Origin of the sequence: Pseudomonas sp. ok272 (assembly GCF_900109995.1) — a bacterium.
Classification (GTDB): Bacteria; Pseudomonadota; Gammaproteobacteria; order Pseudomonadales; family Pseudomonadaceae; genus Aquipseudomonas.
Window position 1 is genome coordinate 1 of record NZ_FOCB01000005.1, and the last position, 57671, is coordinate 57671.

The 57671-nt window shown below is 60.9% G+C and carries 52 protein-coding genes (1 of these 52 running past the window's edge); 27 read left to right on the forward strand and 25 right to left on the reverse strand.

The genetic code is table 11. The annotated features are described in order from the left end of the window. Positions 1-373 precede the first annotated feature (373 nt). The gene (tyrS, locus tag BMW74_RS09490; protein ID WP_093417449.1) at positions 374-1573 is read right to left on the reverse strand and encodes a tyrosine--tRNA ligase; all 1200 of its coding nucleotides are present in this window, start codon (positions 1571-1573) and stop codon (positions 374-376) included. Between the two features lie 210 nt (positions 1574-1783). On the opposite strand from tyrS, the gene BMW74_RS09495 reads away from it, so the two are divergent. Further along, positions 1784-3202: a peptidoglycan DD-metalloendopeptidase family protein gene (locus BMW74_RS09495; RefSeq protein WP_093417454.1), complete on the forward strand. Its 1419-nt coding sequence runs from the start codon at positions 1784-1786 to the stop codon at positions 3200-3202. Between the two features lie 3 nt (positions 3203-3205). Then, positions 3206-4297, forward strand: a complete 1092-nt coding sequence (locus tag BMW74_RS09500) for an anhydro-N-acetylmuramic acid kinase (RefSeq protein ID WP_093417458.1) — start codon at positions 3206-3208, stop codon at positions 4295-4297. A 75-nt stretch (positions 4298-4372) separates the two neighbouring features. On the opposite strand, the gene erpA is transcribed toward BMW74_RS09500, so the two are convergent. Both erpA and argC read right to left on the reverse strand, forming a co-directional pair. Then, complete coding sequence (gene erpA, locus BMW74_RS09505) at positions 4373-4723, reverse strand: iron-sulfur cluster insertion protein ErpA (RefSeq protein ID WP_027617200.1); 351 nt, start codon at positions 4721-4723, stop codon at positions 4373-4375. A 166-nt stretch (positions 4724-4889) separates the two neighbouring features. Beyond that, positions 4890-5924: an N-acetyl-gamma-glutamyl-phosphate reductase gene (argC, locus tag BMW74_RS09510; RefSeq protein ID WP_093417463.1), complete on the reverse strand. Its 1035-nt coding sequence runs from the start codon at positions 5922-5924 to the stop codon at positions 4890-4892. 134 nt (positions 5925-6058) lie between these two features. On the opposite strand from argC, the gene hemJ reads away from it, so the two are divergent. The 6 genes from hemJ to coq7 all read left to right on the forward strand — a co-directional run bounded on the left by hemJ (position 6059) and on the right by coq7 (position 10592). Further along, positions 6059-6490: a protoporphyrinogen oxidase HemJ gene (gene hemJ / locus BMW74_RS09515; protein ID WP_093417468.1), complete on the forward strand. Its 432-nt coding sequence runs from the start codon at positions 6059-6061 to the stop codon at positions 6488-6490. A 33-nt stretch (positions 6491-6523) separates the two neighbouring features. Next, positions 6524-7492 carry an NAD(P)H-dependent flavin oxidoreductase gene (locus BMW74_RS09520; RefSeq protein ID WP_093417473.1) on the forward strand — a complete coding sequence of 323 codons (969 nt, stop codon included), beginning with the start codon at positions 6524-6526 and terminating at the stop codon, positions 7490-7492. 63 nt (positions 7493-7555) lie between these two features. Beyond that, positions 7556-8464: a DUF805 domain-containing protein gene (locus tag BMW74_RS09525; RefSeq protein WP_093417478.1), complete on the forward strand. Its 909-nt coding sequence runs from the start codon at positions 7556-7558 to the stop codon at positions 8462-8464. A gap of 63 nt (positions 8465-8527) precedes the next feature. After that, positions 8528-9316, forward strand: a complete 789-nt coding sequence (locus BMW74_RS09530; RefSeq protein ID WP_093417483.1) for an SDR family NAD(P)-dependent oxidoreductase — start codon at positions 8528-8530, stop codon at positions 9314-9316. 81 nt (positions 9317-9397) lie between these two features. Continuing rightward, positions 9398-9736, forward strand: a complete 339-nt coding sequence (locus BMW74_RS09535) for a histidine triad nucleotide-binding protein (protein WP_093417487.1) — start codon at positions 9398-9400, stop codon at positions 9734-9736. Between the two features lie 208 nt (positions 9737-9944). Further along, on the forward strand, positions 9945-10592 hold the full coding sequence (gene coq7, locus BMW74_RS09540; protein WP_093417492.1) for a 2-polyprenyl-3-methyl-6-methoxy-1,4-benzoquinone monooxygenase: 648 nt from the start codon (positions 9945-9947) through the stop codon (positions 10590-10592). 73 nt (positions 10593-10665) lie between these two features. Here the strand turns inward: coq7 and speD are convergent, their stop codons facing one another. Together speD and BMW74_RS09550 are read right to left on the reverse strand one after the other, a co-directional pair. Continuing rightward, positions 10666-11460: an adenosylmethionine decarboxylase gene (gene speD, locus BMW74_RS09545; protein WP_093417496.1), complete on the reverse strand. Its 795-nt coding sequence runs from the start codon at positions 11458-11460 to the stop codon at positions 10666-10668. Positions 11461-11698: 238 nt separating this feature from the next. Further along, positions 11699-12121 (reverse strand): OsmC family protein, encoded by a 423-nt coding sequence (locus BMW74_RS09550; protein ID WP_088423382.1) that lies wholly within the window; start codon positions 12119-12121, stop codon positions 11699-11701. Between the two features lie 212 nt (positions 12122-12333). On the opposite strand from BMW74_RS09550, the gene crp reads away from it, so the two are divergent. After that, on the forward strand, positions 12334-12978 hold the full coding sequence (gene crp / locus BMW74_RS09555) for a cAMP-activated global transcriptional regulator CRP (RefSeq protein WP_093417501.1): 645 nt from the start codon (positions 12334-12336) through the stop codon (positions 12976-12978). Here the strand turns inward: crp and BMW74_RS09560 are convergent. The 4 genes from BMW74_RS09560 to BMW74_RS09575 form a co-directional block, all read right to left on the reverse strand. Continuing rightward, positions 12975-13673 carry a lipoate--protein ligase family protein gene (locus BMW74_RS09560; protein ID WP_371911746.1) on the reverse strand — a complete coding sequence of 233 codons (699 nt, stop codon included), beginning with the start codon at positions 13671-13673 and terminating at the stop codon, positions 12975-12977. The genes crp and BMW74_RS09560 overlap by 4 nt on opposite strands. A 123-nt stretch (positions 13674-13796) precedes the next feature. Then, positions 13797-14633 carry an indole-3-glycerol phosphate synthase TrpC gene (trpC, locus tag BMW74_RS09565; protein ID WP_093417512.1) on the reverse strand — a complete coding sequence of 279 codons (837 nt, stop codon included), beginning with the start codon at positions 14631-14633 and terminating at the stop codon, positions 13797-13799. Continuing rightward, a complete protein-coding gene (gene trpD, locus BMW74_RS09570) occupies positions 14630-15679 on the reverse strand; it encodes an anthranilate phosphoribosyltransferase (protein WP_093417517.1) in 1050 nt (349 codons plus the stop codon). The genes trpC and trpD overlap by 4 nt, the downstream gene beginning before the upstream one ends. A 9-nt stretch (positions 15680-15688) precedes the next feature. Further along, the gene (locus BMW74_RS09575; RefSeq protein WP_093417521.1) at positions 15689-16282 is read right to left on the reverse strand and encodes an aminodeoxychorismate/anthranilate synthase component II; all 594 of its coding nucleotides are present in this window, start codon (positions 16280-16282) and stop codon (positions 15689-15691) included. Between the two features lie 387 nt (positions 16283-16669). Between BMW74_RS09575 and estP the strand changes: the two genes are divergently transcribed. Next, on the forward strand, positions 16670-18580 hold the full coding sequence (gene estP / locus BMW74_RS09580; RefSeq protein ID WP_093417525.1) for an esterase EstP: 1911 nt from the start codon (positions 16670-16672) through the stop codon (positions 18578-18580). Between the two features lie 168 nt (positions 18581-18748). On the opposite strand, the gene trpE is transcribed toward estP, so the two are convergent. From trpE to BMW74_RS09630, 10 genes are all read right to left on the reverse strand, one after another. Continuing rightward, entirely contained in the window at positions 18749-20227 is a 1479-nt protein-coding gene (gene trpE, locus BMW74_RS09585; protein WP_093417528.1) for an anthranilate synthase component I, read from the reverse strand. 70 nt (positions 20228-20297) lie between these two features. Then, positions 20298-21116 (reverse strand): phosphoglycolate phosphatase, encoded by an 819-nt coding sequence (locus BMW74_RS09590; RefSeq protein WP_093417531.1) that lies wholly within the window; start codon positions 21114-21116, stop codon positions 20298-20300. After that, positions 21113-21787, reverse strand: coding sequence for a ribulose-phosphate 3-epimerase (rpe, locus tag BMW74_RS09595; protein ID WP_093417534.1), 675 nt, complete (start codon positions 21785-21787; stop codon positions 21113-21115). The genes BMW74_RS09590 and rpe overlap by 4 nt, the downstream gene beginning before the upstream one ends. A gap of 81 nt (positions 21788-21868) precedes the next feature. Continuing rightward, positions 21869-23017: an iron-containing alcohol dehydrogenase gene (locus BMW74_RS09600; RefSeq protein WP_093417537.1), complete on the reverse strand. Its 1149-nt coding sequence runs from the start codon at positions 23015-23017 to the stop codon at positions 21869-21871. 217 nt (positions 23018-23234) lie between these two features. Beyond that, entirely contained in the window at positions 23235-24059 is an 825-nt protein-coding gene (locus tag BMW74_RS09605) for an ABC transporter permease (protein ID WP_093417540.1), read from the reverse strand. 13 nt (positions 24060-24072) lie between these two features. Beyond that, on the reverse strand, positions 24073-25320 hold the full coding sequence (locus BMW74_RS09610) for an ABC transporter permease (protein ID WP_093417545.1): 1248 nt from the start codon (positions 25318-25320) through the stop codon (positions 24073-24075). 167 nt (positions 25321-25487) lie between these two features. Next, positions 25488-26531: an ABC transporter substrate-binding protein gene (locus BMW74_RS09615; RefSeq protein ID WP_093417551.1), complete on the reverse strand. Its 1044-nt coding sequence runs from the start codon at positions 26529-26531 to the stop codon at positions 25488-25490. A gap of 45 nt (positions 26532-26576) precedes the next feature. Further along, on the reverse strand, positions 26577-27701 hold the full coding sequence (locus BMW74_RS09620) for an ABC transporter ATP-binding protein (protein WP_093417555.1): 1125 nt from the start codon (positions 27699-27701) through the stop codon (positions 26577-26579). A gap of 258 nt (positions 27702-27959) precedes the next feature. After that, positions 27960-28601 carry a response regulator gene (locus BMW74_RS09625; RefSeq protein WP_175479186.1) on the reverse strand — a complete coding sequence of 214 codons (642 nt, stop codon included), beginning with the start codon at positions 28599-28601 and terminating at the stop codon, positions 27960-27962. Positions 28602-28713: 112 nt separating this feature from the next. Continuing rightward, positions 28714-31098, reverse strand: a complete 2385-nt coding sequence (locus BMW74_RS09630) for a PAS domain-containing sensor histidine kinase (RefSeq protein WP_093417559.1) — start codon at positions 31096-31098, stop codon at positions 28714-28716. A 76-nt stretch (positions 31099-31174) separates the two neighbouring features. Between BMW74_RS09630 and BMW74_RS09635 the strand changes: the two genes are divergently transcribed. After that, a complete protein-coding gene (locus BMW74_RS09635; RefSeq protein ID WP_093417563.1) occupies positions 31175-32167 on the forward strand; it encodes an alpha/beta hydrolase family protein in 993 nt (330 codons plus the stop codon). A gap of 51 nt (positions 32168-32218) precedes the next feature. Here BMW74_RS09635 and BMW74_RS09640 read toward each other — a convergent pair whose 3' ends face one another. Genes BMW74_RS09640 through BMW74_RS09650 form a run of 3 tightly spaced genes read right to left on the reverse strand, consistent with a single transcriptional unit; the run spans position 32219 to position 34681 of the window. Next, positions 32219-32986 (reverse strand): TerB family tellurite resistance protein, encoded by a 768-nt coding sequence (locus tag BMW74_RS09640; RefSeq protein ID WP_093417568.1) that lies wholly within the window; start codon positions 32984-32986, stop codon positions 32219-32221. Position 32987: 1 nt separating this feature from the next. Beyond that, the gene (gene murU / locus BMW74_RS09645) at positions 32988-33659 is read right to left on the reverse strand and encodes an N-acetylmuramate alpha-1-phosphate uridylyltransferase MurU (RefSeq protein WP_093417572.1); all 672 of its coding nucleotides are present in this window, start codon (positions 33657-33659) and stop codon (positions 32988-32990) included. Next, positions 33656-34681 (reverse strand): aminoglycoside phosphotransferase family protein, encoded by a 1026-nt coding sequence (locus BMW74_RS09650; protein ID WP_093417576.1) that lies wholly within the window; start codon positions 34679-34681, stop codon positions 33656-33658. The genes murU and BMW74_RS09650 overlap by 4 nt, the downstream gene beginning before the upstream one ends. A gap of 130 nt (positions 34682-34811) precedes the next feature. Between BMW74_RS09650 and BMW74_RS09655 the strand changes: the two genes are divergently transcribed. The 11 genes from BMW74_RS09655 to BMW74_RS09705 all read left to right on the forward strand — a co-directional run bounded on the left by BMW74_RS09655 (position 34812) and on the right by BMW74_RS09705 (position 49037). Further along, a complete protein-coding gene (locus tag BMW74_RS09655) occupies positions 34812-37655 on the forward strand; it encodes an LPS-assembly protein LptD (protein ID WP_093417581.1) in 2844 nt (947 codons plus the stop codon). After that, positions 37630-38952 (forward strand): peptidylprolyl isomerase SurA, encoded by a 1323-nt coding sequence (gene surA / locus BMW74_RS09660; protein WP_175479187.1) that lies wholly within the window; start codon positions 37630-37632, stop codon positions 38950-38952. Before BMW74_RS09655 ends, surA begins: the two co-directional genes overlap by 26 nt. Beyond that, positions 38949-39938, forward strand: coding sequence for a 4-hydroxythreonine-4-phosphate dehydrogenase PdxA (gene pdxA / locus BMW74_RS09665; protein WP_093417590.1), 990 nt, complete (start codon positions 38949-38951; stop codon positions 39936-39938). Before surA ends, pdxA begins: the two co-directional genes overlap by 4 nt. Then, positions 39935-40747: a 16S rRNA (adenine(1518)-N(6)/adenine(1519)-N(6))-dimethyltransferase RsmA gene (rsmA, locus tag BMW74_RS09670; protein WP_093417595.1), complete on the forward strand. Its 813-nt coding sequence runs from the start codon at positions 39935-39937 to the stop codon at positions 40745-40747. Before pdxA ends, rsmA begins: the two co-directional genes overlap by 4 nt. A gap of 222 nt (positions 40748-40969) precedes the next feature. Beyond that, positions 40970-41350, forward strand: coding sequence for a Co2+/Mg2+ efflux protein ApaG (gene apaG / locus BMW74_RS09675; protein ID WP_093417598.1), 381 nt, complete (start codon positions 40970-40972; stop codon positions 41348-41350). After that, a complete protein-coding gene (locus BMW74_RS09680; RefSeq protein WP_093417602.1) occupies positions 41350-42243 on the forward strand; it encodes a symmetrical bis(5'-nucleosyl)-tetraphosphatase in 894 nt (297 codons plus the stop codon). Before apaG ends, BMW74_RS09680 begins: the two co-directional genes overlap by 1 nt. A gap of 9 nt (positions 42244-42252) precedes the next feature. Beyond that, positions 42253-42582: a thiosulfate sulfurtransferase GlpE gene (glpE, locus tag BMW74_RS09685; RefSeq protein WP_093417607.1), complete on the forward strand. Its 330-nt coding sequence runs from the start codon at positions 42253-42255 to the stop codon at positions 42580-42582. A gap of 286 nt (positions 42583-42868) precedes the next feature. Further along, positions 42869-44791 (forward strand): PrkA family serine protein kinase, encoded by a 1923-nt coding sequence (locus BMW74_RS09690; RefSeq protein WP_093417611.1) that lies wholly within the window; start codon positions 42869-42871, stop codon positions 44789-44791. Positions 44792-44913: 122 nt separating this feature from the next. Beyond that, positions 44914-46185 carry a YeaH/YhbH family protein gene (locus BMW74_RS09695; RefSeq protein ID WP_093417616.1) on the forward strand — a complete coding sequence of 424 codons (1272 nt, stop codon included), beginning with the start codon at positions 44914-44916 and terminating at the stop codon, positions 46183-46185. Then, complete coding sequence (locus BMW74_RS09700; protein ID WP_093417620.1) at positions 46182-47744, forward strand: SpoVR family protein; 1563 nt, start codon at positions 46182-46184, stop codon at positions 47742-47744. Before BMW74_RS09695 ends, BMW74_RS09700 begins: the two co-directional genes overlap by 4 nt. Positions 47745-47807: 63 nt before the next feature. Beyond that, positions 47808-49037 (forward strand): multifunctional CCA addition/repair protein, encoded by a 1230-nt coding sequence (locus BMW74_RS09705; RefSeq protein ID WP_093417624.1) that lies wholly within the window; start codon positions 47808-47810, stop codon positions 49035-49037. Positions 49038-49273: 236 nt separating this feature from the next. Here BMW74_RS09705 and folK read toward each other — a convergent pair whose 3' ends face one another. Next, positions 49274-49792, reverse strand: a complete 519-nt coding sequence (gene folK / locus BMW74_RS09710; RefSeq protein ID WP_093417629.1) for a 2-amino-4-hydroxy-6-hydroxymethyldihydropteridine diphosphokinase — start codon at positions 49790-49792, stop codon at positions 49274-49276. Next, positions 49783-50136 carry a dihydroneopterin aldolase gene (gene folB / locus BMW74_RS09715; RefSeq protein WP_093417634.1) on the reverse strand — a complete coding sequence of 118 codons (354 nt, stop codon included), beginning with the start codon at positions 50134-50136 and terminating at the stop codon, positions 49783-49785. Before folB ends, folK begins: the two co-directional genes overlap by 10 nt. Positions 50137-50210: 74 nt before the next feature. Between folB and plsY the strand changes: the two genes are divergently transcribed. After that, positions 50211-50780, forward strand: coding sequence for a glycerol-3-phosphate 1-O-acyltransferase PlsY (gene plsY, locus BMW74_RS09720; protein ID WP_093417640.1), 570 nt, complete (start codon positions 50211-50213; stop codon positions 50778-50780). Positions 50781-50816: 36 nt separating this feature from the next. Here the strand turns inward: plsY and tsaD are convergent, their stop codons facing one another. Continuing rightward, positions 50817-51842, reverse strand: coding sequence for a tRNA (adenosine(37)-N6)-threonylcarbamoyltransferase complex transferase subunit TsaD (gene tsaD, locus BMW74_RS09725; RefSeq protein WP_093417645.1), 1026 nt, complete (start codon positions 51840-51842; stop codon positions 50817-50819). 199 nt (positions 51843-52041) lie between these two features. Between tsaD and rpsU the strand changes: the two genes are divergently transcribed. From rpsU to BMW74_RS09750, 4 genes are all read left to right on the forward strand, one after another. Then, the gene (rpsU, locus tag BMW74_RS09730; RefSeq protein WP_002551877.1) at positions 52042-52257 is read left to right on the forward strand and encodes a 30S ribosomal protein S21; all 216 of its coding nucleotides are present in this window, start codon (positions 52042-52044) and stop codon (positions 52255-52257) included. 490 nt (positions 52258-52747) lie between these two features. Further along, on the forward strand, positions 52748-54709 hold the full coding sequence (gene dnaG / locus BMW74_RS09735) for a DNA primase (protein WP_093417650.1): 1962 nt from the start codon (positions 52748-52750) through the stop codon (positions 54707-54709). 67 nt (positions 54710-54776) lie between these two features. Then, entirely contained in the window at positions 54777-56624 is a 1848-nt protein-coding gene (gene rpoD / locus BMW74_RS09745; RefSeq protein WP_093417655.1) for an RNA polymerase sigma factor RpoD, read from the forward strand. Positions 56625-56746: 122 nt separating this feature from the next. Beyond that, on the forward strand, positions 56747-57671 hold the beginning of the coding sequence (locus tag BMW74_RS09750; RefSeq protein WP_093417660.1) for a bifunctional diguanylate cyclase/phosphodiesterase. 2819 nt of this gene lie beyond the right edge of the window; only the first 925 of its 3744 coding nucleotides appear in the window; it begins with the start codon at positions 56747-56749; the stop codon falls past the right edge of the window.

The following is a 57671-nucleotide window of genomic DNA, read 5'->3' on the forward strand; positions in this document are numbered from 1 at the left end:
GTCTCAACCGAGGCGCGCATTCTACAGCAGCCTCTGTTACTGTCAAGCGGTTATTTTAAGAAGCTTTCAAAGTTTCCCTTGCAACTTCAACCACTTGCGCTTCCAATCTCTCGTCAGCGGGAGGCGAATTCTACAGCGTTACACGCTGCTGTCAACACCTCTTTCTCGCCGCTTTCGACCGAGAAGATCGAACCGTTGATAGTGTCAAACCAGCCGACCCTAACAACTCCTTCCAGGCCTCGATGAACCGAAGCAACCTGCTGCCGAAAACTTCATAACTCTTTGTTTACCAAGGAGTTTTCCGTTTCGACTGCGCCGGAAGTGGGGCGAATTATAGACAGTTACAATTCGCCGTCAACACTTATTTCAAGCTCTATTCGGATTTAAGCGTAATACGTGCAAATGCCTTCTTTCCAGCCTGGCAAACGTGCGTAGCGCCCAGCTCGTATATAAAGGCGCGATCCACTACCTCACCATCTATACGCACTCCGCCAGAGCCCAGAAGATCCCGCGCCACTGCCGAGTTCTTCACCAGGCCTGCCTTATTAAGGACAGCGGCGATCGGCATTGCCTCGCCAGCACTCAACTCAATCTCCGGCAGATCATCCGGCAGTTCGCCATCCTTCATACGATTGCCCGCTGCGCGGTGCGCACTAGCAGCAGCCTCCTCGCCATGGAACCGCGCAACGATCTCTTCAGCCAGCTTGATCTTGACGTCCCGCGGATTGGCGCCCGCCTCGACATCAGCACGCAACGCATTGATCTCATCCATCGAGCGAAAGCTCAACAGTTCGAAGTAACGCCACATCAGTGCATCAGGGATGGACACCAGCTTGCCATACATCACGCCCGGAGCTTCCTGGATACCCACATAGTTACCCAGGGACTTGGACATTTTCTTCACGCCGTCCAAACCTTCCAACAACGGCATGGTCAGGATGCACTGAGCTTCTTGCCCATACGCACGCTGCAGCTCACGCCCCATCAGCAAGTTGAACTTCTGATCGGTACCACCCAGCTCGACATCGGCGCGCAAGGCGACCGAGTCATAGCCCTGAACCAATGGATAGAGGAACTCATGTATCGCGATGGGTTGGTTGGTGGAATAACGCTTATCGAAATCGTCGCGCTCAAGCATGCGAGCAACGGTGTACTGGGACGTCAGGCGAATGAAGTCCGCCGGCCCCATCTGATCCATCCAGGTGGAGTTGAACGCCACCTCGGTCTTGGCTGGATCCAGGATTTTGAACACCTGAGTCTTATAGGTCTCGGCATTCTCGAGAACCTGCTCACGGGTCAGCGGTGGGCGCGTAGCACTCTTGCCGCTCGGATCGCCGATCATCCCGGTGAAGTCACCTATAAGGAAGATCACCTGGTGACCCAACTCCTGGAACTGACGCAGCTTATTAATAAGCACCGTATGCCCCAAGTGCAGATCCGGCGCAGTAGGGTCGAAGCCAGCCTTAATACGCAGTGGCTGGCCACGCTTGAGCTTCTCGATGAGCTCGGACTCGACCAACAGTTCTTCTGCACCACGTTTGATCAGCGCTAGCTGCTCTTCAACCGACTTCATAACCAACCTGCAAGGCTCAGATTCAAAGGGAACCAACCATACAAGATCGCACACCAAATACAAGTTTTGCCCGGCGCACGGACAGCAATCCACGAACAGAGCACTCGCGGCTTGCTTAAGGGATGATTTGGTTATATTTTATACAGTTATTTCATCTTCATCATGTCATTCATCTTTTCCAATTCATCTTTATCCAAAGTCAAATTACCTATGACCACAGAACCGACTAAAGCGCCGCCGCTTTATCCGAAGACCCACCTGCTAGCCGCAAGTGGCATCGCCGCCCTACTCAGCCTGGCGCTCCTGGTGTTTCCATCCAGTGACGTTGAAGCAAAAAAGACAACCTTAAGCCTTGAACTGGAAAGCCCTGCTGAACAACTGACACAAGATCAAGACGCCGCTGACGTCGTTCAAGCCACAAATGAAGCCGTGCAATCTCCATTCGCACAGATCGAAGATGCGACTGAGACCGCTCCGCAAACCGCCGAAGCGGCCCCCGCAGCAGTTGTCGAGCAGAAGAAAGAGCCCAATCACCGAGAAGTCATCGTCTCCAAGGGCGATACCCTCTCCACACTGTTCGCCAAAGTCGGCCTACCCAGCACCGCGGTGCATGAGATGCTGGCCAGTGACAAGCAAGCCAAACAGTTCACGCAACTCAAGCACGGGCAAAAGCTCGAATTCGAGTTGAGCTCCGATGGACAGCTCTCCAGCCTGCACAGCAAAGTCAGCGACCTTGAAACCATCAGCCTGAACAAAAGCGCCAAGGGCTATGCGTTCAAGCGCACGACGACAAAACCGACCGTGCGCTCCGCGTACGTCCACGGTGTGATCAACAGTTCGCTGTCGCAGTCCGCCGCACGCGCCGGCATGTCCCACAGCCTGACTATGGACATGGCAAGCGTGTTTGGCTATGACGTCGACTTCGCCCAGGACATTCGCCAGGGCGATGAATTCGATGTGATCTACGAACAGAAAGTCGTGAATGGTAAGCCTGTCGGCAACGGCCCAATCCTGTCTGCCCGCTTTACCAACCGCGGCAAGACCTACACTGCGGTGCGCTATACCAACAAACAAGGCAACAGCAGCTACTACACAGCTGAAGGCAACAGCATGCGCAAGGCGTTCATCCGCACTCCGGTGGATTTCGCTCGCATCAGCTCGCGCTTCTCCATGGGCCGCAAACACCCGATCCTGAACAAGATCCGCGCCCACAAAGGCGTCGATTACGCAGCGCCCCGCGGCACGCCAATCAAGGCGGCCGGCGATGGCAAGGTGCTGCTGGCCGGTCGTCGTGGCGGTTATGGCAATACCGTCATCATCCAGCACGGCAACACCTACCGTACGCTGTACGGCCACATGCAGGGATTCGCCAAGGGCGTGAAGACCGGCGGCACCGTCAAGCAAGGCCAGGTGATTGGCTATATCGGCACCACCGGCCTGTCCACCGGCCCACACTTGCACTATGAGTTCCAGGTCAACGGTGTTCACGTCGATCCGCTCGGGCAGAAACTGCCTATGGCCGACCCGATTGCCAAAACCGAACGTGCGCGCTTCCAACAGCAAAGCCAACCGCTGATGGCCCGCATGGATCAAGAGAAAGCCACCCTGCTGGCTTCGAGCAAGCGCTAAGCCATGGCCCTCTATATAGGTGTGATGTCCGGGACCAGCCTTGATGGCCTGGACATTGCACTTGTGGAACAAAGCGCAACGATCAAGCTGATCGCCACCCACTACATCCCAATGCCCGCGGCCCTGCGCATCGAGCTGCTTGGCTTATGCACCAGCGGACCCGATGAGATTGCCCGAAGCGCCATTGCCCAGCAGAACTGGGTTGAACTGGCCGCCCAAGGCATCAACAACCTCCTGGCAACGCAATCACTCAAACCTGCGGATATCCGCGCGATTGGCAGCCATGGCCAGACCATTCGCCACGAACCCTCCCGCGGGTTTACCGTGCAAATTGGCAACCCGGCCCTGTTGACCGAGCTGACAGCGATCACTGTCGTCAGCGACTTCCGTAGCCGCGACGTGGCGGCTGGCGGGCAAGGCGCACCACTGGTCCCAGCCTTTCATGAAGCGTTGTTTGAACAGCGCAGTGGTAACCGCGCAGTGTTGAACGTCGGTGGGTTCAGCAACCTGAGCCTGATTGAAACCGACAAGCCCGTCTCGGGCTTTGATTGCGGTCCCGGCAACGTTCTATTGGACGCCTGGATTCACCAGCAACATGGCGAAACTTTCGACCGCGATGGGCAGTGGGCAGCCAGTGGCAAAGTAGAGCCCGCCCTGCTCAACGCCCTGCTCAGCGACCCGTTCTTCCTCACCAAAGGCCCGAAAAGTACCGGCCGCGAAGTGTTCAACCTGCAATGGCTGACCCAACACCTCGCCAACCTGCCGGGGTTCGCCGCACAAGACACACAGGCCACACTGCTGGAACTGACTGCGCTGACCATTATCGATTCGTTGCAAGCCGCCCAGGTCGATACCCAGGAGTTGCTGGTGTGTGGCGGCGGCGCGCATAACAAGACACTCATGACCCGCCTCGCCAGCCTGCTGCCAAATACCCAGGTCAGCAGCACCGCGGTTTACGGCGTAGATCCGGACTGGGTCGAGGCCATGGCGTTTGCCTGGTTGGCGCATTGCTGCCTCGAAGGCATCCCAGGCAACCGCCCAAGCGTCACGGGCGCCAGAGGACTACGCGTGCTCGGCGCTATCTACCCCGCCTGAACAACAGACAGCAAAACGCCGCAAGACTGTCAGGTCATGCGGCGTTGAGTACTGCCGATACAGCGCGATGACCGATCAGATTGAGAACGAAGAGCCGCAACCGCACGTGGTCGTGGCGTTCGGATTCTTGATCACGAAGCGCGAGCCTTCCAGCCCTTCCTGATAATCCACCTCGGCACCCGCCAGATACTGATAGCTCATCGGGTCGACGACCAAGCTGACACCCTCGCGCTCGACGATGGTGTCGTCATCGGCCACTTCTTCATCGAAGGTAAAACCATACTGAAACCCAGAACAACCGCCGCCCGTAACGAATACGCGCAGCTTCAAGCGATCATTCCCCTCTTCATCGACCAGGCTCTTCACCTTGTGCGCAGCACCGTGGGTGAATTGCAAAGCCGTGGGGGTGAAGGATTCGACGCTCATGCTGACTATCTCCCGGCGTTACGCCGCCATAATGCGTGATGACCGGCATTATCCGCTTCTCCCAGAAAATCGGTCAACTATTGTTAGGGTATTGCAGCCCGCAGAATCACACCCACAGAATGCAAAAAGGCCCGCTAAACGGGCCTTTCGCTACTCTGAGCAGGGTTTATGGCAGCATCCCGGCATGGGACAGCCCCAGGCGCTCGTCCAGGCCAAACAAGATGTTCAGGTTCTGCACGGCCTGCCCCGACGCCCCTTTGACCAGGTTGTCGATCACCGACAGCACTACCACCAGATCACCGTCTTGCGGACGATGAACCGCAATCCGACAAACATTCGCGCCTCGCACGCTACGGGTTTCCGGGTGGCTGCCAGCAGGCATGACATCGACGAACGGCTCATTGGCGTAGCGCTTTTCAAACAGTGCCTGCAAATCCACGGAGCGGTCGACGACGGTCGCGTACAGCGTCGAGTGAATGCCGCGAATCATCGGCGTCAGGTGTGGGACGAAGGTCAGGCCTACATCCTTGCCTGCGGCACGACGCAGCCCCTGGCGAATTTCCGGCAAGTGGCGATGCCCTTTGACGGCATAGGCCTTCATGCTTTCCGACGTTTCGGCGTACAACGAACCAACCGCCGCGCCGCGACCCGCACCGCTGACACCCGATTTGCAATCCGCGATCAAGCGCGTGGTGTCGGCCAGGCCAGCTTCAAGCAATGGCAAGAAGCCCAGTTGCGTCGCGGTTGGATAGCAGCCCGGCACAGCAATCAGGCGGGCCTGCTTGATCTGCTCGCGATTGACTTCTGGCAAGCCATAGACCGCCTCTTCGAGCAGGTGCGGGGCGCCATGTGGCTGGTTGTACCACTTGGCCCACTCATCGGCGTCCTGCAGGCGGAAGTCTGCCGACAGATCGATCACCTTGGTCCCCGCGGCCAACAGTTCGCCCGCCAGCGCATGGGCAACACCATGCGGCGTGGCAAAGAACACCACGTCGCAGGCGCCGAGTGCCTTGATGTCAGGAACGCTGAATGCCAGGCCATCGTAGTGACCGCGCAGGTTCGGGTACATGTCGGCAACAGCCAGGCCAGCCTCGGATCGGGAAGTAATGACCGCCACTTCTGCCTGCGGGTGCTGTGCCAACAGACGCAGCAATTCGACACCGGTGTAACCCGTGCCGCCGACGATACCGACCTTGACCATAAACCTGCCCTCAACGAACCCACTGGAAAGCCGTCGATAATAGGGTGCGCCCAGCCCTGCGACAACCGTCAAGGTGACGTGTGGCCGCTCAAGCCTCTACTATTCGGGCTACCGTGAACCTGGGAATAACTAAAATGCTCTATCTGTGGCTCAAAGCTTTTCACATCGTCAGCATCGTGTGCTGGTTTGCCGGCCTGTTTTACCTGCCGCGCCTATTCGTTTACCACGCGCAAGCCGAAGACAGCATCAGCAAGGAACGCTTCAGCATCATGGAACGCAAGCTGTATCGCGGCATCATGGGCCCGGCCATGATTGCCTCGCTGATCTTTGGCGGCTGGCTCATCAGCCTCAACCCCAGCGCCTACTTCGGCCAGGGCGGCTGGATGCATGCCAAGCTCACGCTGGTCGTGCTGCTGATCGGCTATCACCATATGTGCGGCGCCCAAGTAAAACGCTTTGCCCGCGGCGAAAACACCCGCAGCCATGTGTTCTTCCGCTGGTTCAATGAAGTACCAGTGTTGATGTTGCTGGCTATCGTAATTTTGGTTGTCGTACGGCCGTTCTAATCCTACTGACCACACTCCATCGGGGAACTTCCAATGTCGCTGCCAGCCCTGCTCGAACACCATTTGCGCCTGCCTATCGTCGTGGCGCCGATGTTTCTGATTTCCAACCCACAACTGGTACTCGCCTGCTGTCGCAATGGTGTCGTCGGCAGCTTCCCGGCGCTGAACCAGCGTGAAAGCAGCGGCTTCAAGGCCTGGCTGGAAGAGATCGAAGCGGGCCTGGCGCTCCTTGAAAACCCGGCGCCCTATGCCGTGAACCTGATCGTTCATAACAGCAACCCACGGCTGCAAGCGGACCTGGAGATCTGCATCGAGCACAAAGTGCCGATTGTGATCACCAGCCTGGGCGCAGTGAAAGAGTTGGTTGACGCGGTGCACAGCTACGGTGGCCTGGTGTTTCACGATGTCACCACACGCCGGCATGCCGAGAAAGCCGCCGAGGCCGGGGTTGATGGCTTGATTGCCGTGGCCGCCGGTGCCGGTGGTCACGCCGGCACCTGGAGTCCGTTTTCGCTGATTGCCGAGATCCGGCAGTTCTTCGACAAAACCCTGCTGTTGGCCGGCTGCCTGAACCATGGCCACCAGATTCTCGCTGCGCAACTGCTCGGTGCGGACCTGGCCTACTTCGGCACACGCTTTATCGGCACCACTGAAAGCCATGCGCCTGAAGCGTACAAAGATATGCTGTTGACGTCCCGGGCGGCGGACATTGTCCACACCCCTGCGGTTTCCGGGGTGCCGGCCAGCTTCATGCGCCAAAGCCTGCTCAATGCCGGCTTTGATATAGACGCGCTGCAAGGCAAGGGCAGTATCGACTTCGGGTCCAAGCTCAAGCCCGTCAACGATGAGGCCAAAGCCTGGAAAACCGTGTGGTCCGCGGGCCAGGGTGTCGGCGGGATCGACGACCTGCCCAGTGTCGACGATCTCATCGCGCGACTGGACGCCGAATACCGCAAAGCCCTCGAACTCGCCAGCCAACTGCCCAAGCGCTGGCCCCGCTAACACCCGCCCTGGCCAGCCGACTCGACTGGCCACACGCCACGCATTACGACAGGGACGCCTTACATGAGTGAAAAACGCTGCAGAATCGTCTTCGACGGTGCGCTACAAACGGGGGTCGATATCACCACCGCCAAGCTCAATCTCGCCCAACTGTTCAAGTGTGACGTCGCCGCCATCGAACACCTGTTCAGCGGTGAGCCTGTCGCGCTCAAGCGCGACCTGTCCGAGGCCGCCGCGCAGACCTACCTCGATGCCCTGTCGAAAACCGGCATCCAGGCTCGCATCGAAGCAGAGCCTGCAGTTGAACTCGACCTGAGCGAAGTCAGCCCTGTCTCGGCCGCCAGTGCCGTGACGCCCGAGCAATCGCCCTATGCCCCACCCCGGGCACCCGCAGATGAAACCCTGCCGGAGTTCTCCCAACTCAAATTGTTCAGCGTTCAAGGACGAATCGGTCGCCTGCGCTACATCGCCTGGACACTGGTGACCACGCTGATCATCGGCGCTGTCACCAGCCTCCTGGGATTGAGCCTGTGGTTCAACGATCAACTGATACTGGCTGGCATTGTTTTTGTCGGCGCGGTGCTGGTCTACCTCTATGTGTACGTCACCATCAGCGTGCAGCGCCTGCATGACCTGGGCTGGTCGGGCTGGTTGTGTTTCCTGCACCTGGTGCCGTTGCTGGACACCTTGCTCCTGATTGTCCAGATGGCCGTGCCCGGTAACGCAACCGCCAACCGCTACGGCGCACCACCGCCGCCCAATAGTGTGGCCGTCAAGGTACTGTGTGCCTTGTGGCTGGCCATGATCGCGGTGTTTTTTGTCAGCGCAGTGACCGGCGACCTCGGCACACTGATCGAAGAGCAGCAGAGCGCTTTCAGCCTTGACCATGAACCCGCCGACACGGTGGATACAGCCCCAGCAGATGATCCGGCGCCAGTCGCCCCGCCCCCTGTAGACTATGAGCACGAATAAACGCGCTCGGCGCCTGCTTCCTCCCATGGCAGCAGGGCGCGAGCCGTTGCAATGGAGAACTGCATGACCCGTTACGCTCTGATCACCGGCGCTTCCAGCGGCATCGGCCTGGCCTTGGCCGAAGCCCTGGCGCGTCGTGGCCGCAGCCTGATTCTGGTAGCTCGCCAACGTGATCAGCTTGAAAGCATCGCGATCGAACTGACCCAGCGCTTTGGCGTGGAGGTGCTGTTTCGCGCGTGTGACCTGGGTGAGCCGTTGCGTCTGTCGGGCTTTCTACTGGAGCTCGAAGAAGGCGAACGGCAAATCGATCTACTGGTCAATTGCGCCGGGATCGGCACCTGCGGCCCATTCCTGGCGCAAGACTGGATGACCGAGCAGGACCTGATCGAAGTCAACATCCTCGCCCTCACTCGCCTGTGCCATGCCATCGGCAACAGCATGGCGCTGCAAGGGGGTGGGCAGATTCTCAACGTCGCGTCAGTGGCAGCGTTCAATCCGGGGCCGTGGATGAGCACTTACTACGCCAGCAAAGCCTATGTGCTGCACTTCTCGGAAGGCTTGCGGGTAGAGCTGAAAAAATGCGCGATCAACGTCTCGGTCTTGTGCCCCGGGCCGACCCGCACCGCGTTCTTCCGCACGGCCAATCTGGATGACCACAAGCTGGACAGCAGCAAACTGCTGATGAGTCCCGAGGAAGTGGCGCTCTACACGGTGCGCGCCCTGGATAAGAACCGCGCCATCATCATTCCCGGGCGCCGTAATCGTTGGTTCGCGTTCCTGCCACGCCTGGGTTCACGCTGGCTGACACGCACCCTCGTCGGCATGGTCAACAAAGCCTATTGCCCACGCTGATACCGTGGCCGGGCAAAAGGCTGGGCGCGGCGATAAGCCATGGGTACACTCAGGCCAGCCCAAACAACGGAGAAAACAGCTGTGGATACTCTGTTCACCAAGATCATCAACCGGGAGATCCCGGCAGACATCATCTACGAGGACGACCAGGTACTGGCCTTCCACGACATCGCCAAAGCCGCGCCGGTGCATTTCCTGGTCATTCCGAAAAAGCCGATCCGCACCCTCAACGACCTGACCGAGGACGACAAGGCATTGGCCGGGCACATTCTGTTCACCGCCCAGCGCCTGGCGCTCGAGCAGGGTTGCGAAGAAGGCTTCCGGGTGGTGATGAACTGCAATCCAAAGGGTGGACAAACCGTCTACCACATCCATATGCACGTGCTGGGTCAGCGCCAGATGAACTGGCCACCGGGCTGATTCATAACAACCTCCCCCCTGCAGGAGTGAGGCTTGCCCGCGAAGACCTCGGCACCTTCAAGATATCAGTGCCAGACCGTCCGCTTTCGCGAGCAAGCCCTCTCCCACAAAAACGCCACCGTGCGCCCTGCACGGCAAATGACCCAGCGCAAACCTTCCCCGGCCGATTGCGGTAAACTGGCCGCCGAGATTTTTCCCGGAGGTCAGCATGACTACCCAACGTCACTACTCGCCCATTGACCGTCTGCTGTTGCAAGCCGACACCGCGATGCGCACCCTGCTGCCCTTCAGTGGCCAGCCTCATCGCCCGTCGCCCGCCATCGTGCAGCCGGACGCGAAGCTGAGCGACGAGGACACTCGCCACGTCGCCGGCCTGATGCGCATCAACCATACCGGCGAAGTCTGTGCCCAGGCGCTGTACCAGGGCCAGGCCCTGACCGCCAAGCTGCCGCACGTGCGCGCCGCCATGGAGCACGCCGCCGAAGAAGAGATCGACCACCTGGTCTGGTGTGAGCAACGCCTCCACCAGCTCGGCAGCCACACCAGTATTCTCAACCCATTGTTCTATGGCATGTCGTTCGGCATTGGCGCCGTTGCCGGGTTGATCAGCGACAAGGTCAGCCTGGGCTTCGTCGCCGCCACTGAAGATCAAGTCTGCAAGCACCTGAACGAGCACTTGGAGCAACTGCCGGCCGAGGATGAAAAGTCCCGGGCCATCCTGCAGCAGATGCGCATCGACGAAGAACAGCATGCCGACAGCGCGCTCGAGGCCGGAGGCTTTCGTTTCCCGGCGCCCGTGAAGTTCGCAATGAGCTTGATGGCCAAGGTGATGACCAAGAGCACCTATCGGATCTGATCGCTGCACTATCCGTCCGGCCATAAAAAAGGCGACTGCCGCAAGGAAGTCGCCTTTTTTGTACTCGATGCTTTTAGCTCGACATGTTGCGCGCGTAAAAGATTTCGAGCATCTCGTGCCTCACGCGTTCGGTAACGTGGGTACGCTGGTCCGCTGACAAGTTGCTGGTGGCGTCGCCGAACAGGTAGTTATCCAGTTCGAACTCCTTGAGCAGCATCTTGGTGTGGAACATGTTCTCCTGGTACACATTGACATCGGTCATCTGGTAACCGTCGCGGGTGTCTTCGGAGAGATAGTTCTGGATCGAGTTGATCTCGTGATCGATGAAGTGCTTCTTGCCTTCGACATCACGCGTAAAGCCGCGGACGCGGTAGTCCACCGTGACAATATCCGACTCGAACTGGTGAATCAGGAAGTTGAGGGCTTTAAGCGGTGAAATGACCCCGCACGTCGACACGTCGATATCCACACGGAAGGTCGCAATACCATCCACCGGATGGATCTCCGGGTAGGTGTGCACCGTGATGTGGCTCTTGTCGAGGTGGGCCAGGATAATTTCGGGGATCGGGCCTGGCGACTCTTCGATCTGGCTCTCGGTGGGGGTCACCGGTTCCTCGGAGATCAGAATGGTCACGCTGGCGCCCTGGGGGTCGTAATCCTGACGCGCGATGTTCAGGATGTTGGCTCCAATGATATCGACAACTTCCGTGAGGATCTGCGTGAGGCGTTCAGCGTCGTACATCTGATTGATGTACTCGACATACGCCTGCTGGTCTTGCGGGGTTTCCGCATAGCAGATGTCATAGATGTTGAAGCTCAAGGTCTTTGTCAGGTTATTGAACCCATGGAGCTTGAGTTTGCTTTTCACCGTTTAAAAACTCTCTATGTATGCGGCCCGGCCGCGTGATCAAGCATGCCCGTCAGTTGCGAACAACGCAGCTGCGTAGGACGGTTAACACCTCTTCGCGATGGCGATTTTGGTTATCTGTTCGGGCGAACAACCGGTCGGTCGACCGATCACTGCCCTGAAAAAAGTGGCGCATTATGCAGACCTGAGCCAGTGATCACCAGAGTCTGCACTGCTTTTATGATAGTTGAATGTCGATTCAACCCAGCTCGATGATTTCGTAGTCGTGGGTGATCGCGACACCGGCTGCGCCGAGCATGATCGACGCCGAGCAATACTTCTCGGCCGACAGCTCGATGGCACGCTTGACCTGGGCTTCTTTCAGCGCCCGGCCCTTGACCACGAAGTGCATGTGAATCTTGGTGAAGACTTTCGGGTCCTCGCTCGCACGCTCGGCTTCCAGGAAGGCTTCGCAGCTTTCCACCGCCTGGCGGGACTTCTTCAGGATGCTGACCACGTCGAAATTGCTGCAACCACCTACGCCGAGCAGGAGCATTTCCATCGGTCGGACACCCAGGTTGCGCCCGCCGGCCTCTGGCGGACCGTCCATGACCACGACGTGACCGCTACCGGATTCACCGAGGAACATGGCTTCGCCCGCCCATTGAATACGTGCCTTCATCGCCAAGTCTCCACTGTAAAAAAAGGGCGGCCAGCTTAGCACAGGGCTTTACACAGACAGCGCACCGCCTGCGTGCCCGCGGCGGCCTGACGCATTGATAAATTCTCGAATAATCACAGAATGTGTCTGTTAAGCTGACGCCAATTCGCTGGCGTTTTGCCAGCTTCTACAAAAAATCATGCCACACCGTGCAGTCTTCTCGGGATTCAACCATGGTTGCTATTGCCCCATCCCCCAAAATCAAGAACCTCGACAAGTTGTTGATGCATTGCCAGCGTCGTCGGTATCAGGCCAAGAGCAACATCATTTGCGCGGGCGATCGCTCCGACACCTTGTTCTTCATCATCAAGGGCTCGGTCACGATCCTGATCGAAGACGACGATGGCCGGGAAATGATCATCGCCTACCTCAATGCCGGGGACTTTTTCGGCGAATTGGGCCTGTTCGAGCAAGCTGGCCATGAACAGGAACGTAGCGCCTGGGTCCGCGCCAAAGTTGAATGCGAAGTGGCCGAGATCAGTTACTGCAAGTTCCGCGAACTGTCCCAGCAAGACCCGGACATTCTTTACGTGCTCAGTGGCCAGATTGCCCAGCGCCTGCGCAACACCACGCGCAAGGTCGGCGACCTGGCGTTCTTCGACGTCACCGGCCGCGTGGCCCGCTGCCTGCTGGAGTTGTGCAAACAGCCGGACGCCATGACCCACCCCGATGGCATGCAGATCAAAATCACCCGCCAGGAAATCGGCCGGATCGTCGGTTGTTCGCGAGAAATGGTTGGACGGGTCCTCAAGGACCTGGAAGAGCGCAACCTGGTCAACGTCAAAGGCAAGACCATGGTGGTATTCGGCACCCGCTAAGCGGTCAACACCCCGGCCAGCATCTGCCGATAGAGGCAATCGAGCCGCGCGAGCGCATCCGGGGCCGCGAACTGTTCATGCAGCGCAATGTGGCTCTGCGCCCGCACCCGCTGCTCCAGGCCACAGGCCTCGTTGAATCGGTTGACCGCCGCCACCATCGACTCGCGCTCATCATCCAGTAGCAATGCCCCGTGCACCAACCCCACTGGACGCTGCCCGCCCTTGCTCTGGCGCCAACGCTGGGCGGTGCCCACCATCTTGCGCCCATCGAGATTGACGTTGAACCGGCCATCGCAGAACGCGCCTTCGACTTCCCCCATCGATGGATTGCCACCCAACTCCGTGAGCAACTGGCAAATCGGATCGCACAGGCGCCTGTAGGCCGTTTCGATGCGCCCGTGATCACCCTCACTGCGCGGCGGCGCATACACCAGAGCAATATTGATGGTCGCCGCCGACTGCGGCACGGGTTCGCCACCGGTTTCGCGCAACAGCACCGGCCAACCATTGGCTGCCGACGCCGCACACGCCACCTCGAACCCCGGCAAACGGCTCAAGCGCCGGGGCATGACCAGCGCACGATCGGTGGGCTGCCAGAACAACAGGGCAAAATCCTGGTCGCCGGCACACACCGTCGCCAGCAAATCCTGTTCGGCTTGCAGGCCGGCTTCGACAGTCAGGGAGGTTGGAGTCATCAGGTCATCCGTAGGACGTTGGGCCTGGGGTGCTGCTTATGTCCCTATCGCGAGCAGGCTCGCTCCCACAGGAACAACTCAATCCTCTGTGGGAGCGAGCCTGCTCGCGAAAGGGCCTAGTACTCAGTCGAGTGTAGAACCGCTGACCGCAGTACCGCGCTCCGGAAAGAACAAGCGCTGCAATTCCGTCCCCGGACTCTCGGCGCGCATGAAGGCTTCGCCGACCAGGAACGCATACACCTCGCTGATCTCCATCAGCTCGACATCGGCGCGGTTGAGGATGCCACTCTCGGTGATGACCAGTCGATCACGCGGGATGCGCGGCAACAGGTCGAGGGTGGTTTCTAGGCTGACGTCAAAGGTGTGCAGGTTGCGGTTGTTGACGCCGAGCAACGGCGTGTCGAGCACCTTCAACGCCCGCTCCAGCTCGTCACCGTCGTGGACTTCCACCAGCACATCCAGCCCCACACCCTTGGCGACGGCAGCCAGCTCGGCCATTTTCACGTCGTCCAGCGCGGACACGATCAACAGCACGCAGTCGGCACCCAGCGCACGGGCTTCAACGATCTGGTACGGATCGATCATGAAATCCTTGCGGATCACCGGCAGCTTGCACGCGGCGCGCGCCTGTTGCAGGTACGCATCGGCGCCCTGGAAGTAGTCGACATCCGTCAGCACCGACAGGCAGGTCGCACCGCCCTTCTCGTAGCTGCGGGCGATATCGGCGGGCACGAAGTCCTCGCGGATCACGCCCTTGCTCGGCGATGCCTTCTTGATCTCGGCGATCACCGCCGGCTGCTTGAGCTTGGCCTGGGCGATCAGCGCCTGGGCAAAGCCACGCGGGGCATCTGCCGACCTGGCCATGGCCTCCAGCTCAGCCAGGGTGACGCGAGCACTGCGCTCGGCCACTTCCTGCACTTTGCGGGCGAGGATTTTTTCCAGCACCGTTGGAACACTCATCCTTCATTCTCCACTCGGAAGACCGCGGTAAACGCGCCCAATTCCTCTAGTTTTTCTCGTGCAAGGCCGGTATGCAGCGCGTCATGCGCCAAGGCCACGCCCTCTCTCAAGCTGCTGGCATGATCGGCGGCGTACAGCGCGGCGCCGGCGTTGAGCACGATCATTTCTGCCGCCTTCTGACCGTTCTCGGTCTTGCGTCGCCCCAAGGCATCGCGAATCAGTTCCAACGAGGCCGCCGGGCTTTCCACCGCCAGGCCGTGCAGGCTCTGGCTCTTCATGCCCAGGTCTTCCGGCTCGACCCAATACTCGGTGATCTGGTCGTTCTTCAGCTCCGCGACAAAGGTCGGGGCCGCCAGGCTGAATTCGTCCAGGCCATCCTTGGAATGCACCACCAGCACATGCTTGCTGCCCAGGCGTTGCAAGACCTCGGCCAATGGTCGGCACAATGCCTGACTGAACACGCCCACTACTTGATGCTTCACGCCGGCCGGATTCGTAAGCGGGCCGAGCATGTTGAACAGTGTGCGCAAGCCCAGGTCACGACGCGGACCTGCGGCGTATTTCATCGCACGATGGTGGGACTGGGCAAACATGAAACCAATACCAACGTTGTCAATGCAACGCGCCACTTGTACCGGCGTGAGGTTCAGGTAGATACCGGCGGCTTCCAGCAAGTCGGCGCTGCCGCTCTTGCCCGAGACCGCACGATTGCCATGCTTGGCCACGGTGCAGCCCGCCGCCGCTACCACAAAGGAAGACGCGGTGGAGACGTTGAAGATGTTCGCGCCATCGCCGCCGGTGCCGACCACGTCGACCACGCCATCGAGGGTTTTCAGCTCGACTTTGTCCGCCAGCTCGCGCATCACCGATACCGCACCGACGATCTCATCGATGCTCTCGCTCTTCATGCGCATGGCCATCATGAACGCGCCGACCTGCGCATCCGAGCATTGCCCGGTCATGATTTCGCGCATGACGTCGCGCATTTCCTCAGTACTCAGGTCCAGATGGCCGACGACACGGCTCAGGGCAGTCTTGATATCCATGGAAAGTCCTTAGCGCGTGCCGCCGGTTTGTTTGAGGAAGTTAGCGAACAGTTCATGACCTTGCTCGGTCAGGATCGACTCCGGGTGAAACTGCACCCCTTCGATGTTCAGCGTCTTGTGGCGCAGGCCCATGGTTTCGTCGACCGAGCCGTCTTCGAGCTGGGTCCAGGCGGTCAGTTCCAGGCAGTCGGGCAAGGTATCGTGCTTGACCACCAGCGAATGATAGCGGGTGACGGTCAACGGGTTGTTCAACCCCTCGAACACGCCCTTGTCCTCGTGGAATACCGGGCTAGTCTTACCGTGCATCACGTGGCGGGCACGCACGACATCGCCGCCAAAGGCCTGGCCGATGGACTGGTGGCCGAGGCAGACGCCGAGAATCGGCAGCTTGCCGGCGAAGTGCTTGATCGCTTCGATGGAGATACCGGCTTCGGTCGGGGTGCAGGGCCCTGGGGATACGACGATGCGTTCCGGGCCAAGCGCTTCGATGTCGGCGATGGTCAGTTCGTCGTTGCGCACGACCTTGACCTCGGCACCGAGCTCGCCAAGGTATTGCACAACGTTGTAGGTAAAGGAGTCGTAGTTGTCGATCATCAGCAACATGGCTGGAAACCTCTTGAATTCACTGACTTTTAAGGCAGCCTTCGAATGATGACCCGCAAGATGGCACGCTCGCTCAGTGGCTGGAAACAGCCAGCAAATGCGGCAGGTCTACGGGTTAAGAAGGCAAACAGATCCGGCCGGGCCGGCAGGGAAGATTCAGGCGCGCCAACGCCAACGGGCGTGTGCCTTGATGACTTGATCCAAGAGTTTGCTGACGATCAACACGGGGAAGGTCTCATTCATACGTCCGGGCACAGTAACTTAGCTGAGCGGAGGGCGCAATATGGCGTAATGCACGTAAGACATGTGGCCTCGGTCATAGCTAAATCACAAACGTTTTTGGTACTGTCGTTCTGTTCATACAACAATAATTAAACGGACCTGCTCATGATCAAACACACGCTGTTTGTACCGCTGGCTGGCTGTCTCCTCGCAATGGCCTGCTCCCAGGCAATTGCCTCCCCCTCCCCTTATTCAAAGTTCGTGGTGTTTGGCGACAGTCTCAATGACGCCGGCCAGTTCGCCGACCCTGGTGGCCCGCCAGGTGCAACGCAGCGCTATACCAACCGAGTGGGTCCGCTCTACAAGGACGGCACCGGAGAAGTGCGTGCGGCCAACTCCACCCAAATACTGGGGGGCAAGCTGGGGTTCTCCGCCAACGATACCGCCGCCTCGACTTCGGCCGTGCGCGCCGGCGAAGGCCTGCCCGACGGCAACAACTGGGCCGTCGGAGGTTACCGTACCGACCAGATACTCGACTCGATCACCACCACCTCCGCGACCGGGGATCGCACCAAGGCCGGCTACCTCCCCTCCAATGGCTTTCGCGCCGATCCGAATGCGCTCTACTACCTGTCCGGTGGCGGTAACGACTTCCTCCAGGGCAAGGTCCTGAGCCCGGACCAGGCCAATGCCGCTGCGGGCCGCCTGGTCGACAGCGTGCAAACCCTGCAAGGCGCCGGCGCCAAATACATCATGGTCTGGCTGCTGCCCGACCTCGGCCTGACCCCAGCCATCAACGGCAGCCCGGCACAAGCCTTCATCTCCCAGCTCAGCACCCAGTTCAATACCGAACTGGTCAGTCAGTTGCAACAGGTCAACGCCCAAGTCATCCCGCTCAACGTCCCGGTGCTGCTCAAGGAAGCCTTCGCCAACCCGGCACAGTTCGGCCTGGCTACGGATCAGAACCTCACTGCCACCTGCTTCAGCGGCGACGGTTGCACCATGAACGCCAAGTATGGAATCAACAGCGCCACACCGGACCCAACCAAGCTGATTTACAACGACTCGGTGCACCCCACCGAGGCCGGGCAACGACTGATCGCCGACTACGCCTACTCGCTCCTGTCCGCGCCATGGGAAGCCACGCTGCTGCCGGAAATGGCCCACGGCACCCTGCGCGCGCACCAGGATGAGTTGCGCAACCAATGGCAAGCCGATTGGGAAAACTGGCAAGCCGTCGGCCAGTGGCGAGCCATTGTCAGCGCGGGTGGCCAGCACTTGGACTTCGACGATCAACACAGCGCCGCCAGCGGTGACGGCAATGGCTACAATCTGAACGTCGGTGGCAGCTACCGCCTCAACGATGCCTGGCGCGTGGGTGTCGCCACGGGGCTCTATCGCCAGAAGCTGGAAGCCGGCAGCGACGACTCCGAGTACACCCTCAACACCTACATGGGCACCGCCTTCGCCCAGTACCAGCAAAACCGCTGGTGGGCCGACGGTGCACTGACCGCCGGGCACCTGGATTACGACAGCCTCAAGCGCAAATTCGACCTGGGCGCCAATGAACGCGGCGAGAAAGGCGATACCAGCGGCACCGTGCTGGCCGCCAGCGCCCGTGTCGGCTACGACATCGCACCCGAGGCGAGCAGCCCGTGGCACCTGTCGCCGTTTGTCAGCGCCGACTTCGCCAAGGTGCAGGTCGATGGCTACTCGGAGAACAGCAATGACTCCACCGCGCTGACCTTCGATGACCAGAAGCGCAACTCCCGGCGCCTGGGCATCGGCTTGCAGGGCAAGTACCAGGTCACCCCACAAACCCAGGTCTACGGCGAGTACGCGCACGAACGCGAGTACGAAGACGATACCCAGGACGTGACCATGAACCTCAACAGCCTGCCCGGCAATCAGTACACCCTGGAAGGCTACACCCCACAGTCCCACATCAATCGCCTGAACCTGGGGGTCAGCTACAAACTGACCACCGACCTGGCGCTGCGAGCCGGCTACAACATCCGCAAGGATGACGACTTCACCCAGCAAGGGATCAATGCCGGGGTCGTGCTGGACTTCTAAAGCGCAGGCCATAAAAAACGCGGCGCCCTGACAGGCGCCGCGTTTTTTTATGGCGACTCAATAGAACACTGGAGCGAGGCTTGCCCGCGAACAGAGGCTGACCAACACGGTATCAGCAACAGGTCGAATGCTTCGCGGGCAAGCCTCGCGCCTACAGACGACGACACCTTAATCCGGCGTCTGCTCGGCCAGGGCCACCGCACGGAACATCGCGCGGCGCTTGTTCAGGGTTTCTTCCCACTCCAGCGCTGGCACCGAGTCGGCGACGATACCGCCACCGGCCTGCACATGCAGCTCACCGTTCTTGATCACCGCCGTGCGAATCGCAATCGCCGTGTCCATATTGCCGTTCCAGGCGAAATAGCCCACCGCGCCGCCGTAGACACCGCGCTTGACCGGCTCCAGCTCATCGATGATTTCCATCGCGCGAATCTTCGGCGCCCCCGACAAAGTGCCTGCCGGCAAGATCGCCCGCAGCGCATCCATCGCCGTCAGGCCCGCCTTCAACTGGCCCGTGACGTTGGACACGATGTGCATCACGTTGGAATAGCGCTCGATGACCATCTTCTCGGTGAGTTTCACCGAGCCGATTTCCGAGACGCGCCCGGTATCGTTGCGCCCCAGGTCGATCAGCATCAAGTGCTCGGCGATCTCCTTGTCGTCCGACAGCAGGTCTTCTTCCAGCGCCAGGTCCGCTTCTTCGGTCGCGCCCCGTGGCCGGGTGCCGGCAATCGGGCGCACGGTGATCAGGTTGTCTTCGACCCGCACCAACACTTCCGGCGAGCTGCCGACCACATGGAAATCGCCGAAGTTGAAGAAGTACATGTACGGCGTCGGGTTGAAGCAACGCAGCGCCCGGTACAAGTCGATGGGCGCGGCCTTGAAGTCGATGGACATCCGTTGCGACGGCACCACCTGCATGCAGTCACCCGCCAGGATGTATTCCTTGATGGTGTCCACGGCCCGCTCGTAGTCCGACTGGGTAAAGCTTGAGCGAAACACCGGATCGGCGGCCGGTGGACGGCTGAGGTCCAGGCCGCGACGCGGGGTGATCGGCTGGCGAAGTTTGTCCAGCAGCGCTTCCAGGCTGGCCTGGCCCTGCTCGAAGGCATCCGCCTGGGAAGGGTCGGCCAGGACGATGGCGTGCATCTTGCCCGCCAGGTTGTCGAACACCACCACCGCGTCGGACACCATCAGCAGGATGTCCGGCACGTCCAGTGGGTCCGGGTTCGGGCACTGGCCCAGGCGCGTCTCGACATAACGCACGCAGTCGTAGCCGAAGTAACCCACCAGCCCACCGTTGAACCGCGGCAGGCCGGCAATGGTCGGCACGTTGTAGCGCGCCTTGAACTGCTCGACGAAGGCCAAGGGGTCTTCAACGTCATGGCTTTCGATCTCGACCCCGTCGCAGGTGATGCTGACGTGGTAGCCATGCACCCGCAACACGGTGCGGCACGGCAGGCCAATGATCGAGTAGCGGCCCCACTTCTCCCCGCCCTGCACCGACTCCAACAAATAGGAGTTGGGTTCGTCGGCCAGTTTCAGGTAGATCGACAGCGGCGTGTCGAAGTCGGCCAGGGTTTCGCAGGCCAGCGGGATACGGTTATAGCCGGCAGCGGCCAAACGCAGGAATTCTTCGCGATTCATGAGGTGCCTCGTGGCATGAGGGTCTAACGGTCAGGTGTGCAAACGCGCCGGATAGCCGGCCAGGATTCAGTCAGGCGCGCCAACGCCAGCGGGCCAGGGCCTTGATGACTTTCATCCAGAGTTTGCGAGTGACCACCACGATGGGATTTCCAGCAGGGGATTGAGCAACGTCGGGCAACGTTATCTCAGCGGCCGAATCCAGGCAACCGGGAATTAGCTGGCGCAGATCGTCGATCACCAGGGCCGGCGACTCCTCGGCAATCGGCCGGCCATGGTTGTAGCCGTAGCTCAGCGCCACGCACTTGACGCCCGCGGCCTTGGCGGCCTGCACGTCGCTGCGCGAGTCGCCGACAAACAACGATTGCGAGGCCGGTACGTTGGCCATTTTCATCACAAAGAACAGGGCCGCAGGGTCCGGTTTCTTCTGTGGCAGGGTGTCGCCACCGATGATCCACTTGAAGTAGCGGCCGATCTTCATCTGGTCCAGCAAGGGCGCGACGAAGCGTTCCGGCTTGTTGGTGATCAGGGCCATTTCCACGCCCTGCTTGTGCAGCCACTTCAGGGTTTCCCGGGCGCCCGGGTAGACCACCGTCAGCGCGTGGTTGTCGGCGTAGGCCTCGAGGAAAATCTGTAGCCCATGCTCGGCCTCGCCGTCGTCGACGGCCGAATGGTCGATGTTGCCGGCCAATGCGCGGCGCACCAGCACCGGCGCACCGTTGCCAACCCATTCGCGCACCGCGTCCAGCCCCGCCGGCTCACGCCCCAGTTTGAGCAGCATGTTATCCACAGCCACTGCCAGGTCCGGGACCGAATCGATCAGCGTGCCATCCAGATCGAACATCACCAGCCGCGGCAGCCGCCCCGGGAACAACTGCTCAAAGCCACTCATGGGCGAGCCAGGGCCAATTCTGCGCGCATCTTCTCAATGACCTCTTGGTAGTCCGGCGCATTGAAGATCGCCGAGCCGGCCACGAAGGTATCGGCGCCCGCGGCGGCGATTTCGCGGATGTTATTGACGTTCACGCCGCCATCGATTTCCAGGCGGATGTCACGGCCCGACGCGTCGATCAACGCACGCGCTTCGCGCAGCTTGTCGAGGGTGGCGGGAATGAACTTCTGCCCGCCAAAGCCTGGGTTGACGCTCATCAGCAAGATCATGTCGACCTTGTCCATCACGTACTTGAGCACGTCCAGCGACGTTGCCGGATTGAACACCAGGCCGGCCTTGCAACCACCTTCACGGATCATCTGCAGGGAGCGGTCGACGTGAATCGTCGCGTCCGGGTGGAAGGTGATGTAGGTCGCGCCGGCTTCGATGAAGTCACCGACGATGCGGTCCACCGGGCTGACCATCAGGTGCGCGTCGATAGGCGCGGTCACGCCATACTTGCGCAGGGCCGCGCAGACCATCGGGCCGATGGTCAGGTTCGGCACATAGTGGTTGTCCATGACATCGAAGTGCACGAAATCGGCACCGGCGGCCAGGACGTTGTCCACTTCTTCGCCCAGGCGGGCGAAGTCGGCGGAGAGAATCGACGGAGCAATGACGAAGGGCTGCATGACGCACCTTTTTTGAGCAGGATCACAATGGCGCGCATTGTATACCTCATGCTTTGGCGCGCGCACGGTGCTCTGCGACGATCAGTAGGCGGCTCGGTAGATCTTTTCGATATCGGCCGCGCTCAAGCGACGCGGGTTGTTACGCATCAAGCGCTCGATTCCCGCGGCCTCCACCGCCATGGCCGGGATCGCGTCTTCGGGCACCTTGAAGCTGCGCAGGCCCTGGGGAATCTCGACTGCGGCACAGAGTCGCGCCATGGCCTCGACGGCTTTATCCGCCGCATCCTCGACACTCAAGCCCGCCGTCTTCACCCCAAACGCCTCGGCGATGTCCTGCATGCGCTCCACGCACGCGAGCTTGTTCCAGGCCATCACATGGGGCAGCAGCAACGCATTGCTCACCCCGTGGGCAATATTGAATCGCCCGCCCAGCGGATACGCCAAGGCATGCACCGCGCCGACCCCGGCGTTGCCGAACGCCATGCCCGCCATCAAGCTGGCGGTCGCCATGTCTTCGCGGGCTTGCAGGTTGGCGGGGGCGGCGTAGGCCTTGGGCAGCGCCTTGGCAATCAACTTGATTGCGCCGATGGCCAGCGCGTCGGTGATCGGCGAAGCATTCACCGACAGGTACGACTCGACCGCATGCACCAGCGCATCGATGCCACTGGCGGCGGTCACGCTGCGTGGGCAGGTGAGGGTCATTTGCGGACTGACCAGCGCCACGTCCGGCAGCAGGTAATCGCTGACGATGCCTTTCTTGAGCTGCGCGACCTTGTCGGACAGGATCGCCACGTTGGTGACTTCCGACCCGGTGCCCGCGGTGGTCGGAATCGCGATCAACGGCGGCCCCTTGCGCGGCACCTGGTCGACACCGAACAAGTCTTCCAGCGCACCGTGGTAACCGGCATACGCCGCCACGCTCTTGGCAATGTCGATGGCACTGCCGCCGCCCACGCCAATCAAGCCGTCATGCCCACCCTCGCGATAGACCCGCATGCAGTCTTCGACGATGGCGATTTCCGGGTCAGGCAGGACTCGATCAAAGATCTGGTAGGTGCGCCCGCCCAATTGCTCCAACGCCAGCGCTACCGTGCCGGACTGGACCAGCGCGGCATCGGTGACAATCAGCGGATGGTCGACATCCAGGCGGCTCAACTCGGCCGCCAACTGCTCGATGGCACCCGCGCCGGTGAGCAATTTGTGAGCGATTTTGAACGAAGACAGACTCATCGTGCGCAGCCTCTTATAGACATGGGAGCTGGGCACAATAGTAGCTTGGGATTGGCGTTTGTCTGTTATTCAGCCAGTGAATGGCCGGGTGACCACCGAGAACCTATGTGGGAGCGAGCCTGCTCGCGAATAGAGCCCGACAGTCACTGCATCAGTGACCGGTCTAGCGCTTTCGCCGGCAAGCCGGTCTCGCTCCCACGGGGAGTCAACGTGCGCTTTAGACCTGCGCCGTACGCAGCTTCTCACTGCGCCCACGCAACCACTCCAGCGTCAGCAACAGCACCACCGAAAACGCGATCAGCATCGTCGCGGCGGCAGCGATGGTCGGGCTGAGGTTCTCGCGGATGCCACTGAACATCTGCCGCGGCAAGGTCGCCTGCTCGGGGCCGGCGAGGAACAACGTCACCACCACCTCATCGAACGACGTAGCAAAGGCAAACAATGCGCCAGAGATCACCCCCGGAGCGATCAACGGCAAGGTCACCCGGCGAAACGCCGTCAGCGGCGAAGCACCGAGACTGGCCGCCGCCCGCACCAGGTTGTGGTTGAAGCCCTGTAAGGTCGCCGACACCGTGATGATCACGAACGGCACACCCAACACCGCATGCACCACGATCAACGACAAGAAACTGTTGCCCAGGCCCAACGGCGCGAAGAACAAGTAGCTCGCCACACCAATGATCACCACCGGCACCACCATGGGCGAAATCACCAAGGCCATCACCAGCGCCTTGCCTGGGAAGTCGCCACGGGTCAGGCCGATCGCCGCCAACGTACCGAAAACCATCGCCAGTACCGTGGCCGCCGGGGCAACGATGATGCTGTTCTTCAGCGCCCGCATCCATTCGGCCGAGGCGAAGAAGTCCTGGTACCAATGCATCGAGAAGCCTTGCAGCGGATAGACCAGGAAACTCCCCGAGTTGAACGACAGCGGGATGATCACCAGCACCGGCAGGATCAGGAACAACAGGATCAAGCCGCAGAGGATCCGCAGGCTGTAGAACCACACCCGCTCGACGGGGGACATATAAGGACTCAGCATGGTGATTCTCCCCTTAGCTCAGGCGCAGGCGGCTAGCGCCTACCATCCAGTTGTAAATCAGATAGAGCACGATGGTCGCCAGCAGCAGCAAGCCACCCAACGCTGTCGCCATGCCCCAGTTGATGCTGGTGTTGGTGTAGAAGGCGACGAAGTAACTGACCATCTGATCGTTCGGGCTGCCCAGCAGCGCCGGGGTGATGTAGTAACCAATCGCCACGATGAACACCAGCAGGCAACCGGCGCCGACACCGGCGTAGGTCTGCGGGAAGTACACCCGCCAGAAGCTGGCGAACGGATGACAACCCAGGGAAATCGCAGCGCGCATGTAGGTCGGCGAGATGCCCTTCATCACGCTGTAGATCGGCAGGATCATGAACGGCAGCAGGATGTGCACCATCGAGATGTAGACCCCGGTGCGGTTGAACACCAACTCCAGGGGCTTGTCGATGATGCCCATGGCCATCAGTGCACTGTTGATCAGGCCGCCCGATTGCAGCAGCACGATCCACGCCGCCACCCGCACCAGGATCGAGGTCCAGAACGGCAGCAGCACCAGAATCATCAGCAGGTTGCTTTGCCGGGCCGGCAGGTTAGCCAGCAGGTACGCCAACGGGTACGCCAGCAGCAGGCAGATCCCGGTGATTACCAGGCCCATCCAGAAAGTGCGGGCGAAGATGTCGAGGTAGATCGACTGGTCGGGCGTGGCCGGGGCGATTTCGCCGAGGTCGTCGATCCGGTGATCGACCGCTGCCAGCAGGTAGTACGGGGTGATGCTGCTGGTGTTGCGGCGTACCGCCTGCCAATAGGCCGGGTCGCCCCAACGCTCATCCAATGCTTCGAGGGCGTCTTTATAGGAAGCCGGCTCGGTCTTGAACGGCAGCGCCCGCGCCGTCTTGGTCAGCAAGCTGCGATAGCCGGCCAACTCCATGTTCAGGCGCTTGGACAGGTCGCCCAGGGTCTGATTCTTGCGGGCCTCGGCCAGGTCTTCACTGGCGGCCTTGTACACCGAATCCGCCGGTAGGCCACGGCCATCCCAACTGGCGATGGCCGCCACGGTGCGCGGCATGCCGCCGACCACTTCCGGGTTGCCGACACTTTTGTAGAGCAGCGCCACGATGGGCACCAGAAACACCAACAGCAGAAACAGCACCAATGGCGCGATCAGGGCTTGGGCCTTCCAGCGGTTAACCCGCTCGGCACGCGCAAGGCGCTGCTTCAAGGTGCGTGGGTTGCCCTCGTTCAGGGGAACGGCGATGGCCATGGCGAACTCCGAAAAATCTTTGATCGTTGCAGAGGTGGCAGGGCCACCTCGATCTTTATTGTGGGAGCGAGCCTGCTCGCGATGGCGTCGGTCGATTCACAATCATTGCTGACGGATCCACCGCTTTCGCGAGCAGGCTCGCTCCCACAGGAGGGCGAGCGCTTTCGTTACTTCGCAGCCCACGCGTTGAAGCGCTGCTCCAGTTGCTCGCCGTTGTCAGCCCAGAAGCTGACGTCGATCTGCACCTGGTTGGCGATGTTTTCCGGGGTGGTCGGCATGTCCTTCAGCAGGTCCTTGGGCAACAGCGGGACGGCTTGGGCGTTGGCCGGGCCGTAGGCGATGTTTTCCGAGTAGGTCTTCTGCTGTTGCGGCATGACCGAGAACGCGATGAACTTCTTCGCGGCTTCGGCGCGGGCTTTATCCAGGCCCTTTGGAATGGCCCAGGCGTCGAAGTCGTAGATCCCGCCGTTCCAGACCACCTTGAGGTTGCTTTCTTTCTGCACGGCCGCGATACGACCGTTGTAGGCCGAGCTCATGACCACGTCACCGGAGGCGAGATACTGTGGCGGCTGTGCACCGGCTTCCCACCACTGAATGCTTGGCTTGAGCTCATCGAGTTTCTTGAACGCACGGTCCTGGCCATCCTTGCCGGCCAGCACGGTGTAGACGTCCTTCGGCGCTACGCCGTCAGCCATCAGGGCGAACTCCAGGGTGTACTTGGCGCCTTTGCGCAGACCACGTTTACCCGGGAAAGTCTTGGTGTCCCAGAAGTCGGCCCAACTGGTGGGTGCGGTTTTCAGCTTGTCGGCGTTGTAGGCCAGCACGGTCGACCACACGAAGAAGCCGACGCCGCATGGCTGGATCGCACCCTTGACGTAGTCTTCGGGGTTGCCGAACAGCGCCGGGTCCAGTTGTTCGAACATGTCTTCGTCACAGCCACGGGACAGCTCCGGCGACTCGACTTCTACCAGGTCCCAGGACACGCTCTTGGTGTCGACCATGGCCTTGACCTTGGCCATCTCGCCGTTGTACTCGCCGGCGATGATCTTGCCCTTGCCCGCTGCTTCCCAAGGCGCGTAGAACGCCTTGACCTGTGCCGCTTTGTTCGCGCCGCCAAACGATACGACCGTCAGGTCGGGACCGGCCGCCATCGCGTGCGCGGCGCCCATCATGCCCAGTGCCAATGCGGTGAACTTAAGGGATTTCAACATTTTATTATTCTCTCCACGTGCAGGGTTGGTGAAGCAAGGGGGCGATCAGTTCGCCTCTAGAAGTGGGTCGAGTGCACGGACGTGTTCGACCTGCCAGCCAAGCGGAACCACGTCGCCAACTGCCAACGCCGGATCGAGCTCGGCGATAGGCTGCTTCACGAAGAAGTCGGTCTTGCCACAGACTTCCAAGCGCACACGGACGTGATCGCCCAGATAGATGAATTCCGCCACCCTTCCCGAGAAGCGGTTGACGCACGACTCGCTCGAACCATTGAGGCTCACGCGCTCCGGACGAATCGACAGGGTCACCGGCTCGCCGGTCTTGCCGACATTCACCGCCAATGCCTCGACCTTTTCCCCGCGCCCCAGCTCAACCACGCAACGATCACCGTCCTGGCTGTGCAGGCGGCCATTGAGGCGGTTGTTTTCACCAATGAAGTTGGCGACGAAGGTGTTTTTGGGCTCTTCATACAGCGTGCGCGGGGGGGCGATCTGCTGGATTTCGCCTTGATGGAACACCGCCACGCGGTCGGACATGGTCAGGGCTTCGCCCTGGTCGTGGGTCACGTAGACCACGGTCACGCCGAGGCGCTGGTGCAGGTGCTTGATCTCCATCTGCATGTGTTCGCGCAGTTGCTTGTCCAACGCCCCCAGGGGTTCGTCCATCAGCACCAGTTGCGGTTCGAACACCAGCGCCCGAGCCAGGGCCACGCGCTGTTGCTGGCCACCGGACAGTTGCGCCGGATAACGCTGGGCGAACTTGTCGAGCTGGACCATGTCCAGCACGCGCTTGACGCGCTCGCTGACATCGCTCTTGTTCAGGCCGCGCACCGTCAGCGGGAACGCCAGGTTCTCGGCCACGGTCATGTGCGGGAACAAGGCGTAGTTCTGGAACACCATGCCGATGTCGCGCTTGTGCGGCGGCACATTGTTGATCGAACGCCCGGCCAGCAGGATCTCGCCGGCGGTGGGAGTCTCGAACCCGGCGAGCATCATCAGGCTGGTGGTCTTGCCGGAGCCGGACGGCCCGAGCAAGGTGAGGAATTCGCCTTTGCGAATCTCCAGGTTGAGGTCTTTGACGATCAGGTTCTCGCCATCGTAGCTCTTCTGCACACCACGAAAGCTGACCAGGACATCATTCGCCCCAGCGCTTGAATCAACCTTGCTCATACCCACACCTTTATTATTTTGACGGCTGTGGATCAAGCCTAGTGGCTGGCGACAACCGCGCAAATCGGGACGCAGGAGAGATTCGCCTCAGCCGGATGGAAGGCTGGGGGTAGGGATTGCCCTACAAGGATGGCGCGATTAGATAGGGTCTATGGGCAGTTTGGCACTACAGCCCACGAGCGTCGGCAACGCCGACCTTGGGGGGTGTCGCAAATGGGTATGCCGACACCCGCTCCCACAAAGAGCTGTGGCAGGCATTCAGAGCAACTTGTGCTCCATCGCATACTTCACCAGTTCCGCCAGGGAGGTGATGTTGAGCTTCTGCATCAGCCGCGCCTTGTGGGTGCTGATGGTCTTGCTGCTCAGCGCCAGTTGCTGGGCGATGTCGTTGACATTGGCGCCCTGGGCCAGGCGCTCGAACACCGAGAACTCGCGTTCCGAGAGCAGCGAATGCAGGGGACGTGAATCGGTCAGGCCGACTTCGAACACCATGCGGTCCGCCAGGTCCGGGTCGATGTAGCGCCCGCCCGCCGCGACCTTGCGGATCGCGGTCAGCAGCAGCGCCGGATCGCTGTCCTTGGTGGCATAGCCGGCGGCGCCGACCTTCAGGGCCCGTGCGGCCATTTGTGCTTCGTCGTGCATCGACAGCACCAGGATCGCCGGCGGATTGTTCAGCGCACGGATCCTGGGGATCGCCTCCAGCCCGTTGACCCCAGGCATGGAGATGTCCAGCAACACCACTTCGCAGGGCACGTGGCGCAAGGTCTCCAGCAGTTGTTCGCCATTGCTCGCCTCCCCCACCACCAGCAGGTCCTTGGCCAGTCCAATCAACTGCTTGATGCCCTCTCGGACAATGGTGTGGTCTTCGGCTACCAGTACACGGATCACAAGCTTCTCCATTCTATTTATTCAGCACCCATAACAGTCGCGAGCAGGCTCGCTCCCACCCTGACATGCGGCCAACCGTGGGAGCGAGCCTGCTCGCGAAGGCGTCAACCCTCACCCATCAGACTCAATCCAACGGCACGCGCACACTCAAGGTCGTGCCTTCCCCTACCACACTCTCCAGCGACATCGTCCCGCCCATGATCAACACCCGCTCGCGCATGCCGACCACACCAAAGGACGTTGGCCGGCCTGCCGGGGCGACAAATCCGACGCCATCGTCGCTGACGCTCAGGCACAGTTCGTCGCCTTCGAGCACCAGCGTCAGCTCCACAGTATGCGCCTGGGCGTGGCGCATGACGTTGGTCAGGGCCTCCTGAAGAATCCGGAACAAGCCGATGGCCTTGGCATCGCTGAGCAGCGGCAGGTTGTCCGGCACCTGCACCAGGCACGGGATCTGGGTACGCGCCTCGAAGCGCCGGGCCTGCCATTCGATGGCCGACGCGATGCCGGCGTCGAGAATCGGCGGGCGCAGGGCCGTGGCCACGTCCCGCACCAACTGGAACAACTGGGCGATCAGGCGCTTCATGCTGTTGAGGCGATCACTCAAGCCGGGGTCCAATTCGGCGTAGGCCAGTTCGCACATGGAGGTTTCCAGCTTGAGCACCGTCAGCATCTGGCCCAATTCGTCGTGGACTTCCCGGGCGATGCGCGCCTTTTCCTCTTCACGCACGCTTTCCAGGTGCGCCGACAGCTCGCGCAATTGCTCGCGGGAGCTGGCCAGTTCCAGCTCGATGCGCTTGCTCTCGCTGATGTCCCAGACGATCCCGTCCCAGACATACGCGCCATCCTCCAGACGCCGGGTGATCGCCTTGATCTCGGCCCAGCGCTGCTCGCCCTGGCGCGTGAGGATGCGCCCTTGCCACGACCAATCGCTGTCGGTGTCCAGCGCATGATCCTGGGTCTGGTGATAACCCACCTTGTCGTCCGGGTGTACCAGGCTGCGAATGCCCTTGTCAGGATGGGCCAGCACCGCCGGCGCGTAGCCGACCAGAGTCTGGCTGCCTTCACTGATGTAGGCGAACTCTGCCTGTTTGGTGCCCCGTGGACGCTCCAGGCGAAACACCAGGCCCGGGACGTTGGCCGCGATCCCCTTCAGCCGCGCCTCACTTTCACGCAGGGCGGCCAGGGCCCGGCGGCGCTCAGTCACGTCATTGAGGTACACCACCAGGTACTCGCTGTCGCGAAAGCGCAGGAAGCTCAATGACACATCGGTCGGCAAGATGCTGCCGTCGGCGCGCACGCAGTGGGTTTCAAAACTCTGCGGCCCGTCCTCACTGGCCCGTGCGCGCTTCCACAGGTTGAGCCAGCGGTCCATGTGCAAGTCGGGGTCGAAGTCGATCAACGGCCGGTCGATCAGGGCGCCCGGCGCATACCCGAGCATGGCCTCGGCGGCGTGGTTGGCATAGCGCACATGGCTGTCCCAATTGACCCACAGGATGCCGACGGTGCTTTGATCGATGGAGAACTGGGTCAGGCGCAACGCCTCTTCGCTGGCCTCGCGCAACGCGATGTCCTCGCGCGCCGCCCGCAAGCGCTGTTCAAGCACCCGCTGCTGGCGCCGTTGCCACATCACAATGGCGGCGGCACTGAGCAGCAGCACCGCGAAGAACAGGCACAGGTTCTGCCAGAAGCCTGGCGACTCCGACAGTCGCGGGTACTTGGGCTGCAACCAGCGCCCGTGCAATTGCTCCAGGTCCTTGGCCGGAATCGCCCGCAAGGCACTTTCAACAATCACCGCCAACTCGGGCCAGTCGCGACGCGTGGCGACTCGCAACAACTGCGGCAGGCCGATATCCCCCACCACCGCCAGGCCCGCGAACTCCGGCTCGGCCGACAAACGGCTCAACTGCGCCTCATCCACCACGGCATAGCGCGCGTGCTGGCTCAACAGCAACTGCAGGGCCTGGCGCTCGTTCGGGACGCCCTGCAGATTGAGGTTGCCATAGTTGCTGCGCAGGTAGTCGGCGATGGCGCTGGGCATGCGCACGGCGACCCGCGACTGGCTGTCGAGCTTTTCCAGCTCCACCGCCCGTCCCTCCTTGCGCGCACCCACCACCCGTTGCGGCACCCGCATGTAAGGGTCGGAAAACAACCACAGCCGCAGGCTGGCCGGGGTTTGCATCAGCCCCGGCGCCATATCGATTTCACCGGCGCGCACCGCGGCCTCCAGGCTGGGCAGGTCGGAGAAGTTGCGCCAACTCAACTCGACCTGCAGCGTACTGGCCAGCCATTGCATCAACTCGATGTTGACCCCGGACAACCGCTGCAAGCGTCGGTCGTATTGGGCGTAAGGCGCTTGCAGCACCACGCCGACACGCAATTGCGGGTGCTGCGCCAGCCATTGGCGCTGCTCGCCCGTGAACGGCGCGACACGCGCAGGCGGCCCATCCGCCCACGCCATCAAGGGAAACCAGAAACAGCCGATAACCAACAGGCAGCGAAAACGCATCTTCAAAAGTCTCAACACTGACAAATACTGATCAACCTATTAGGCTGCCGGGATTACTTCTGGCCTGGAATATCCGATGCCCTTTGTCTACCGCCTGGCACTGCCAGCATTGTGCCTGTCGTTGCTGTTGCCCTGTGCCTTTTCCGCCCAGGCGGCCGATCCGGTGGCCACCCCGGCGGAAAAATCCGTCGACGAACAGCCGGTGCAACGCCAGCCACTGCCAGAGCGCAGCCAAGCAGAAGCCAGCGCCCTGGAACGCAGCGTCCCCGCCCAGGAGCAACAATCGTTGCAGGCCGGCAGCGACCGTTTTCTTGCCCTGTGGAAGCCAGCCAACACCAGCGAGCCCAAGGGTGTGGTGATTATCATCCCCGGCGCCGGTGAAACCGCTGACTGGCCTCAAGCAATCGGCCCTTTGCGGCAAAAGCTGCCGGATGCCGACTGGGGCAGCCTGAGTCTTACCTTGCCGGACCTGCAAAGCAATGCGCCGCAGCCACGGATAGTCGAAGTCCCACCCGTAGCGGTCAACACCGAGAACGCCAATAAGGACGCCAGCACCACCGCGCCCATCGAGCAAGTGGCAGCCGGTGAAGCCGACGTCGTCGACCGCGCGGTCGTCCAAACCAACGACGAGCAGCTCTCGGCCGATGCCGAACGGATCTACACTCGCATTGAGGCGGCGATCACCTTCGCCGAGCAACAAAATGCCCGCAGCATTGTGCTGCTCGGCCACGGCACCGGCGCCTATTGGGCCGCACGCTACCTGAGCGAGAAGCAGCCATCGCAGGTCCAGAAGTTCGTGATGGTAGGCGCCATGGCCCCCACCACTGGCAAGTCCGCACTGACTGAGTTGAGCACCGACTTGAAGCTGGCGACCCTCGACCTTTATTACCAGGACACGACCCTGGCCAAGCGCGCGGCCCTTGAACGCCTACAAGCCAGCAAGCGGTTGAAGGACTCGATGTTCAAGCAGGTTTCACTCAAGACCATCCCGGGTGACAGCCCGGCGCAGCAGGAGCAGTTGTTTCGTCGGGTGCGCGGGTGGTTGAGCCCGCTGCCTGTGAGCAACTGACAGCGCGCGGCGTTCCCGCGAAGAGGTCGCTGAAAGCACACACCTGGCAATCTAACGAAAATCCCGCCGCTCACGGATCAACGTGTAGGCGTTGTGCAGCTCACGGGTTTTTTCGGTCGCCTCGCGTACCTGGGCCGCCGTTGCGCCTACCCCTACGATCTTGTCCGGGTGATGGCGACTGAGCAGGCGCCGGTAAGCCCGCTTGATCTGCGATGGCTCGCTGGTCACCGACACCCCCAACACGCGCATGGCCTCCTGATACGCCGCGCCACTGCCAGGCAGCGCTCGTGTGTGCGGCTCATAGTCGCTGGCCAGGGCCTGGGCTTGCTCGGGTGTCCAGCCGAGCCACTGGCTCCACTGGGCAATCAATCGGCGCTCGGCGCTGCCGGCACGGCCATCCGCCCACACCATGCGCCAGCACGCACGCAACACGCCTTCGGCCGCGTGGGGCTGGGCACGCAAGCGGCGCAAATAGCCACGCAGGCGGTCGTGGCCGGACTTGCCGCGATTGAACGCGGCGATGGCGCGCCGTTGTGCCGGCTCGCTCATCTCCAGCGCGCGCATTTCCTGGCGCGCCTGATAGATATGGCCGTCCTGCACCCGACCATCACTCTTGGCCAGGCGCCCGAGCAACACGAACAGCAACTCGTCGTTGCGCAGCATCGGGCGCCCGCCCAAACGCTCGCGCAGGTGTCCCAGGCTGTGCAATTGCAGGCGCCGGTCCAGCGCCTGGCCCAATAACGCGCCCAACATGGCCCCCGGGATGCTGGCGATGGCAAAACCCGCCCCGGCTCCGATCAGAGTCCCTGGCCACAACATCTCAGCGACTCGCTTCTAACAAGGCTTCAACTTCCGCCAGACGCTCATGGGTGCCGACGTCCACCCAGTGCCCGCGCAGGTGCTCACCGGTCACCTGCCCGCGCGCCATGGCGTCACGCAACAGCGGAGCCAGCTTAAAGGCACCGTCCTGGCAACCCGCGAACAACCCTGGGTGCAACACGGCGATACCGCTGTAGGTCAAGGCTGGCACACCCGGCCGAGCATCGTGCACCAGCCGGTCCGCCAGGCTGAAGTCGCCGTTGGGGTGATGAGCCGGGTTATCGGCCAGCACCAGGTGCGCGAGTCCAGCCCGTGGTTGGCGCAAGGCGCTGAAGTCGTAGTCGGTCCAGATATCACCGTTGACCACCACGAACGGTTCGTCCCCCAACAACGGCAGCGCACGAAAAATCCCGCCGCCGGTTTCCAGTGGCTCGCCTTCAGGCGAGTAGTGAATACTCAGGCCGAAACGCGAACCATCGCCCAGGTAGTCTTCAATCTGCTGCCCGAGCCAGGCGTGATTGATCACCACCTCGGTGAAGCCGGCCCGCGCCAATGCCCGCAGGTGGTACTCGATCAGCGGCACGCCGCCGACCGGCACCAGCGGCTTGGGGGTGGTCAAGGTCAAGGGCCGCATGCGCTCGCCCTTGCCCGCTGCCAGGATCATCGCCTTCATGCCGACGCTCCACCCGAGGCCCGCAGGCTGGCCAACAACTCGCCCAGCTCCGCCAGCTCCGGACGACGCGCCAGCACTGCTTCTATATAGGCAAAGAACCGTGGCACATCGGCCAGGTAACGCGGTTTGCCATCACGGTGGCAGATGCGGGCGAAAATCCCGATCACCTTCAAGTGCCGCTGCACGCCCATCAGGTCGCTGGCGCGCAGGAAGTCGTCGAAGTTCGCCTGCACCGGGATGCCCCGCTCGCCGGCCTGCTGCCAGTAGGCCTCAAGCCAGCCCTGCACCCGGGCCTGGGGCCAACTGAGGAACGCGTCCTTGAACAGACAGGTCACGTCATAGGTCACCGGACCGTAGACCGCGTCCTGGAAGTCCAGCACCCCAGGGTTCGGCTCGCTGATCATCAGGTTGCGCAGCATATAGTCGCGGTGCACCAACACCTTGGGCTGGGCCAGTGCGCTGTCGATCAGCAGGTCGCTGACCCGCTGCCAAAGCGCCTGCTGCACCGGATCGAGCTCGACACCCAGCTCGCGCTTGACGTACCACTCGGGGAACAACTCCAGCTCGCGGCGCAGCAACGCCACGTCATAGCTGGGCAGCGGGGCGTCCATCGGCAGTTGCTGGAACGCCAGCAATGCCTCAAGCGCGTCCCTGAACAAATCGTCGGCGTTCTCGTCGTTGATCACGTCCAGGTAGGTCTGATTGCCCAGGTCGTTGAGCAAAAGAAATCCGCGCGGCAGATCTTGCGCATAAATTTTCGGTACGTTAATCCCAGATTTCGCCAGCAAATGAGCGATATCCACGAAGGGTTGGCAGTTTTCCTGAGGGGGCGGCGCGTCCATCACGACGAAACTGCGGCCCTCGCCCTGCCAACGGAAGTAGCGACGGAAACTCGCGTCACTGCTGGCCGCAGTCAACGTGGCCGGGGGTAGGGGACCCCATCCTTGTGCGGCAAACACGGTTGCCAATTGCTCATCGAGCCAAACTTTCAGGTGTTGCAGACGTACATCTTGGTCAGGCATTGCAAGGGTCTCCGACGGCGCTAGCCGTCAAGCGGGTCATGCTTTATTATCCAGCATCTTTTTCAGACCATCGAGAGGCGTGCGGCCCACACCGCGGGCAGATGGCACGCAGGAAGCCCGGACTAATAAGATGGCATTGAAATCCCCCGCGTTTCGTAAAAAATTTCCGTTGTTGGTGACCGGCAGTCTGCTGGCCCTGCAACCTCTAGCCACTTCGTTCGTGGTCGCCGCGGAACAGTATGACTGCTCAGTCTCTGCTTCGGGTGCCTGGGACTGCGCGCCGAAAACCAACGCCGCCCAACTGCCGCCGCGCCCTGTGCACGACGCCAGTGTAGCGGCGGCCGGCAGCACGTCCGCGGACGAGCGCACGGTTGAAGGCGACAGCGCCGACAAGCCGGTGCTGGTCACCGAGGCCAAGGGCCGGGGTCTGAAGTCGCGCAGTGCCGACTACAGCCACCTGGACTGGGTCCCGCGTGAGAAGCTCACCGCTGCGCAATTGGCCGAAACCGGTCCTTATTGCTCTGGTTCCTATATCGAACCGATTCGTCCTGGCATGAATGACAAGACGAATAAAAGTGACGCCCCGACCTTTATCGGCGCCAAGGCTTCCCGTTATCAGCAGGAAGAGCAGATCGCGACCCTGGCCGGTGACGTCGTCATGCGCCAGGGCAGCATGCAGGTCGAGGCCGACGAGGCCAGCCTGTATCAGGCCGAGAACCGTGGCGAACTGAACGGTAACGTGCGCATTCGCGACAACGGCGCACTGATCGTCGGCGACCACGCCGATGTCCAGCTCGACACCGGTGAAGCCAAGGTCGACAACGCCGAATACGTGCTGCACAAATCCCGTATCCGTGGCAGCGCGCTGTACGCCAAGCGTGCCGAGAACGCGATCATCCGTCTCAAGGACGGCACGTACACCTCGTGCGCACCGAACAGCAACGCCTGGCAGCTCAAGGGCAACAACATCACCTTGAACCCGGCGACCGGCTTCGGCACCGCGACCAACGTGACGTTGCGGGTCAAGGACATTCCAGTCCTGTACACCCCGTACATCTATTTCCCGATCGATGACCGTCGCCAGTCCGGCTTCCTGCCGCCGACCATCGGCAGCGGCAGCGACACCGGCTTCATGCTGGTCACCCCGTACTACTTCAACCTGGCGCCGAACTACGACGCCACCCTCTACCCGCGCTACATGAGCAAGCGCGGCATGTTGATGGAAGGCGAGCTCCGCTACCTGACCAAGTCGAGTGAAGGCCAGGTGGGCGCGGCTTACCTGAGCGACGAAGACACTGACCGCAAGTTGCAGTCCGACTACTCGAAAGACCGCTACATGTACAACTGGCAGCACAAAGGCGGCCTGGACTCGCGCACGTTCACCGAAGTCGACTACACCAAGATCAGCGACCCTTACTACTTCCAGGATCTGCAGACCGATCAGTTGGGCGTGAAGGGCGGTTCCGACTACGTGAACCAGCAGGGTGCGGTCAGCTACCGTGGTGACACCTACACCGCGCGGATCAATGCCCAGGCGTTCCAGATGGCTTCGGTGTCGAACATCACGCCTTATGACCGTCTGCCGCAGATCACCTTCAATGGTTTCCTGCCGCAAACGCCGTACGGCTTGAACTTCGCCTACAACACCGAGTTGGTGCGGTTTGATCGGGATTTGCAGACCGGTAACTATTTCAATAAAGATGGTGGTCCGTTTGACCCCATCACTAACAACCCCATCGGCGAGTCTCGCATTGATAACAACGTCAATGGACTGGCAAGGGCCAACGGTGATCGTCTCAACCTAGCTCCAAGCATGAGCCTGCCGATGAACGCGTCTTATGGCTTCGTGAAGCCGACGCTCAAGTTCCAGTACACCAAGTACGACCTTGACCTGGGTGCAACCGGCAAGCAGGAAATCATCGCCAACCAACAAGCTGCCGCCGCAAAAGGTGAAAACTATGTCGGTGGTGAGTTCGGCAGCAGTCAAAGCCGCGCCATCCCAATTGCCAGCATCGACAGCGGCCTGTACTTCGACCGCAGCACCAACTGGTTCGGCACCAACTACCGCCAGACCCTGGAACCGCGCCTGTACTACCTCTATGTCCCAGAGAAAAACCAGGAAGACATTCCGGTATTCGACACAGGCGAGTACACCTTCAACTACGCCTCGCTGTTCCGCGACAACCGCTTCTCCGGCTCCGACCGTGTCGGCGACGAGAACAAGCTGTCCCTGGGCGTGACCAACCGCTGGATTGAAGACAACGGCTTCGAACGTCAACGCATCAGCGTCGGCCAGGCCCTGTACTTCAAGGACCGCGAAGTCCAACTGCCAGGTGTCGATCCGAAGACCCGTGCTGATGCCCAGTCCAACGTGTCGCCGTATGCCCTGGAATACGCCTACAACTGGAACCGCGATTGGCGCACCACGGCCGACTTCAACTGGGACCCGGACAGCCGCAGCACCCGTTCGGGCAGCGCGATGTTCCACTACCAGCCTGAAGCCAACCCGAACAAGGTGATCAACGCCGGCTACCGCTATCGCAACGACCAGGTGATCTACAACCAGAACACCGGTAAGTGGCAGTTCGGTGGCGACTACGGCACACCTGGCCAGCCTGGCTACGTGAAGGATTACTACAAAATCCAGCAACACGACTTCTCAGTGATCTGGCCGGTCGTGCCGCAGTGGAATGCCATCAGTCGCTGGCAGTATGACTACAACCGTAACCGCACCCTGGAAGCCTTCGGTGGCTTCGAGTACGACAACTGCTGCTGGAAACTGCGCCTGATCAACCGTTACTGGGTCTCCTATGACGAGTTCAGTCAAGAAGCCCCGCAAAACGAGAAGGGCGACCACGGCATCTTCCTCCAAATTGTTCTGAAGGGACTCGGCGGCGTGACTGGCGCCAAGGTAGAGAGCTTCCTCGACAAAGGCATCCAAGGTTATCGTGAACGTGAAGACCAAGCTTTCTGATTGTCTGCGCCCGCTGATGCTGGGCGCGTTGTTCCTGGGCACCGCGGCGAGCGCCGCGGTGCAGTCCATCGACAAGGTCGTGGCCATCGTCGACAACGACGTGGTCATGCAGAGTCAACTGGACCAGCGGGTTGAAGAAGTCCAGAAGACCATCGCCAAGCGCGGCGCGGAAGTTCCTCCGAGCAGCGTGTTGGAACAGCAGGTACTGGAACGCCTGATCGTCGAGAACCTGCAACTGCAGATCGGCGAGCGTTCCGGCATCCGCATCACCGATGAAGAGCTGAACCAAGCGGTGGGCACCATTGCCCAGCGCAACAACATGACCGTGGATCAATTCCGCGCGGCCCTGGCTCACGACGGCCTGTCCTACGACGACGCTCGCGACCAGATCCGCCGCGAGATGATCATCAGCCGTGTCCGCCAGCGCCGTGTTGCCGAACGCATCCAGATCTCCGAACAGGAAGTGAAGAACTTCCTCGCCTCCGACCTGGGCAAGATGCAACTGTCCGAAGAACTGCACCTGGCCAACATCCTGATTCCGACCCCGGAAAGCGCCAACTCCGAAGCGATTCAGAGCGCCGCTCGCCAGGCCATGGATGTCTACCAGCAACTCAAGCAGGGCGCTGACTTTGCCCAACTGGCGATTGCCAAGTCCGGCAGCGACAACGCACTGGAAGGCGGCGACATGGGCTGGCGTAAAGCGGCTCAACTGCCACCGCCGTTCGACCGCGAACTGAGTGCCATGTCCGTTGGCGACATCACCCAGCCAGCACGCACCCCAGGCGGCTTCATCATCCTCAAGCTGCTGGAAAAGCGCGGCGGCGGCAATCAGACCCGTGACGAAGTCCACGTTCGCCACATCCTGATCAAGCCAAGCGAAATCCGCAGCGAAGCAGAAACCAAGCGCCTGGCAGAAGCGCTCTACACCCGCATTCAAGCAGGCGAAGACTTCGGCGAGCTGGCGAAGACCTACTCCGAAGACCCAGGCTCCGCCCTCAACGGCGGCGACCTCAACTGGATCGACCCGAACGCACTGGTACCCGAGTTCCGCACGGTGATGAACAACACGCCGCAAGGCCAGTTGTCCAAGCCGTTCAAGAGCCCGTATGGCTGGCACGTCCTGGAAGTCCTTGGCCGTCGCGCCACTGACAGCACCACCCAGGCCCGCGAGCAACAAGCGATGACCGTACTGCGTAACCGCAAGTACGACGAAGAGCTGCAAACCTGGCTGCGTCAGATCCGTGACGAAGCGTACGTTGAGATCAAGCTCCCTGGTGCAGACCAGGCGCAAAAGTGAAACCCAAGCGTTTCGCGCTGACACCCGGCGAGCCCGCCGGCATAGGTCCCGACCTGTGCCTGCTGCTCGCCTCGCACGCCCAGCCACACCCCCTGATCGCCATTACCAGCCGCGACCTGCTCCTTGAGCGGGCCGCGCAGCTGGGCGTGGTCGTCAATCTGCTGAGCGTCTCACCGGGTAACTGGCCCGATACACCGGCACCCGCCAACAGCCTTTACGTCTGGGATACCCCGCTGAACGCCAAGGTCACTGCCGGCCAGTTGGACAAGGCCAATGCGGCATTCGTCCTTGAAACACTGACCCGAGCGGGCCAAGGCTGCCTGGATGGCGACTTTGCCGGCATGATCACCGCTCCCGTGCACAAGGGCGTGATCAACGAGTCCGGTATCGCCTTCTCGGGCCATACCGAGTTCCTCGCTGACCTGACCCATACCGCGCAAGTGGTGATGATGCTCGCTACCCACGGCTTGCGTGTGGCCCTGGTGACCACTCACCTGCCGCTGCGCGAGATTGCCGACGCCATCACCCCGGAGCGCCTGGAGCGGGTCACGCGGATCCTGTACGCCGACCTGCAACACAAATTCGGCATCGCCCAGCCGCGCATCCTCGTCTGTGGGCTCAACCCCCACGCTGGCGAAGGCGGCCACCTGGGCCATGAAGAAATCGACATCATCGAACCCACCCTTGAGCGTCTGCGTGGCGAAGGCATGGACCTGCGCGGTCCCCTGCCCGCCGACACTCTGTTTACCCCCAAATACCTGGAGCACTGCGACGCAGTGCTGGCGATGTACCACGACCAGGGCTTGCCCGTGCTGAAGTACAAAGGCTTCGGCGCGGCAGTCAACGTGACCCTGGGCTTGCCGATCATCCGCACCTCCGTCGACCATGGCACCGCCCTGGACCTGGCCGGCAGCGGCAAGATCGACACCGGCAGCCTGCAAGTCGCCCTGGAAACCGCCTACCAGATGGCCGAGACCCGTTTATGACCGAGCATTACCAACACCGGGCGCGCAAGCGCTTCGGCCAGAACTTCCTCCACGATGCCGGCGTTATCGACCGCATCCTGCGTTCCATCCACGCCAAGCCCGAGGACCGCCTGCTGGAAATCGGCCCGGGCCAGGGCGCACTCACCGAAGGCCTGCTCAACAGCGGCGCCCAACTGGACGTGGTTGAACTGGACAAGGACCTGATCCCGATCCTCAATCAGCAGTTCGCCGGCAAGAGCAACTTCAACCTGCACCAGGGCGACGCACTGAAGTTTGACTTCAACAGCCTGAACGCAGCCCCCAACAGCCTCCGGGTGGTTGGCAACCTGCCATACAACATCTCTACGCCGCTGATCTTCCACCTGCTGAACAACGCCAGCATCATCCGCGACATGCACTTCATGCTGCAAAAGGAAGTGGTCGAGCGCCTGGCAGCGGGTCCGGGTGGTGGCGATTGGGGCCGCTTGTCGATCATGGTCCAGTACCACTGCCGGGTCGAACACCTGTTCAACGTTGGCCCCGGCGCATTCAATCCGCCGCCGAAAGTCGACTCGGCCATCGTCCGACTGGTGCCACACGCCGTATTGCCACACCCGGCCAAGGACCATCGCCTGCTCGAACGCGTAGTACGCGAAGCCTTTAACCAGCGTCGCAAGACCTTGCGCAATACGCTCAAGGCCCTGCTGAGCAACGCCGAGATCGAAGCTGCCGGCGTCGATGGCAGCTTGCGTCCGGAGCAACTGGACCTGGCAGCGTTCGTGCGCCTGGCTGACCAGTTGGCCATCCAGCCGGCTCCGACGGCCGAGTAAATACCCCCTCATGTGGGAGCGAGCCTGCTCGCGATAGCGCTGTGCCAGTCAACATCTTTGCTAACTGGCAGACCGCATTCGCGAGCAGGCTCGCTCCCACAGGTATCGCGTTGCGCCCCACCACCTCGCCGACAGCATGTCTGGCCTACTGCCTGCCAGTTGGCCTAGACTGAGCGCCTCCTGCGTTAGGTAACCTGCGCTTTGCTTTAAAGGCCTTCTTGCATGTCCGATCCTCGCTATCAGGTCGACGTCAGCGTCGTCACTCGCTTTCTGGCAGAACAGTCGCAACCCGAGCAGAACCGTTTCGCCTTCGCCTACACCATTACTGTGCACAACAACGGCCTGCTCCCGGCCAAGTTGCTCTCCCGGCACTGGGTGATCACCGATGGCGATGGCCACGTCGAAGAGGTACGCGGCGCCGGCGTGGTTGGCCTGCAACCGCTGATCGAGGCCGGCAAGCAACACGCCTACACCAGCGGCACCGTGATGACCACCCGCGTCGGCAACATGCAGGGCAGCTATCAGATGCTGGCCGAAGACGGCCATCACTTCGACGCCATCATCGCGCCCTTCCGCCTGGCGGTGCCCGGAGCCCTGCACTGATGGCAACGTATGCCGTCGGTGACCTGCAAGGCTGCCTTGACTCGTTGCTGTGCCTGCTCAAGCGCGTGTCCTTCGATCCACAGAAGGACCGCCTGTGGCTGGTGGGCGATCTGGTCAACCGCGGACCGCAATCGCTGGAAACCCTGCGCTACCTCTATAGCATCCGCGAATCGCTGGTGTGCGTGCTGGGCAACCATGACCTGCACCTGCTGGCCGCCGGGCACAACATCGAGCGCCTGAAAAAGTCCGACACCCTGCGTGAGATCCTCGACGCACCGGACGGCAAGGAACTTCTGGCCTGGCTACGCCAGCAGAAGCTGCTGCACTACGACGAAATACGCGACATCGCGCTGGTCCACGCCGGCATACCGCCCCAATGGTCCTTGCGCAAAGCGCTGAAGTACGCCGCCGAAGTCGAGGCCGCGCTGCGCGACGACAACCTCTTCGCGCCCTATCTGGACGGCATGTACGGTAACGATCCGGCTAAATGGGACAGCGACCTCAAGGGCGTGACCCGCCTGAGGGTGATCACCAACTATTTCACACGCATGCGCTTTTGCACCAGCGAAGGCAAGCTGGACCTCAAGGGCAAGGAAGGCGCCGACACCGCGCCACCCGGCTATGCCCCCTGGTTCACGTACAAGGATCGCAAGACCCACGGCCTGAAGATCATCTTCGGCCACTGGGCCGCACTGGAAGGCCAGTGCAATGAACCGGGCATCTTCGCCCTCGACACCGGGTGTGTCTGGGGCGGGGCCATGACCTTGATGAATGTCGACACCCTCGAGCGCTTGAGCTGCCCGTGCGACGAGCATGGCAACCTCGCTCTACCGCCCCCCGAACCCTCGTCGGCCAGCGCCCAGCACTCGGCCGCACCTTCAGACCGGCCATAGGAGCCCGCCATGAGCGAATTCAAACGCATCCCCCCAGAACAAGCCCAGGCCCTGCGCGAGCAAGGCGCAGTGGTGGTCGATGTCCGCGACCCACAAACCTTCGCGGCACTGCACATCCGTGGCGCCAAGCACCTGGACAACCACTCGCTGCATGCCTTCATCCAGGGCGCGGACCTCGACGCTCCCACCGTTGTCGTGTGCTATCACGGCAACTCCAGCCAAGGCGCCGCGGCCTACTTGATCAGCCAGGGTTTTACCGACGTCTACAGCATGGACGGCGGCTTCGAGCTGTGGCGTACGACCTATCCTTCAGAAACCGCGCAAGGCACCGCCGAATAAATTTTTCATGCACGCCAGCCCGCGCCCGCCGCGGGCTGACGAACGGTCACCGATAACAAATTGTGCATTGCCCCTTTACCTCCCGGATTACCAACTATCCTTAGCCTCAGGCCATCCAAAACAGGGGAGAGCCGGTACACCGGCGCGCGGGTCATCGGGAGTAGCTTTCAGGGTTGATAGCTTTGAAGGTTTTCTGGGGGGGTAAAAAGCCGCTGTAGTTTCAGCCGCTTACCAGCATCGACTGAATGATCCGACGTCGGCTCCACGTATCGAGCGAGGTGACGTCATGAGTATTTTTAGCCACTTCCAACAACGCTTCGAATCCACACGCCAGGAAGAACTGTCACTGCAGGAATACCTGGAACTGTGCAAGAGCGACCGCAGTGCCTACGCGTCCGCCGCCGAACGCCTGTTACTGGCCATCGGCGAACCGGAACTGCTGGACACCTCGGCCAACTCGCGACTGTCGCGCATCTTTTCCAACAAGGTGATCCGTCGCTATCCGGCCTTTGAGGACTTCCACGGGATGGAGGAATGCATCGACCAGATCGTCTCCTACTTCCGTCACGCCGCCCAGGGCCTGGAGGAGAAGAAACAGATCCTCTACCTGCTCGGCCCCGTCGGCGGCGGTAAATCTTCCCTGGCCGAAAAACTCAAGCAACTGATCGAAAAAGTCCCCTTCTATGCCATCAAGGGCTCCCCCGTGTTCGAGTCGCCCCTGGGGCTGTTCAACGCCACCGAAGACGGCGCGATCCTGGAAGAAGACTTCGGCATTCCCCGGCGCTACCTGAGCACCATCATGTCGCCCTGGGCGACCAAGCGCCTGGCCGAGTTCGGCGGTGATATCAGCCAATTCCGGGTGGTCAAGCTGTACCCCTCGATCCTCAACCAGATCGCGGTAGCCAAGACCGAACCAGGCGACGAGAACAACCAGGACATCTCGGCGCTGGTGGGCAAGGTCGATATCCGCAAGCTCGAGGAGTTCCCGCAGAACGACGCCGATGCCTACAGCTATTCGGGCGCCCTGTGCCGGTCCAACCAGGGCCTGATGGAATTCGTCGAGATGTTCAAGGCGCCGATCAAGGTCCTGCACCCCCTGCTGACCGCGACCCAGGAAGGCAACTACAACAGCACCGAAGGCCTGGGGGCCATCCCGTTCACCGGGATTCTGCTGGCGCACTCCAACGAATCGGAGTGGCACACCTTCCGCAACAACAAGAACAACGAAGCCTTCATCGACCGGATCTACATCGTCAAGGTGCCGTACTGCCTGCGGGTCAGCGACGAGGTGAAGATCTACGACAAGTTGCTGTTCAACAGCTCCCTGGCCAAGGCCCATTGCGCCCCCGACACCCTGAAGATGCTGGCCCAGTTCACCGTGCTCTCGCGCCTCAAGGAGCCGGAGAACTCCAACATCTACTCGAAAATGCGCGTCTATGACGGCGAGAACCTCAAGGACACCGATCCGAAGGCCAAGTCGATCCAGGAATACCGCGACAGCGCGGGTGTCGACGAAGGCATGAATGGCCTGTCGACGCGATTCGCGTTCAAGATCCTGTCGAAGGTATTCAACTTCGACCCTCACGAAATCGCCGCCAACCCGGTGCACCTGCTGTACGTGCTGGAGCAGCAAATCGAGCAGGAACAGTTCCAGGCCGAAACCCGCGAGCGTTACCTGCGGTTCCTCAAGGAATACCTGGCACCGCGCTACATCGAGTTCATCGGCAAGGAAATCCAGACCGCCTACCTGGAGTCCTACAGCGAGTACGGGCAAAACATCTTCGATCGCTACGTGCTGTACGCAGACTTCTGGATTCAGGACCAGGAGTACCGCGATCCGGAAACCGGCGAGATCCTCAACCGCGTCGCCCTCAACGAAGAACTGGAGAAGATCGAGAAGCCGGCCGGCATCAGCAATCCCAAGGATTTCCGCAACGAGATCGTCAACTTCGTCCTGCGCGCCCGTGCCAACAACAACGGCAAGAATCCGACCTGGCTCAGCTACGAGAAACTGCGGGTGGTGATCGAGAAGAAAATGTTCTCCAACACCGAGGACCTGCTGCCGGTCATCAGCTTCAACGCCAAAGCCAGCAAAGAGGATCAACAGAAACACAACGATTTCGTCACACGGATGGTCGAGCGCGGCTACACCGACAAACAGGTACGACTGCTCTCCGAGTGGTACCTGCGAGTCCGGAAATCGCAGTGAAGCCGCTGCCAGCTTCTAGCGACAAGCTGCAAGGGCAAAGCGGTTGAGTCCCGGACTCGGGAACCGATGGCGCTTTCGCTTGCAGCTTGAGGCTTACGACTTGAAGCTCCCCGGAGGGGCCCATGAGCTATGTGATCGACCGACGCCTCAATGGCAAGAACAAGAGCACGGTGAACCGCCAGCGCTTTTTGCGGCGCTACCGTGATCACATCAAGAAGGCCGTCGAAGAGGCGGTGAGCCGCCGCTCCATTACCGACATGGAGCATGGCGAACAGATCAGCATTCCCGGCCGCGATATCGACGAGCCGGTGCTTCACCATGGTCGCGGCGGCAAGCAGACCGTCGTGCACCCCGGCAACAAGGAGTTCACCAGCGGCGAACACATTGCCCGTCCACCCGGCGGTGGCGGCGGCAAAGGCCCAGGCAAGGCGGGCAACTCCGGCGAAGGCATGGACGAGTTCGTGTTCCAGATCACCCAGGAAGAGTTCCTCGAATTCATGTTCGAGGACCTGGAGCTGCCCAACCTGGTCAAACGCAACCTCGCCGGCACCGATACCTTCAAGACCGTACGCGCCGGCATCAGTAACGAGGGCAACCCGTCCCGCATCAACATCATCCGTACCCTGCGCTCGGCCCACGCACGGCGCATTGCACTGTCAGGCAGCAGCCGAGCCAAACTGCGCATCGCAAAGGACGAGCTTGAGCGCCTGAAGCGCGAAGAACCCGACAACTTCGGCGACATTCAGGCCCTGGAAGCAGAAATCGAACGCCTGAGCGCGCGCATCCACCGCGTGCCGTTTCTCGACACCTTCGACCTCAAGTACAACCTGCTGATCAAGCAGCCCAACCCCAGCTCCAAGGCGGTGATGTTCTGCCTGATGGACGTTTCGGGGTCCATGACCCAGGCCACCAAGGACATCGCCAAGCGCTTCTTCATCCTGCTGTACCTGTTCCTGAAACGGAACTACGACAAGATCGACGTCGTGTTCATTCGCCACCACACCAGCGCCCGGGAAGTCGACGAGGAAGAGTTTTTCTACTCGCGGGAAACCGGCGGCACCATCGTCTCCAGCGCCCTGAAGCTGATGCAAGAGATCATTGCCGAGCGCTACCCAAGCAACGACTGGAACATCTACGCCGCCCAGGCCTCCGATGGCGACAACTGGAACGACGACTCACCGATCTGCCGCGACATCCTGATCAACCAGATCATGCCCTTTGTGCAGTACTACACTTACGTAGAGATCACCCCGCGCGAACACCAGGCCCTGTGGTACGAATATGAGCGTATCGCCGACGCCTTCCCCGATACATTTGCCCAGCAGCAACTGGTCTCGGCCGGGGATATCTATCCGGTCTTCCGTGAACTCTTCCAGCGCAGGTTAGTGACATGACCGCCAAAGAGCAGAAGCGCCAACCCATTTCCACCGGCTCCGAATGGACATTCGAGCTGATCCAGGCCTACGACCGCGAAATCAGCCGTATTGCGGCCCGCTATGCACTGGACACCTACCCCAACCAGATCGAAGTGATCACCGCCGAGCAGATGATGGACGCCTATGCCTCGGTCGGCATGCCCCTGGGTTACCACCACTGGTCCTATGGCAAGCATTTCCTCAGCACCGAAAAGTCCTACAGCCGCGGCCAGATGGGGCTGGCCTATGAAATCGTGATCAACTCGGACCCATGCATCGCCTACCTGATGGAAGAAAACACCATCTGCATGCAGGCACTGGTGGTGGCGCACGCCTGCTATGGCCACAACAGCTTCTTCAAGGGCAACTACCTGTTCCGGACCTGGACCGACGCCAGCTCGATCATCGACTACCTGGTGTTCGCCAAGCAGTACATCATGCAGTGCGAGGAGCGCCACGGGATCGATGCGGTAGAGGACCTGCTGGACTCCTGCCACGCACTGATGAACTACGGCGTCGACCGCTACAAACGCCCTTATCCGATTTCCGCCGAGGAAGAGCGACGCCGGCAGAAGGACCGCGAAGAACACCTGCAAAAGCAGATCAACGACCTGTGGCGCACCATTCCCAAAGGCGCCGACAAGTACAACGAGAAAGACAACGCCCGGTTTCCCGCCGAGCCGCAGGAGAACATCCTCTACTTCATCGAGAAACACGCTCCGCTGCTAGAGCCGTGGCAACGGGAGATCGTGCGAATCGTGCGCAAGATCGCCCAGTATTTTTATCCACAGCGCCAAACCCAGGTAATGAACGAAGGCTGGGCCACGTTCTGGCACTACACCCTGATGAACGACCTGTACGACGAAGGACTGGTCACCGACGGCTTCATGATGGAGTTCCTGACCTCGCACACCGCCGTCGTCTACCAGCCCGGGTTTGACAGCCCGTACTACAACGGGATCAATCCCTACACCCTGGGCTTTGCCATGTACCGCGATATTCGGCGCATGTGCGAGAAGCCCACCGAGGAAGATTACCGCTGGTTCCCGGACATCGCCGGGACCGACTGGCTATCAGCCCTCAAGTTCGCCATGAGTAGCTTCAAGGATGAGAGTTTTATCCTGCAGTACCTGTCGCCCCAGGTGATCCGCGACCTGAAGCTGTTCAGCATTCTCGATGACGACCAAAAGGACGACCTCCTGGTACCGGCCATCCATGACGAGGAAGGCTACCGCACCATCCGTGAAACCCTGGCCGCCCAATACAACCTGGGCAACCGCGAACCCAACGTACAGATCTACAGCATCGACCGCCGAGGCGACCGCTCGCTGACGCTGCGCCATCAACAGCACGACCGTAAACCACTGGGCGACTCCACCGACGAGGTCCTCAAGCACCTGCACCGCCTGTGGGGCTTCGACATTCACCTGGAGACCCTGCAAGGCGATCAGGTCATGAAGACCCATCACGTACCGCCCAGGACGGAGCATAGCGAGGGTGAATACGGCAGGCTCGACCTGGCCGTTATCCACCTTTGAAACACCCTGCACCTCCGAAAGCTCGACACACCGGTTATCCTGTCGCGCTAACGGAGGTGTTTTATGCAGATTTATAAAGTCGGCGGCGCGGTTCGCGATCGCCTGCTCGGCAGGCCTGTCACCGATATCGACTGGGTGGTGGTCGGTGCCAGCACCGAAGAAATGCTCGCCAAGGGTTTTCGCCCCGTTGGCGCCGATTTCCCGGTCTTCCTGCACCCCAAGACCGGTGAGGAGTACGCCCTGGCCCGCACCGAACGCAAGAGCGGGCGCGGTTACGGTGGGTTCACGTTCCACGCGAGCCCCGAAGTCACCCTGGAAGAAGACCTGATCCGCCGCGACCTGACAATCAATGCCATGGCCGAAGACGCTCACGGCCAACTGACCGACCCCTACCACGGCCAACGTGATCTTGACGCCCGCCTACTTCGCCATGTTTCCCCCGCGTTCGCCGAAGATCCCCTGCGAGTCTTGCGTGTCGCCCGCTTCGCCGCACGCTATGCCGGCCTCGGCTTTACAGTGGAGCCCGAAACGCTGGAGCTGATGCGCCAGCTCAGCGAATCCGGCGAACTTGAAGCCCTGACCGCCGAACGCTGCTGGAAAGAAATCGCACGAGCCCTGATGGAAGACCAGCCCCAGGTATTCATCCAGGTCCTGCGCGACTGCGGCGCACTGGCAGTCTTGCTCCCTGAAATCAATGCACTGTTTGGCGTGCCGCAACCCGAAGCCCATCACCCGGAAATCGACAGCGGCGTGCACACCCTGAGCGTCCTGGAGCAGTCGGCGCGCTACCAACAGCCGCTGACCGTACGCTGGGCCTGCCTGCTGCACGACCTGGGCAAAGGCCTGACCCCCGAAAGCGAATGGCCAAGGCATATTGCCCACGAGCACCGGGGCCTAAGACTGATCAAGGCGGTCAACGAACGCTTCAAGGCACCCAAGGATTGCCAGGAACTGGCGCTATTGGTCGGTCAGTATCACACCCATGGCCATCGCGCCCTGGAGCTCAAACCCTCGACGTTGCTGGAGTTATTGCAGAGCTTCGACGTGTATCGACGACCGCAGCGCTTCGAAGAGTTCGTGGCGGCGTGCGAGATGGACGCCCGCGGGCGCAAGGGCTTTGAACAGCGCAGTTATCCACAGGCGCAGTACCTGCGCGGGGCCGCCGAAGCAGCACGAAGCGTCGCGACTCAGCCGCTGCTGGAGCAAGGTTTCAAGGGCCCGGAACTGGGAGAAGCCCTCAAGCGCGAACGGCTCAAGGCGTTGAAGAGTTACAAAGAAAACGCATTGACCTGATGCGATGCCTTCGCGGGCAAGTCTTAATGCCAGTCAGTTAAGGCGCCAAACCTGTGGGAGCGAGCCTGCTCGCGATGACGGCAACACAGCCAACATCTCCGTTGACTGACCTACTGCTATCGCGAGCAGGCTCGCTCCCACGCGGGTTTCGCTTAACTGACTGGCATTAGGGCAAGCCTCGCTCCTACCGATTCGAGTCGCTAACCTCTCCGTAGGAGCGAGCGGTACGGCGCGCCTTACAACATACTCGAAGGCGTGAGTGGCTCACCCCGCCACTCAAACGCCACGGGCGCCAGCACCTGATCAATCTGCGCCTCGCGCCACAACACCGAAAAACCCTTGCCTACACCCGGATGCACTTCGTCCGGCGCAATCAACGACAACGGCCACAGCACAAAAGCGTTCTTCAGGATTTCCGCACGCGGCAGGATCAAGCCATCGAAGTCACCCACTTGATCGCCGTACAACAGCACGTCGATATCCAGCGGCAACCCTTTGCGATCCGGGGCATAACGCCCGCTATCCGCCTCGATCATCTTCAAACGCCGGTCCAGCACCTTCAATGGCAGGTCAGTAAAACCCGCCACCACGAAGTTGAAGAACGGTCCGCTCTTGATCCCCACCGGCTGACTCTCGAACACCGGCGAGCAGCGCATATCCACCAGCACCCCGGAGAGCACCTCCAACCCCGCGCGCAAATGTGCTTCGCGCTCGACATTGCTGCCAAGCCCAAGAAATACCTGAGTTAGCGACATCCGCGCTCGATCTCCACACCGACGCCGCTGGCCGCCGGGACAGCCCCAGGCTTGGTCAGCTTCAGACGCATCCAGGTGATCTGGAACTCACTCATCAACACCTGCGCCAGACGCTCGGCAAAGGTCTCCACCAACTGAAACTGCGCCTGCTCGGCAAACGCCTGGATACGCGCCGAAACGCTGGCGTAATCGAGCGCCAGGGTCAGGTCATCGCCGGCCGCCGCCGGGCGATTATCCCAGGCGAAGCTCAGATCCAGACGCAAACACTGACGGATGCCGCGCTCCCAGTCGTAGGCACCAATTACCGTGTCGACTTCCAGGCCCTCGATAAACACTCTGTCCAAGCACTTTTCTCCGCAGCACGACAAGGGCGCAATGCGCCGTTAGAATCAGGGCGTCCTCGCCCGGAATAGTTAGCATGTTTTGGTTACTGGCGATCCTCGCCTACCTGCTTGGCTCTCTGTCCTTCGCCATCTTGCTCAGCCGCCTGACCGGTAACCCCGATCCGCGAATGAGTGGCTCGGGCAATGCCGGCGCCACCAACATGTTACGCCTGGCGGGCAAAAAGCTCGCCGTCCTGACGTTACTGGGCGACCTGTGCAAAGGCTTGTTGCCGGTATTGATCGCCGCTCTCGCCGGCCTGTCGATACAACAACAAGCCTGGATTGGTGTATGTGCCGTGGTCGGGCACCTGCTCCCACTGTACTTCCGCTTTCGCGGCGGCAAAGGCGTTGCAACGGCGGCCGGCATGCTGCTGGGGCTCTACCCTCCGGCAGCGCTCCTGGCCATCGGCGCCTGGCTCCTGACCTTCTACCTCACGCGCACCAGCTCCCTGGCGGCACTGATCGCCACACCCCTGACCCTGCCATTGCTGGCCTGGCAGGAGCCGGCCGCCTTGCTCCCCATGAGCGTACTGACGGCACTGATCGTCTGGCGTCATCGTGGCAATCTACGCGACCTGTTTGCCGGGCGCGAACGGCATTTTTAAACGCCGAGGATAGGCACAACGCCTGCCACTGCACTGTTACAGCGGTGACAACTGCTCCATCGGCCAACGCGCCTGCACGCTGATTGCCAGGCTTTCATGCTGGCCAGCTTGCAGGCGCTGACAGCCGGCAAAAGCGATCATCGCGCCGTTATCGGTGCAGAACTCCGGACGTGCGTAGTAAACGTCGCCCTTCATGTCGCCGAGCATTTTCTCCAGGGAAACCCGCAGCGCCTTGTTGGCACTCACACCACCGGCGATCACCAAACGCTTGAGGCCGGCCTGCTTCAAGGCACGCTTGCACTTGATGGTCAAAGTTTCCACCACCGCCTGCTGGAAGGCCAGCGAGATGTCGCTACGCGTTTGCTCGTTGTCGTCTCCAGCACTGACACATTGCTGCCAGGTGTTCAGGGCAAAGGTTTTCAAGCCACTGAAGCTGAACGCCAGGCCTGGACGATCACACATCGGCCGCGGGAAGACGAAGCGTCCGGCAACCCCCTGATCCGCCAACCGAGCAATCTCCGGACCGCCCGGATAGTTGAGCCCCATCATCTTTGCCGTCTTGTCGAAGGCTTCACCGGCGGCATCGTCGAGGGTCTCGCCCAGCAGCTCGTACTGGCCAATGCCATCGACCCGAACCAGTTGCGTATGCCCTCCCGACACCAACAAAGCGACGAACGGGAATTCAGGCGGTTGCGGCTCCAGCATCGGCGCCAGCAAGTGACCTTCCATGTGGTGCACACCGAGGGCCGGAATCCCCCAGGCAAACGCCAGCGCCTGCGCACAGGAAGCGCCCACCAACAACGCACCGACCAGGCCAGGACCCGCGGTATAGGCGATGGCATCGATCTCGGTCGGCACACAGTCCGCCTCGGCCAACACCTGGCGAATCAAGGGCAGCATGCGCTTGACGTGGTCGCGCGACGCCAGCTCCGGCACTACGCCACCATAGGCACGATGCAGGTCGATCTGACTAAACAGCGCGTCGGCCAACAAGCCTTTTTCACTGTCGTAAAGTGCGACGCCGGTTTCATCGCAGGAAGTTTCTAATCCCAGTACTAGCATGGGTTTGCGCCTTGTTTAGGCCAATTTCGAAGGCGCGCATGATAGTCTCCACAGGTTGCCCCGACTAGCGGTTTTCGATCAGAGGCTTTGCATTCCGGTCGATGAGGGGTTAACATCCGCAACCCTTAAAAACCGACGTCTTCAAGTGCTCTTTTGCCGCGAGGATGTCGACCCCGGTAATGAATGAAGGTAGCTCTGGATGCCAGCCGTCAAAGTTAAAGAGAACGAACCCTTCGACGTAGCTCTGCGTCGTTTCAAGCGCTCCTGCGAAAAAGCCGGTGTACTGGCCGAAGTTCGTAGCCGCGAATTTTACGAGAAGCCTACTTCTGAGCGTAAGCGCAAGGCAGCAGCTGCTGTTAAGCGTCACGCCAAGAAAGTTCAGCGCGAACAGCGCCGCGCCGTTCGTCTGTACTAATACACAGACGATCGTAGCAAGCTTCTGCCAAGCCCGGCCCTCAGCCGGGCTTATGGCATTTGCGGATATCGCTTGATGCTTCACCGTCAAAGCCGCAGACGCGACTTGGACGAATCTGCTTCACACGTCAGACCTGGCTCTTTTGCCAGCGGTGCACGTCTCTTCTGACGAGCCTTCCAAGGCTACTGACGAGCACACCTTTTACTGATCCTCCTACATTGACGATCAGCCAAAGCGCACTCTCCCGCGCCTGATTTTGAGCTGCCCGAGGCCGGTTAACGGTGACTTTCGGATTCAGCGCATTATTTTCAAACAGTCGAATGTCGATTGGCGCTAACGTCATCAGATTTTCGGCAGATAAACTTCCCGATAGCGAATACGCAGACGATACCTGGTCGAGCCGCACATCTGCCGCGCCTCAAAACAATGACCAGCATCAGGACGCTCTTCGCGCGGGTCAAACCTTCAGCGCAGTGATGACGAGAACGCCATGGCCGGGCTAATTCCCCAGAGCTTTATTGACGACCTTCTGAACCGCACCGACATCGTCGATGTGGTCAGCTCGCGCCTGCAACTGAAAAAAGCCGGCAAGAACTACACCGCCTGCTGCCCGTTCCACAAAGAAAAAACCCCCTCCTTCAGCGTCAGCCCGGACAAACAGTTCTATTACTGCTTTGGCTGCGGCGCGGGGGGCAACGCCCTTGGCTTCATCATGGACCACGACAACCTGGACTTTCCCCAGGCGATCGAGGACCTGGCCAAAGCCGCGGGCATGGAAATACCGCGCGAGGAAAGCGGGCGCCCGCACAAACCTCGGCAACCGACCGACTCACCGCTCTATCCGCTGCTCAGCGCCGCCGCCGACTTTTATCGCCAGGCCCTCAAAAGCCATCCGGCGCGCAAAGCGGCCGTGGACTACCTCAAAGGCCGCGGCCTGACCGGCGAAATCGCCCGGGACTTCGGCCTCGGCTTTGCCCCACCCGGCTGGGACAACCTGTTCAAGCACTTGAGCAACGATACCCTGCAACAGAAAGCCATGATCGATGCCGGCCTGCTGATCGAGAACGCCGAAACGGGCAAGCGCTACGACCGCTTCCGCGACCGCGTCATGTTCCCGATCCGCGACAGTCGCGGGCGCATCATTGCCTTTGGTGGGCGCGTGCTGGGCGACGACAAACCCAAGTACCTGAACTCGCCGGAAACCCCAGTGTTTCACAAGGGCCAGGAACTCTACGGCCTGTATGAAGCACGCAAAAACAACCGCAACCTCGATGAGATCATTGTCGTCGAGGGCTATATGGACGTTATCGCGCTGGCCCAGCAAGGCTTGCGCAATGCCGTCGCCACGCTCGGCACCGCCACCAGCGAAGAACACCTCAAGCGCCTGTTTCGCGTGGTGCCCAGCGTGCTGTTTTGCTTCGATGGCGACCAAGCAGGCCGCAACGCCGCGTGGCGCGCCCTGGAGTCAACGCTTTCGAGCCTGCAGGACGGACGCCGCGCGCGCTTTCTGTTCCTGCCCGAGGGCGAGGACCCGGACACACTGGTCCGCTCCGAAGGCACCGACGCCTTCCGCGCCCGGATCAATCAACACGCCCAGCCGCTGGCCGATTACTTTTTCCAGCAACTGATCGAGGAGTCCGACCCGCGCTCGCTTGAAGGCAAGGCCCACATGGCCACCCTCGCGGCACCACTGATCGACAAGGTTCCGGGGGCCAACTTGCGCACCCTGATGCGCCAACGCCTGAGTGAAATCACCGGACTGAGCGGCGAAGCGGTGAGCCAGTTGGTGCACAGCGCCCCGCAGGAAGCGCCTCCGGCCTACGACCCCGGCATCGATTACGACGCCATGCCGGACTATAGCGACTACCATCAGCCGCAGGACGCCTACGCGCCCCAGCAGGAATGGACGCCAAAGAAACCTGGCGCCGGCGGCAAGAAGTGGGACAGCAAACCCTGGGACAAAAAGGGCAAGCGCGGCGGCGACCACGACCAGCCCCGCGCCCCGCGGATACCGGCCGCTGTCGAGCCGCCTACACTGGCGGCACTGCGAACCTTGCTGCATCACCCGCAACTGGCAGAAAAAGTCGAGGACGCCGGGCACTTCGCGGCCGAGGACCAATCCAACACACAGTTGCTGGTGGCACTGCTCGAAGCCGTACAGAAGAATCCCAAGCTAAACTCATTTCAACTGATTGCACGTTGGCATGGCACCGAACAAGGTCGATTGCTCAAGGCGCTGGCAGAAAAGGAATGGCTGATTGAGGGCGATAACCTTGAACAACAGTTTTTCGACACCATAACTAGCTTGTCAGCCCGCCAACGCGAGCGAAATCTTGAGCAACTGCTCAGGAAAGCACGTCAAAGCGAATTGAGTAGCGACGAAAAAAACCAACTGCGCGACCTACTGAGTCGCAATGTTTCCGCATCAAACCCGACCTCAACTGGCGCGTGAGGTCATAGCTCAGGTATAATCCTCGGCTTGTTTTTTGCCCGCCAAGACCTTCAGTGGATAGGGTGTTATGTCCGGAAAAGCGCAACAGCAGTCTCGTATCAAAGAGTTGATCACACTTGGTCGTGAGCAGGGCTACCTGACTTACGCGGAGGTCAACGACCACCTGCCGGAGGATATTTCAGATCCGGAACAGGTGGAAGACATCATCCGCATGATCAATGACATGGGGATCAACGTATTCGAGGTTGCGCCAGATAAGGATTCCCTTATGCTGGCCGACGCCGATACCGACGAAGCCGCGGCCGAAGAGGCAGCAGCAGCGTTGGCAGCGGTCGAGACCGACATTGGTCGCACTACCGACCCCGTGCGCATGTACATGCGTGAAATGGGTACGGTGGAGCTCCTCACGCGTGAAGGCGAAATTGAAATCGCCAAGCGTATTGAAGAGGGCATCCGTGAAGTGATGGGCGCAATTGCGCACTTCCCTGGCACGGTTGATCACATTCTCTCCGAATACACTCGCGTCACCACCGAAGGTGGCCGCCTGTCCGACGTCCTGAGCGGTTACATCGACCCGGACGACGGCATTGCGCCGCCTGCTGCAGAAGTGCCGCCTCCTGTCGACCCGAAAGCAGCTCCAGCTGCCGACGACGCCGAAGAAGAAGACGCTGAAGCCAGTGACGACGAAGAAGAAGCCGAAAGCGGTCCAGACCCGATCATCGCGGCCCAGCGTTTTGGCGCCGTGTCCGATCAGATGGAAATCACCCGCAAGGCGCTGAAAAAGCACGGCCGTAACAGCAAGCAAGCGATTGCCGAGCTGATTGCGCTGGCTGAGCTGTTCATGCCGATCAAACTGGTCCCGAAGCAATTCGAAGGCCTGGTTGAACGTGTTCGCAGCGCCCTTGATCGTCTGCGTCAGCAAGAGCGCGCGATCATGCAGCTGTGTGTGCGTGATGCTCGCATGCCGCGCGCTGACTTCCTGCGCCAGTTCCCGGGCAACGAAGTTGACGAAAGCTGGACCGATGCACTCGCCAAGGGCAAGGGCAAATACGCCGAAGCCATTGGTCGCCTGCAGCCTGACATCATTCGTTGCCAGCAGAAGCTGATCGCACTGCAAACCGAAACCGGTTTGACGATCGCCGAGATCAAGGACATCAACCGTCGCATGTCAATCGGTGAGGCCAAGGCCCGCCGTGCGAAGAAAGAGATGGTCGAAGCGAACTTGCGTCTGGTGATCTCCATCGCCAAGAAGTACACCAACCGTGGCCTGCAATTCCTCGATCTGATCCAGGAAGGCAACATTGGCTTGATGAAAGCGGTGGACAAGTTCGAATACCGTCGCGGCTACAAGTTCTCGACTTATGCCACCTGGTGGATCCGTCAGGCGATCACTCGCTCGATCGCCGACCAGGCCCGCACCATCCGTATTCCGGTGCACATGATCGAGACGATCAACAAGCTCAACCGTATTTCCCGCCAGATGTTGCAGGAAATGGGTCGCGAACCGACCCCGGAAGAGCTGGGCGAACGCATGGAAATGCCTGAGGACAAGATCCGCAAGGTATTGAAGATCGCTAAAGAGCCGATCTCCATGGAAACCCCGATCGGTGATGACGAAGACTCTCACCTGGGTGACTTCATCGAAGACTCGACCATGCAGTCGCCAATCGATGTCGCTACCGTTGAGAGCCTTAAAGAAGCGACTCGCGAAGTACTTTCCGGCCTCACTGCCCGTGAAGCCAAGGTCCTGCGCATGCGCTTTGGCATCGACATGAATACCGACCACACCCTTGAGGAAGTTGGTAAGCAGTTCGACGTTACCCGTGAGCGGATTCGCCAGATCGAAGCCAAGGCGCTGCGCAAGCTGCGCCACCCGACGAGAAGCGAGCATCTGCGCTCCTTCCTCGACGAGTAACCACAAAACCCCCGGCCCAGGCCGGGGGTTTTGCTTTCTATAGATTAAATCCCGCCGGCTTCGCCCCCTCCCCGTAGCCCGTCTACACTCGAAACATTCCCCCGAGCCATAACGAGACCGTTATGCCCAGACTCCCGGCCGTGCTGCTACTGTCGCTGATGACCTGGACCGCAACGGCTGGCGCACTGACGCTCACTGACGAAGAACGTGGCTGGCTTGCAGCTCACCCGCAACTGCGCCTGGGTGTCGATGCCTCGTGGCCGCCTTTTGAATTCCGTGATGACCAGGGCCGCTACCAGGGCCTCACCGCTGACTACATCAACGTTGTGCGAGACCGCCTGGCAACCAGCATCACCCCCATCGAACCCGCGAACTGGACGCAAGTCCTGGACCTGGTCAAGCACGACAAGCTCGATCTCTTACCCGGTATCATGTCCACCCCGGAGCGCCAGAACTATCTTTCGTTCACCCGCCCCTACCTGGACTTCCCAATTGTCATCCTGGCTCACGTTGGCGGCGCCCAGCCACACAATATTGAAGGTTTGTACGGCCTGAAAATCGCCGTCGTGGAAAACTACGCCCCCCACGAACTGCTGCGCACGCACCATCCCGACCTCAATCTGGTGCCCATGCCCAACGTCAGCGCAGCGTTGCAAGCCCTGGCTATCCACCAGGTAGACGCCGTGGTCGGCGACCTGGCTTCAAGTGTCTGGACACTGCGCCAACTCAAACTCGAAGGGATCTACGTCAGCGGAGAAACCCCCTACCGCTTTCAACTAGCGATGGCGGTGCCGCTGGACGACAAAGTGCTGGTCGGCATACTGGACAAGGTCCTGGCCGACATGAGTCCGGGAGAAATCAGCGCCATCCAGGAGCACTGGGTCGGCAACGTGCTGGATCGACGCACGTTCTGGTCGGACCTGTTGATGTACGGCCTCCCCGGCATACTGTTGCTGGTCGCCGTGCTGGCGGTGGTGATTCGCATCAATCGCCGCCTCAGCTCGGAAATCGCTCGCCGAGTCGCCCTCGAACAAGAGCTACGCTCCA

Excerpts from the sequence above, each read along its gene's own strand:
- tyrS (WP_093417449.1), bottom strand. The coding sequence starts at position 1,573 with ATGAAGTCGGTTGAAGAGCAGCTAGCGCTGATCAAACGTGGTGCAGAA.
- BMW74_RS09495 (WP_093417454.1), top strand. The coding sequence starts at position 1,784 with ATGACCACAGAACCGACTAAAGCGCCGCCGCTTTATCCGAAGACCCAC.
- BMW74_RS09500 (WP_093417458.1), top strand. The coding sequence starts at position 3,206 with ATGGCCCTCTATATAGGTGTGATGTCCGGGACCAGCCTTGATGGCCTG.
- erpA (WP_027617200.1), bottom strand. The coding sequence starts at position 4,723 with ATGAGCGTCGAATCCTTCACCCCCACGGCTTTGCAATTCACCCACGGT.
- argC (WP_093417463.1), bottom strand. The coding sequence starts at position 5,924 with ATGGTCAAGGTCGGTATCGTCGGCGGCACGGGTTACACCGGTGTCGAA.
- hemJ (WP_093417468.1), top strand. The coding sequence starts at position 6,059 with ATGCTCTATCTGTGGCTCAAAGCTTTTCACATCGTCAGCATCGTGTGC.
- BMW74_RS09520 (WP_093417473.1), top strand. The coding sequence starts at position 6,524 with ATGTCGCTGCCAGCCCTGCTCGAACACCATTTGCGCCTGCCTATCGTC.
- BMW74_RS09525 (WP_093417478.1), top strand. The coding sequence starts at position 7,556 with ATGAGTGAAAAACGCTGCAGAATCGTCTTCGACGGTGCGCTACAAACG.
- BMW74_RS09530 (WP_093417483.1), top strand. The coding sequence starts at position 8,528 with ATGACCCGTTACGCTCTGATCACCGGCGCTTCCAGCGGCATCGGCCTG.
- coq7 (WP_093417492.1), top strand. The coding sequence starts at position 9,945 with ATGACTACCCAACGTCACTACTCGCCCATTGACCGTCTGCTGTTGCAA.
- BMW74_RS09550 (WP_088423382.1), bottom strand. The coding sequence starts at position 12,121 with ATGAAGGCACGTATTCAATGGGCGGGCGAAGCCATGTTCCTCGGTGAA.
- crp (WP_093417501.1), top strand. The coding sequence starts at position 12,334 with ATGGTTGCTATTGCCCCATCCCCCAAAATCAAGAACCTCGACAAGTTG.
- BMW74_RS09560 (WP_371911746.1), bottom strand. The coding sequence starts at position 13,673 with ATGACTCCAACCTCCCTGACTGTCGAAGCCGGCCTGCAAGCCGAACAG.
- trpC (WP_093417512.1), bottom strand. The coding sequence starts at position 14,633 with ATGAGTGTTCCAACGGTGCTGGAAAAAATCCTCGCCCGCAAAGTGCAG.
- trpD (WP_093417517.1), bottom strand. The coding sequence starts at position 15,679 with ATGGATATCAAGACTGCCCTGAGCCGTGTCGTCGGCCATCTGGACCTG.
- BMW74_RS09575 (WP_093417521.1), bottom strand. The coding sequence starts at position 16,282 with ATGTTGCTGATGATCGACAACTACGACTCCTTTACCTACAACGTTGTG.
- estP (WP_093417525.1), top strand. The coding sequence starts at position 16,670 with ATGATCAAACACACGCTGTTTGTACCGCTGGCTGGCTGTCTCCTCGCA.
- trpE (WP_093417528.1), bottom strand. The coding sequence starts at position 20,227 with ATGAATCGCGAAGAATTCCTGCGTTTGGCCGCTGCCGGCTATAACCGT.
- BMW74_RS09590 (WP_093417531.1), bottom strand. The coding sequence starts at position 21,116 with ATGAGTGGCTTTGAGCAGTTGTTCCCGGGGCGGCTGCCGCGGCTGGTG.
- rpe (WP_093417534.1), bottom strand. The coding sequence starts at position 21,787 with ATGCAGCCCTTCGTCATTGCTCCGTCGATTCTCTCCGCCGACTTCGCC.
- BMW74_RS09600 (WP_093417537.1), bottom strand. The coding sequence starts at position 23,017 with ATGAGTCTGTCTTCGTTCAAAATCGCTCACAAATTGCTCACCGGCGCG.
- BMW74_RS09605 (WP_093417540.1), bottom strand. The coding sequence starts at position 24,059 with ATGCTGAGTCCTTATATGTCCCCCGTCGAGCGGGTGTGGTTCTACAGC.
- BMW74_RS09610 (WP_093417545.1), bottom strand. The coding sequence starts at position 25,320 with ATGGCCATCGCCGTTCCCCTGAACGAGGGCAACCCACGCACCTTGAAG.
- BMW74_RS09615 (WP_093417551.1), bottom strand. The coding sequence starts at position 26,531 with ATGTTGAAATCCCTTAAGTTCACCGCATTGGCACTGGGCATGATGGGC.
- BMW74_RS09620 (WP_093417555.1), bottom strand. The coding sequence starts at position 27,701 with ATGAGCAAGGTTGATTCAAGCGCTGGGGCGAATGATGTCCTGGTCAGC.
- BMW74_RS09625 (WP_175479186.1), bottom strand. The coding sequence starts at position 28,601 with ATGGAGAAGCTTGTGATCCGTGTACTGGTAGCCGAAGACCACACCATT.
- BMW74_RS09630 (WP_093417559.1), bottom strand. The coding sequence starts at position 31,098 with ATGCGTTTTCGCTGCCTGTTGGTTATCGGCTGTTTCTGGTTTCCCTTG.
- BMW74_RS09635 (WP_093417563.1), top strand. The coding sequence starts at position 31,175 with ATGCCCTTTGTCTACCGCCTGGCACTGCCAGCATTGTGCCTGTCGTTG.
- BMW74_RS09640 (WP_093417568.1), bottom strand. The coding sequence starts at position 32,986 with ATGTTGTGGCCAGGGACTCTGATCGGAGCCGGGGCGGGTTTTGCCATC.
- murU (WP_093417572.1), bottom strand. The coding sequence starts at position 33,659 with ATGAAGGCGATGATCCTGGCAGCGGGCAAGGGCGAGCGCATGCGGCCC.
- BMW74_RS09650 (WP_093417576.1), bottom strand. The coding sequence starts at position 34,681 with ATGCCTGACCAAGATGTACGTCTGCAACACCTGAAAGTTTGGCTCGAT.
- BMW74_RS09655 (WP_093417581.1), top strand. The coding sequence starts at position 34,812 with ATGGCATTGAAATCCCCCGCGTTTCGTAAAAAATTTCCGTTGTTGGTG.
- rsmA (WP_093417595.1), top strand. The coding sequence starts at position 39,935 with ATGACCGAGCATTACCAACACCGGGCGCGCAAGCGCTTCGGCCAGAAC.
- apaG (WP_093417598.1), top strand. The coding sequence starts at position 40,970 with ATGTCCGATCCTCGCTATCAGGTCGACGTCAGCGTCGTCACTCGCTTT.
- BMW74_RS09680 (WP_093417602.1), top strand. The coding sequence starts at position 41,350 with ATGGCAACGTATGCCGTCGGTGACCTGCAAGGCTGCCTTGACTCGTTG.
- glpE (WP_093417607.1), top strand. The coding sequence starts at position 42,253 with ATGAGCGAATTCAAACGCATCCCCCCAGAACAAGCCCAGGCCCTGCGC.
- BMW74_RS09690 (WP_093417611.1), top strand. The coding sequence starts at position 42,869 with ATGAGTATTTTTAGCCACTTCCAACAACGCTTCGAATCCACACGCCAG.
- BMW74_RS09695 (WP_093417616.1), top strand. The coding sequence starts at position 44,914 with ATGAGCTATGTGATCGACCGACGCCTCAATGGCAAGAACAAGAGCACG.
- BMW74_RS09700 (WP_093417620.1), top strand. The coding sequence starts at position 46,182 with ATGACCGCCAAAGAGCAGAAGCGCCAACCCATTTCCACCGGCTCCGAA.
- BMW74_RS09705 (WP_093417624.1), top strand. The coding sequence starts at position 47,808 with ATGCAGATTTATAAAGTCGGCGGCGCGGTTCGCGATCGCCTGCTCGGC.
- folK (WP_093417629.1), bottom strand. The coding sequence starts at position 49,792 with ATGTCGCTAACTCAGGTATTTCTTGGGCTTGGCAGCAATGTCGAGCGC.
- plsY (WP_093417640.1), top strand. The coding sequence starts at position 50,211 with ATGTTTTGGTTACTGGCGATCCTCGCCTACCTGCTTGGCTCTCTGTCC.
- tsaD (WP_093417645.1), bottom strand. The coding sequence starts at position 51,842 with ATGCTAGTACTGGGATTAGAAACTTCCTGCGATGAAACCGGCGTCGCA.
- rpsU (WP_002551877.1), top strand. The coding sequence starts at position 52,042 with ATGCCAGCCGTCAAAGTTAAAGAGAACGAACCCTTCGACGTAGCTCTG.
- dnaG (WP_093417650.1), top strand. The coding sequence starts at position 52,748 with ATGGCCGGGCTAATTCCCCAGAGCTTTATTGACGACCTTCTGAACCGC.
- rpoD (WP_093417655.1), top strand. The coding sequence starts at position 54,777 with ATGTCCGGAAAAGCGCAACAGCAGTCTCGTATCAAAGAGTTGATCACA.